This is a genomic window from Sphingobium fluviale (assembly GCF_004122115.1).
Classification (GTDB): domain Bacteria; phylum Pseudomonadota; class Alphaproteobacteria; order Sphingomonadales; family Sphingomonadaceae; genus Sphingobium; species Sphingobium fluviale.
This window is the reverse complement of record NZ_SBKP01000004.1, coordinates 1-57,671: the sequence shown is the minus strand read 5'-3', so window position 1 is coordinate 57,671 and position 57,671 is coordinate 1. Positions and strand designations below refer to the sequence as shown.

Sequence of the window (57,671 nt, the reverse complement as noted above, 5' to 3'; positions counted from 1 at the left end):
ATCATTCTCTTTCTCCGTTGCTCAGTTTGCTCAGTTTGCTCAGTTTGCTCAGTTTGCTCAGTTTGCTCAGTTTGCTCAGTTTGCTCAGTTTGCTCAGTTTGCGCTCTTTTCAAAGATTTTTGTATCTACAAAAACCTCAGATGTCAACAATTTTTGCAACTACAAAAATCACTCCGCCGCCAGCAGTTCCTCGGCCCCGCCAAGGTCGACCGACACCAGCCGCGACACGCCTTTTTCGATCATCGTCACGCCGAACAGGCGGTGCATGCGCGCCATCGTCACGGCGTTGTGGGTGACGATGAGGTAGCGGGTGCTGGTATCCCGCACCATCTGGTCCAGCAGATCGCAAAAGCGCTCTACATTGGCGTCATCCAGCGGCGCATCGACCTCGTCGAGTACGCAGATTGGTGCCGGATTGGTTAAAAACAGGCCGAATATAAGCGCCACAGCGGTTAGCGCTTGTTCCCCGCCCGAAAGGAGGGTGAGCGTGGAGAGCTTCTTTCCCGGCGGCTGGGCGAGTATCTCCAGCCCCGCCTCCAGCGGATCGTCGCTCTCGATCAGCTCTAGCCGCGCCTGCCCGCCGTTGAACAGAGCGGAGAACAGGCGGCGGAAATGGCCGTCCACCGCCTCGAACGCGGCCAGCAGGCGGGCGCGCCCCTCGCGATTGAGGCTGCCGATCGAGCCGCGCAGCTGGTGGATGGCCTGGGCGATCTCGGCGCTTTCCACGCGGCTGGTTTCCTGCGCCGCTTCCAGCTCCGCCAGCTCCTGCGCGGCGATGAGATTGACCGGGCCGATGCGCTCCCGCTCCTGCGTGAAACGCTCCAGCTCCGCCTGCTCGGCATGCGCGGTGCGGACATCGGCGCTGGCGAACCCGGCGCGTTCGGGCAGCACCGGGGGCGGACATTCGAACCGCTCTCCGCACAGCCGGTTGGCCTCGGTGCGCTGGGCAACCGCGGCCTCTGCACGGGCGAACGCGCCGGCACGCGCCTCGCGGGCGAGAGACAGCGCCTCGCCTGCCTGGCTCAGCGCAGTTTCGGCGGTTCGCAGGGCGGCTTCGGCGGCACTTTCCTCGGCCTGCGCCGCGCTCGCCCGCGCGCTCAGCCCAGCGCTTTCCTCCGCCAACGCCTCTGCCTCGTGCCCAAGCCGCTCCGGCGCGCCTGCCAGCACGGCCCGCTCCTGCGCCATGTCTTCCTCGCGCGTGGCCATATCCGCGAGGCGCTTGCCTGCCTCGCCAGAACGGCTTTTCCAGCGCCTGATCTCGCCCTCGGCATCGGCCAGCCGCGCGCGATCCGCACCGAGCGCGCGTTCGGCCAGCGCGCTGTCGGCGCGGAGCTGGCTCACCTGGCCATGCGCCGCCTCGCTGGCCTGAGACAGCGCGGAAACGAGCGCCCGCGTCTCGGCCCCATCCGGCATATCGGCGAGCGCAGCCTGCGCCGCTTCATGCTCGGCCAGAGCCTCGGCCCGTTGCGCTTGCGCCTCGTCCGCGCGGGCGGAAATATCCTCGCGCCGGGCGGCAAGGCGCTCAAGCTGTGCTGCAACGTCATCGCGCGTGCGGGCAGCGGCGGCGGCATCCCGCTCCGCCTGCGCCAATGTGGCGCGCACCGTGGCAATCTTCTGCTCGGCGGCGGCGGCGGCCTGCACCGCCTCAGCCAAGGCGGCGCCAGCCTGCTCCACAGCAATACGGGCTTCGGGCATCTGCGCCGCAATCGCCTCCAGCCGGTTGGCGCGGATCAGGCGCTGGGCAGTGGCGGCCCCGGCAGCATCCTCGCCCCCGCGCGCGGCAAAGCCATCCCAGCGGCGCAGCGCGCCATCCTTCGTCACCAGCCGCTGGCCGACGGCAAGCGCCTGCCCCGCGTCCGCCTCCGCCACCGCAATCTGCGCGAGGCGGCGGGCCAAGGCGGCAGGCGCGCTGACAAAGGCGGAGAGCGGCTGCGTCCCTTCGGGCAGCGCCGGGTCATCCGCGCGCGGCTCCGCCCCGCCCCAGCGGCGCGCGGCAGAGGCATCCAGCCCCACCTCCAGCTCATCACCCAGCGCGGCGGCGAGGGCATGTTCAAAGCCCGGCGTGGCCTTGATATGATCGAGCAGCCGGTCCTTGACCCCGCCGCCAGACCCCAAAGCGCGGGTGAGCGCCTGATGCTCCCCCTCCAGCGCGGCGAGCGCGGCCTTGGCGACAGACAGCGCCGACTCCCCCTCGGAGCGCGCCTGCGATGCCAATGTGCGCTCTGCCTCGGCGGTCGCGAGCCCGGCTTCCGCATCGGCCCGCCGCGCCTGCGCTTCGGTGTGAGCGCTGGCCGCTTCCTCGCGCCGCTCAGCCAGCGGCCCGGCATCGGCCAGCGCTGCCAGCTCCGCCGCCAGCCGTTGCGCATCGCGCTCGGCACGTTCCAGCCGCCCCTGCGCCGCGGCCAATGCCGCCTGTGCCACCTTGAGTTCCGCCTGTTCGCCCGCCTGAGCCGCCATCGCCTTGGCCAGATCCAGCTCGGCGTCGCGCGCCTGCTCCTGCGCGGCGGCGATGCGGGCGGCATAGCTGGGCATCGCTGCTTCTGCTGCGGCGATGCGCTCTTTCAGCGCTGCACTTTCTTCCGTCAGGCGGGCAATAGCCTCCGCCGCGTCGTGCGCCAGCGCATCCTCTCGCGCGCGGTCTTCGGCGAGCCTCCGCTCCTGCGCATCAAGGTCTGCAAGGCGGCGCACAGCCTCCTCCTGCCGCGCCTTGAGGGCAGAGAGGCGGTGGCCTGCGTCATTCGCGGCATCCCGCGCCGCCTGAGCGCTGCTGCGCGCTTTTGCCAGAGCCTCGGTCGCGGCAGTGGCATGGGCTGCGGCGGCGGCATGCGCCTCTTGGGCAGAGCGCACCGCCTCCTCCCGCGCCGTCGCCTCGGCCTGAGCGGCAGCAGCAGCGGCATCCGCCTCGCGCCAACGGGCATAGAGCGCGCGCGCCTCGGCCAGCTTGATCTGATCGGAGAGGCGGGTATAGCGCTCCGCCGCCTTCGCCTGCCGCCGCAGCGTCTGCGCCCGCAGTTCCATATCGGCGAGAATCTCATCGAGCCGGGCGAGATTGGCCTCGGCCGCGCGCAGTTTCTGCTCGGCATCCTTGCGGCGCACATGCAGGCCCGCAATGCCAGCCGCTTCCTCCAGCATCGCCCGCCGTTCCTGCGGGCGCGCGGCGATGACGGCGGCGATCTTGCCCTGGGAGACGAGCGCCGGGCTGTGTGCGCCTGTAGCCGCATCGGCGAACAGCAGGGCGACATCCTTGGCGCGCACATCCTTGCCGTTGGCGCGATAGGCGCTGCCCGCGCCGCGCTCGATCCGGCGCACGACCTCCAGCTCGCCGTCCGCGCCCACATCGATCGCGGGGATGCTCTCTCCCGGCGCGACGCCTGCCATCAACAGCACTTCGGCAAAATCGCGCTGCGGGCGGGTGGCGGTGCCCGCGAAGATCACGTCTTCCATGCCGCCGCCGCGCATCGAGCGGGCGGACGCCTCGCCCATCACCCAGCGGATTGCTTCCAAGAGGTTGGATTTGCCGCAGCCATTGGGGCCGACGATGCCGGTCAGCCCCTGCTCGATGCGCAGCTCGGTCGGTTCGACGAAACTCTTGAAGCCGGAGAGTTTGAGGCGGCGGATTTCCATCGGCGCGTCAGTCCCGCGCCGAAAAAGTCAGGAGAGAGTGGCCCCCCGCCCGGTTCAGAGGCCCGCCTCCGTCAGCTTGGCGCGCAGACCCTCCCAGCCCGCAACGCCCTCCACCACCTTGCCATTGAGCAGGAAGGTGGGTGTGCCGCTGATGTCATATTGCTTGGCGCCTTCCTGCGCCTTGTTGACGAGGCCATCGGCAGCCTTGGGATCGGCAAGGCACTGTTTCGCCTTGGCCTCCGGCACACCGCGCTGCTTGGCGAAGTCGACAAGGCCGGTCGTCGTCCCCAGCGTAACGAACCGCTGGTTTGGCGGCTGCTTCAGCGCCGCCTCGGCAGCCTTGGGATCGATCGCCTGCGCCTTGGCGAAAAAGTCCGGCTGGTTCGCCATCAGCTGCTCGGTCAGCGGAAAAAACGGCTCCGCCCCGCCGCAGCGGGCGAGCAGCGCCATCGCCAGATCATAAGGATCGCGCAGGAACGAGCGGAATTCATAGCTCAGCCGCCCGGTGCCCACCAACTTGCGCAGCGGCTCGGATGCCTGCGCGCTGAAATCGGCGCAGTGCGGGCAGGTGAACGACGCATATTCCACCAGCTTTACCGGCGCATCTGGGTTGCCCATCACCACGCCCATCTCCGGCGTCTCGGCGACAATGTCTGCCCATTGCTTGCCAGCAGGCGGGGGAATGTCCTTGCCCGCCGAGACCGTTTCGGTTTGGGCAGAGGCATCCTTTTTGTCACCGCATGCGGCAAGCCCAAAGGCCAGCGCGAGGACAGATAGCAGGGTGATGGATTTCTTCACAAGGATGGCTCCGGTCAGGCTTTGCTTGGGTCTAATTCACTTTGCAGGCGCGGGCAACAGGCCACGCAGGCGCCCCCAGTCATGCGCGTCGGTCAGTGTATCATTGAGGAGGAAGGAAGGGGTGCTGCGCACATCATCAGCAGATGCGCGGTTGGTCATTCCCAGCACGGCGTCCATTGCCTTCTGGTCAGCAAGGCAGGCTCGGCTCCGCGCCGGAGTCACGCCGCGTCCGGCTACAAGGGCAAGGAGGCCGATGCGGCTTGCGATGTCCGCCATGCGCGTGCTCTGGCCCATAGTGGCGGGATAATCTGGCGGGTCATTTTCCAGCGCAATCGCTTTGCCAAACCAGGTCTGCTGGGCGGCGAAGATCGCCTCATGATGGCCGGGGAAGGCCGCAGGCCCACCACAGCGGGCGAGCAGCGCGGCGATCAGATCATATTTATCCCGCACCAGATTGCGCACCTCGACCGCGACCAGCCCTTTCGCCACCCATCCGGCTTTCAGCGGCGCGGTGCTCTCCGCCACATAATGCGCGCAGTGCGGGCAGGTATAGCTCACATATTCCACCAGCTGGGTCTTCGCCGCCGGGTTGCCGATGACGTGCGCGCCTTCCCTGGTGAGCGTGACGGTGCGGGACCAGTCCTTCGCCGGAGCAGCCTGTGCGCCAACGGGGAAGAGCGAAAGGGCGAGAAGAAGGAGCAGCGCGCGAATCATGGGCGGGATGTGAACCTGAAAAGCTGAACGTCAGCTGATCTTGCCGATTGGCGGGCCGTTGCCAAGCCCCTGCGCCATCGCTTCCAGCACCGCGCGCAATTCCGGGTCGCCGATGTCGCGCAGCGAATCGCCGAGGTCGGCGGGAATCGGGCGCAGATTGGCGGGCGGCGGGCGGCGCTCCGGCTCACGGCTGGGCACCTCTCCGGGGCGTATCGCTACCCGTGCCACCGCTTCATAGCCGAAGAAGCGGTTCACCCGCTCGATGATTTCGGGGAGGATATGCTGAATGATCGGCTGGTGCCCGTTGGCGACGATAAGCGCCAGAGTGCCGCCCGATTTCTTGGCCGCAGGAAAGCGGATCGATTCGGGCGCGCTGATCCGCGCGGTGCGTTCCCCCACGATTTCGGCCCAGCGCGTGACGATGCTCGATTGCACAAAGCCGAACCGGCGAAAGGCCGCGCCGCCGATGCGCGGCATCAGGTCTGCAATGGCGCGCGGCGCACCGATTCGTTCCGGCGGCTCGGCTGAGGGCTTGCGCGGCTTTTTGGGCAGGGTCGGTTTGGCGGGTTCCGTCATCAAAGGCATCATGCCATAGCGGGCGCATGCCCGTCGAGCCGAACCTTCGCCAAAATGTCGCTGCGTTGCTGCTCGCGCATTATGACCGCCACGCGCGCAGCCTGCCGTGGCGCGCGCCGCCGGGGAGCCGCAATCTGCCCGATCCCTATCGCGTCTGGCTATCCGAGATCATGCTGCAACAAACGACGGTGGCGGCGGTGATCCCCTATTTCGACAAATTCACCACGCGATGGCCGACGGTGGCGGCACTGGCGGCGGCGGACGAGGCCGAGGTGATGGCCGCATGGGCGGGGCTGGGCTATTATGCGCGGGCGCGCAACCTCATCGCCTGCGCACGGGCGGTGACGCAGGATCATGAAGGCCGTTTCCCGGATACCGAGGAGGGTTTGCGCGCCCTGCCCGGCATCGGTGCCTATACGGCTGCGGCGATTGCGGCGATCGCATTTCAGAGGCGCGCGGTGGTGGTCGATGCCAATGTCGAGCGGGTCGTTTCCCGCCTGTTCGCACTCGAAACGCCGCTGCCTGCCTCCCGCCCTCTGATCCGCGAGGCGGCTGACGCCATCACGCCGCAAGCGCGCGCCGGTGATTTTGCGCAGGCAATGATGGATCTGGGATCGAGCCTGTGCGTGCCCCGCAATCCGCAATGCCTGCTCTGCCCCCTGCGCTCCTGCTGCGCCGCGCATCGTGAGGGGCGGGCAGAGGCCTATCCGGTCAAGGCGCCGAAGAAAGACAAACCCCACCGCCTTGGGCTGGTCTGGTGGCTGGAGCGGCTGGACGGCCATGTGTGGATAGAGCGGCGGGCGGACACCCGCATGCTCGGCGGCATGGCGGGCCTGCCCGATAGCGGCTGGGACAAGGGAATCGCGCGCGACGCCCCGCCGGTTGCGGGAGAGTGGGTGGTGCTGAATCGACCGGTTGAGCATGTGTTCACCCATTTCCGCCTGACGCTGACGGTGCAGCGCCTGCGCGTTCCCGCCGAAGCCGCGCCGGAATCGCCCGGCCAGTGGTGGCCGCTCGATCGGATCGGCGAGGCGGGCCTGCCCACCCTCTTTGCAAAGGTGGCGCGGGCTGTCATGAAGGCGGGCGATGACTGATCTTCCCGCTGACGCGCTCCCCGGCTTTTCCTCCTTCACACTCGACCGCTGCGACGATCTGCGCGCGGACGCAGCGGCGCTCAACGCGCTGATCGCCAGCCCGGAAGCGCGGCTGATCCTAATGCGCGGGCTGGACCCTGTGCTGGATGGCAGCGCACTGGCGCGCGCGGAGCTGCCGCATGACGCGCGGGCCGAGGACTATATCCTGCTGGGCAAGGATGCGTCCGGCGCGCCGCTGTTCGCCGCGCTGGCGCACGGCGCTTTGCCGCACGGAGGGCAATTCGCGCCGCACGTGCGGCAAATGGCGGCCAGCCTCTCGCCTGAAGAGCTGGGCCTTTATGGCGCGGCGCGGTCCCTTGTGGACTGGCACGCCCGCCACGGCTTTTGCGCGGTGTGCGGCGCGCCGACGCAGGCGCAGCGCGCTGGCTGGGGCAGGCGTTGCGGCGCTTGCGAGGCGGAGCATTTCCCGCGCGTCGACCCCGTCGTCATCATGCTGGCGGAGCATGAGGGCCGCGTGCTGCTGGGCCGCCAGCCGCGCTTTCCGCCACGGTTTTTCTCGGCACTCGCCGGGTTTGTCGAGCCGGGCGAGACGCTGGAAGGCGCGGTGGCGCGTGAGCTGTTTGAAGAGGCGGGCATTCGCGTGCGCACTATCCGCTATGTCATGAGCCAGCCCTGGCCGTTCCCCTCCTCGCTGATGATCGCCTGCACGGCGGAAGCGGAGGACGACGCGATCCGGCTTGACGAGAAGGAGTTGGAGCACGCCTTCTGGGCGAGCGCGGACGATGTGCGCGCCGCCTTCGCCGGAGACGAGGATGCCCCGTTCCTCGCCCCGCCGCCAATGGCCGTGGCGCATCATCTGCTGCGGCACTGGCTGGAATTGCAGGGATAGCGTTGCGCGCGGCCATGCCGCCCGTTATGGCCGGACCCCTCATTACACAGGATTTCCTCCGATATGCTTACCCTTGCCCAGGCCCAGGACCGCGCCCAGTCTCTTGTCGATGCCGCGCGCAAGGCGGGGGCGGATGCGGCGGACGCGCTCTATGTCTGCAATGCCTCGACCGGCGTTTCGGTGCGGCTTGGCGCGATGGAAGACGTCGAGCAGTCGGAGGGCGAAGAGATCGGCCTGCGCATTTTCGTGGGCCAGCGCTCCGCCACCGTTTCCGCCTCCGATCTGGAGCCACAGTCGCTTGTCGCCCTTGTGGACCGCTGCCTCGCCATGGCGCGCGAGGCGCCCGAAGACTCCTATGCCACGCTCGCGCCGCAAGAGCTGCTGATGCGCGCGCAGCCGCCTGCGCTCGACATAGTGGACGAGGCCCAGCCCGATCCCGCCGCGCTAAAAGAGCGCGCGCTGGCGGTGGAAGATGCCGCCCGGTCCATCCCCGGCATCACCAACAGCGAGGGCGGCGGCGCCAGCATGGGGTGCAGCCAGATCGCGCTCGCGACATCCCACGGCTTTGCGGGCAGCTATGCCGCATCCAGCCACGGCACATGGGCGAGCGTGCTGGCGGGCGAGGGCGCGGAGATGCAGCGCGATCATGCCAGCCACAGCGCGCGACACCTCGCCGATCTGGAAGCCGCCGCAGAGATCGGCCGCCGCGCAGGCGAACGGGCGGTGGCGCGCCTCGGCGCGGAAAAGATCAAGGGCGGGCCGATGCCGGTGATCTTCGATCCACGTGTATCGGGCAGCCTCATCGGCCATCTCATCGGCGCGATTGCCGGCTCGGCCATAACCCGCCGGTCGAGCTTCCTGCTCGATGATATGGGCAAGCGATTGTTCGACAGCGCCGTGTCGATCATCGACGATCCGCTGGTAAAGCGCGGTCTGCGCTCCCGCCCGTTTGATGGCGAGGGGCTGCCCACGCACAGGACGGCGCTGATCGACAACGGCGTGCTGACCGGCTGGCTGCTAGACAGCGCCTCGGCCAGGCAGCTTGGCTTGCAGCCCACCGGCCATGCCAGCCGGGGGACGAGCGGCGCGCCCGGCGTTTCCGCCACCAATGTGCATATGGCGGCGGGCGGCAGCAGCCCGGCGGAGCTGATGCAGGGCATCAAGCGCGGCATCTATGTCACGGAACTGATCGGCATGGGCGTGAACCCCGTGACCGGCGACTATAGCCGGGGCGCATCGGGCTTTTTGATAGAGGACGGTGCGGTGACGCGCGCCGTGACGGAAATCACGATTGCAGGCACGCTGAAAGAGATGTTCGCCGCGCTCGTCCCCGCCAACGATCTTGAGTTCCGCTATGCCATCAACGCGCCGACGCTGCGGATCGACGGGATGACGGTGGCGGGGGGATAGATTTTATCCGAAACCCGCAAAGCGGCCTGTTTCGGATCAAACTTACCTTCTCAACAAAAACACCGCATGTTCCGCGAACAGGTTGGCGTTCGCCGGGCGCGTGGGGCGTCCGCGATTCAAAAACCACTCCCCTTCGATGCTCCAGCCCTGTTCCTTCACCAGCGCGCGGAAATCGTCGATGGTGAGGTGGTGGATGTTGGGCGTATCATACCAGCGCTCAGGCAACAGCTTCGTCACCGGCATCCTCCCGCCGAACGCCAGAGAGGCGCGCACCCGCCAGTGCGCGAAGTTGGGGAAGCTGACGAATCCATGCGCCGCGATGCGCAACAGTTCGCCCAGCGCCAGGTCCGGCCTGCGCGTAGTCTGCAGCGTCTGGCTGAGGATCGCATAATCGAAGCTGTTGTCGGGGTAATAGCCGAGATCCGTGTCGGCATCGCCCTGAATGACGGACAAGCCCCGCGCCACGCAGTGCGCGACATTGGCGGGGTCGATCTCCAGCCCGCGCGCGTCGCAGCCGGGCTCCGCCTCCAGCGCGGCCAGCAGCGTGCCGTCGCCACAGCCGATGTCGAGCACACGCGCGCCGGGGCGCACATGCCCGGCGATCAGCGCGAGGTCTGGCCGCAGGGTGGAGAGCGTCGCGCCGTTCATCCGACAAACCCCGCGATCACGCGGTCCAGCTCCGGCACATCGAGCAGGAAGCTGTCATGGCCATAAGGGGCGGAAAGTTCGACAAAGCTCACCGGCGCACCGGCCGCGTTCAAAGCATGCGCGATCTTGCGCGATTCGCGCGTGGGATAGAGCCAGTCGCTGTCGAAACTGACCAGACAAAAGCGCGATTTCGTGCCCGCAAACACCTCCGCCAGCCTGCCGCCATGATCCTCGGCCAGATCGAAATAGCTCATCGCCTTGGTGATATAGAGATAGCTGTTGGCGTCGAACCGCCCGGTAAAGCTCGCCCCCTGATGCCGCAAATAGCTCTCCACCTGAAAATCGGCATCGAAGCCGAAGGTCTTGGAGGCCCGGTCCTGCAAGCGCCGCCCGAACTTCTCGTGCATGCTCTCTTCGGACAAATAAGTGATGTGCGCCGCCATGCGCGCCACCGCCAGCCCAGAGTCCGGCGCGGTGCCAGTGCCGTAATAATTGCCGCCCTGCCAGTTGGGATCGGCCATGATCGCCTGCCGCCCGACTTCCTGAAACGCGATGTTCTGCGCGGGCATGGCGGCGGTGGCGGCGATCACCATCACCCTGTCCACCCGCCCCGGCCAGTGCGCGGCGAGGCTCAATGCCTGCATCCCGCCCATGGACCCGCCAACCACCGCATGCAGCCGCTCTATCCCCAGCAGATCGAGCAGCGCAATCTGGGCGCGCACCATGTCGCGGATGGTGATGACCGGGAAACGCAGCGCATAGGGCTGGCCATCGCTGGCAAGGCTCGCCGGGCCGGTCGAGCCCATGCAACTGCCCAGCACATTGGCGCAGACGACGAAGTGCCTGTCGGTGTCGATCGGCTTGCCGGGGCCGACCGAGCGGCTCCACCAGCCGGGCTTGCCGGTGATCGGATGCTGGCTGGCGACGAACTGGTCGCCGCTGGTGGCGTGGCAGACCAGCACGGCGTTGCTGCGCTCCGCATTGAGCGTGCCATAGGTCTCGTAGGCGATCTCGACGTTATCCAGCGACGTGCCGCCATCCAGCATCAGCGGTTGCGGCAGGGTGATCCGCCGGTTGAGGCCGAAGCGGCTGTCATCTGGCTGTGCAGGGGCATCCATACAGGCAGGCGCTAGGCCGCTTAGGGCTTTGTTGTCAATCGGGATGCGCGGGCCGCGGTGCCCCTTTCATTCCCCGCGCGGGTGACGCTCCAGCCAGTGCGCCAGTTCGGAAAAGCCCATCGGCATATCGAAATGCAGGCCGATCATCCCATCATGCACCCAGCGTACCGTGGCGCTGCGCGGCGGCAGGCCTTCGATCCGGGCGACCACATGATCGTCCACCCGCGCCTCGTCGATCGTCTCGATACAGAGGCCATGCAGCGAGATGTTGACCAGCTCGCCGCTCAGGGTGTTGCCCTTGTCGTGCTGAAGATGCGCATGCGCCTGCACAAGAAAGCGGGGCGAACGCGGCAGCTTGCGCAATACGCTGCGTTGCGGGCGACCTTGCAGCAAGTCCGTCACGTCGACCGGATCATCAAACTCGATCCCGGCGGCATGATCCCCCACCCAGCGCACCGTGCCTGTCACAACCTTGTCAGACCGTAGCTCGATAGTGATCTTCTGACCCTGCTCGACCTCATGATAGATATCGAGCTTGGCGCCCTCGGCAGACATATTGCGCACGAGGCACAGCTGGTCATGCCCCTCCACCACAGCGCGCCCCACCTTGAGGACGGTCACGAAGCGTTGCGAGCCGTGGCGGCGATCTTCGACGGGCTGGCCATCGATAGCGACCGGAGCGGCATCCTCCTGGCTAATCTTTTTATGCAGCATACAAGTTCCTGAAAAACGGACAGAACGCACTGCCGGTTGATAGGCTGTATTATAGGGGGCAATCTTGATCCCGGCGTTGCCGGAGGTGCCTAACGCGCCATTAGGCACGATTGCCGCGCTCATCATCAACAAGGCTTGGCCCGGCGGCGCGATCTCGCTAAAGCCGCGCCATGACTGACAGCGCGCCTTTGCCATTTCCGCACCCCAAAGAGTGGATCGCGGCCATTGCCCCTTATGTGCCGGGCAAGGCGGCAGATGCGTCTGGCCGCCCGGTCATCAAGCTTTCCGCCAACGAGAACCCGCTCGGCACCGGGGCAGCCGCGCGCGCGGCCTTTGCGCAGGCAAGCGCGGACCTCGCCACCTATCCCGATCCCGGCGCGGCGCTGTTGCGGCAGGCTATTGCTGCGCAGCATGGCCTCGATCCCGCCCGCGTGATCTATGGCACTGGGTCTGACGAGCTGCTCCACATCGCAGCAAGCGCTTACGCAGGGCCGGGCGACGAGATCATCCATGTGCGCTATGGCTTTTCTGTCTATGAGATAGCGGCGCGGCGCGTGGGGGCCGTGCCGGTCGTCGCGCCGGACAAGGACTATGGCACCGATATCGACGCCATCCTTGCCTGCGTGACCGGCAAGACGCGCGTGGTATTCGTCGCCAACCCGAACAACCCGACCGGCACTTATTCTTCCCGCGCGGAGATAACGCGGCTCCATGCCGGGCTGCGGCCCGACATCCTGCTGGTGATCGATCAGGCTTACGCCGAATATCTGGAGCCGGAGGAGGAGGATGGCGCACTCGCGCTGGCGGAGAGTGCGCCGAATGTGCTCGTCACCCGCACCTTCTCCAAAATTCACGGGCTGGCGGCGGAGCGGATCGGCTGGGGCTATGGCAGCGCGCCGATCATCGATGCGCTGCACCGCATCCGGGCGCCATTCAATGTCACCACCGCCGGGCAGGCAGCGGCGGCGGCGGCGATTGCTGACACCGCATGGGTCCAGGCCAGCCGCGCGCATAACCGGGTGTGGCGGGGGTATCTCTGCAACGAGGTGGCGGCGCTGGGCAACTTCGGGCTGAGCTATGTTCCGAGCAGCGCCAATTTCGTGCTGGCGCGCTTTGCGGGGGCGCTCACCGGGCAAGCCGCGTTCGAGGGGCTGATGGCGGCGGGCTATGCCGCGCGCTGGCTGCCGGGGCAGGGCCTGCCCGATTGCCTGCGCATCACCATCGGCACCGAGGAGCAGATGCGCGCAGTCGCCCGGCTCTTGCGCGAGATGGCAACGCGCGCCTGAGGCCAACAAAATGGTGCGGCTAGAGGGACTCGAACCCCCACGGTTGCCCAATGGTACCTAAAACCATCGCGTCTACCAATTTCGCCATAGCCGCACGCCGCGCCCCCTGTATAACCGGGCCGATGCGCAGGCAAGGGCAGACTTGCAGCACAAATTTGCGGTCATAATCCTTCTGTTAACCTCGTCTCTTTACAACCGGGCCGTCACAAGGGAAAAGCCTGCGCACAAGGCAGGAGTGGGCGCGCGATGCAAAATCAGAATAATATCATAGTGATAAGCATGGCCTGCGCGGCAGCCGGCGCGGCATGTGATGCGCGCGCGGGCGGGTTTATGCTGCAAGAGCAATCCCAGCTTGAAATCGGCCGGGCCTTTTCCGGCGGCGCGGCGGCGGCGGACGATCCCTCTACCATATTCTACAACCCGGCGGGGATGACGGAGCTGCCCGGCATCCAGATTGCCACCGGCGCGACGGCGCTGTTCATCGATTCGCATCAGCGCGATCTGGGATCGACCATCACCAGAACGACCAGCGTTCCGCTGGGACCGTTCCCGACGTTCAGCAGCCCGATCCCGATCAGTGGTGGCAATGGCGGCAATCCGTTTGCGCCGGTCGTGCCGGTGCCGACCACCTATGCCTCCGCGCAGATTGGCCAGAGCCGCCTGTGGCTGGGCTTCGGCCTCAGCGCGCCGTTCGGCCTCAAGCTGCGCTATGCCCCGGATTTCGTCGGGCGCTATAACTCTACCTATTCCAACATGCTGACGCTGAACGCCCAGCCAAGCTTCGCGTGGCGCGTGAACAATAGCCTCTCCATCGGCGGAGGGCTGGACATCCAATATGCCGACGTGACGCTGGAGGGCGCAATGCCTTCTGCTGCGGCTGGTGGCTCGGACACCAAAGCCAAACTCTCTGGCGACGATATCGCGCTGGGATGGAATGCGGGCGTCTTGCTCAAGCTCGATGGCGGCCTGCGCATCGGCCTGCATTACCGCTCGCAGGTGAAGCATGACCTCAAGGGCAAGAGCGAGCTGAGCGGCTTTTCCGGCGCGCTCTCCGGCTTGAACGGCAGCACGCCGATCCGCTCTCCCCTCACGCTGCCGGGCAGCATCACCGCCAGCATCAGCTTCCCGCTGGACAGCAAGACCCGCTTCATGGCGACGGGCCGCCATTATAACTGGTCGGTATTTGACAAGCTGCGCGTGGTGTTCCCCGATGGCACTGTTTCCGCCAAGGATTATCAATATCGCGACAGCTGGAGCCTCTCGGCAGGCCTGGAGCATGTTCGCTCTGACCGACTGACGCTGCGCGCGGGCGCGATGTTTGATCGTACGCCCACCAACCCCGCGTTCCTCAGCACCCGTGTGCCCGATGGCGACCGGAGCTGGCTGAGCACGGGCCTCAGCTATCGCCTCAGCCCGCACCTGACATTGAACGCCTCTTACGCCCATGTGTTCATCGAAAAGCAGACTCTGGTGCGCACCGAATCGTTTTTCGGCCCGGTCGCCGTCGATTATCGCCTGCAATCCTCAGGCAATGTCGATATGCTGGCGACATCGGTGACGGCGCGCTTCTAACCTGCGCCGCAACCCGCTATAGAGTGGGCGATTCACATGGAGCGTCCCCCTGATGTCTGACCACAATCCCGGCCTGCGCCCCTGGCGCGACATCGCCCGGCGCACATGCCGCCAGATCATGGTGGGCAGCGTGCCGGTGGGTGGCGACGCGCCGATCACGGTGCAGACAATGACGAACACGCCCACGTCAGACCCGCGCGCGACGATCGACCAGATCCGCCGCTGCGAAGAGGCGGGGGCAGACCTGATCCGCGTCTCCTGCCCGGATGAAGAAAGCACGGCGGCGCTGAAACAGATCGTGCGCGCGGCGCGTGTGCCGATCATTGCGGACATTCATTTCCACTACAAGCGCGCGCTGGAGGCGGCAGACGCGGGCGCCGCCTGCCTGCGCATCAACCCCGGCAATATCGGCAGCGAAGCGCGCGTGAAGGAGGTTGTCGATGCCGCCAAGGCCAATGGTTGTGCCATTCGCATTGGCGTCAACGCAGGCAGCCTCGAAAAGGACCTGCTCGAAAAATATGGCGAGCCATGCCCGGATGCGCTGGTGGAAAGCGCGCTGGATCATATCAAGCTGCTGCAGGATCAGGATTTTCACGAGTATAAGGTCGCTGTGAAGGCGTCTGACGCGTTCCTTGCGGTGGCTGCCTACATGCAGCTTGCCGATGCAGTCGATTGCCCACTGCATCTCGGCATTACCGAGGCAGGCGGCCTGCGCTCTGGCACCGTCAAAAGCGCGATCGGCATCGGCAACCTGCTGTGGGCGGGGATCGGCGACACGATCCGCGTTTCTCTCTCCGCTGAGCCGGAGGAGGAAGTGCGCGTCGGTTATGAAATCCTGAAATCGCTCGGCCTGCGCACGCGCGGGGTGCGCGTTGTCTCTTGCCCCAGCTGCGCGCGGCAGGGCTTTGATGTGATCCGCACCGTGCAGGCGCTGGAGGAGCGGCTCCAGCATATCCGCACGCCGCTCTCGCTCTCGGTGCTGGGCTGCGTCGTCAACGGCCCCGGCGAGGCGCGCGAGACGGATATCGGCATCACCGGCGGCGGCAATGGCAAGCATATGGTCTATCTGTCCGGCGTGACCGATCATCATGTGCAAGATGAGGCGATGGTTGACCATATCGTCCGGCTGGTGGAGGCCAAGGCGGCGGAGATTGAGGCCGCGTCCAGCGAACAGGCCGCTTAAGACATCCCCGCCGCAAACGCGACCTTCAGCGTTTCAGACAGCGAATGTGTGCCCAGCTTGTCCATCAGGTGCGCACGATAGATTTCGACCGTGCGTGGGCTGATGCCGAGGTCGAGCGCGATCATCTTGTTCGATTTGCCGTGCAGCAGCCCGTTGAGAACATCGCGCTCCCGCGACGTCAGCCGCGCGATCTGGCTGCGGGCCTGCGCGGTAGCGGCGCTTTCCGCGCTTGCTTCACGCACCAGCGCCAGTGAATCCTCCACCACGCCGAGCAGATCGTCCGTCGCATAGGGGCTGAGCAGGCAATCGACCGCGCCCGCCTTCATCGCATCGATCGCAAGGCGCATATGCTGGGCGCTCGCCAATATTACGCAGGCAAAGCGCCTGCTTTCACGCGAGTGGCGAATGAAATCGAGCAGCGCGACAGAGTCCGTGCTTTCGCCTTCGCACCCATCGGCCGATACGATGACGCAGCCATCATCGAGCTGATCCACCGCCGCCAGAAAAGCTGCGCGAGAACGATAGGCACGCACCACCATGTTGGGCTTGCCGCTCAACAACTTGTGCAGAGCCGTGCGGCGCTCATCATCCGCGTCGATCAGATAGGCATGAACCAGCCCCGCGCCCGGCGGAGCCTCGACCGGCATGACCACGGCAAGCGCAGAGCGGCCAGTGCCGCGCGGGTCATATCCGCTTCGCGCAACGGCGGGCGCCATGTTCGCGCGGGCAAAGAGGCCGGAGCCATCCCGCTCGGCGGTAAGCAGTGCATCGGGCATGGCGAACAGGCCGCTGCTGCCGTTGGTGCGTATCGAACTGAAATGTGCCTTGACCGTCACGGTTAGCCCTCCCCCGCATCCGACTGGTCTGCGTTAAGGACATTATAGGATGACTACGGGCCGTGAATCCCCGATCTGGTCCATTTTGCGGGATTGTTTCGGCATTGCAGAGCCCCACAGGCCACGCGATACGTGTAAACAATCTCCGAAACGGATCAGACGATCAGATAACGGAAAGCTTGGCGGTCTGGTTGGTTAGCCCGGCGTCGCTGTAGAAGAAGTAATCGTTGCCGACCTGATTGTAGAAAGCCCCGCCGCTGATCGCCAGAGTGTCGTTGCCATCGATATCGACGGTGAGGACGGAGCTGTTGCCAGCACCGACCAGCGTCTGGATCACATTCGAGTCCATCGTCAGGTTCGCGATCACGTTGCTGGCGCTGAAGTCGATGGTTTCGACATGGCTCAATATGCCGGTGAGGCTCGCCTGATTGAGCGCGCCGCTGTTGGCCGCGATCGAGACGGTATCCGTGCCAGCGCCGCCATCGACACTCCAGCCGCTGGAAAGGCCCAGCGTGAAGCTGTCATTGCCGGAGCTGCCGGTAACGGCCTCGATCCCGGTCAGCGTATCGCCGTTGGCGTCGCCGCTGCTGCCGGTGCCGGTGGCGGTCGAGAGGTTGAGCGTCACCGCGCTCGCAGAGGCGCTGTAGTCCGCGGTGTCGGTTCCGCTGCCGCCGATGAGCGTATCCGCCCCGCCGCCGCCGACGAGCCTGTCATTGCCTGCGCCGCCGTCGATGCTGTTGGCGTTGCCATCGCCTGTCAGATTGTCGTTGAAGCCGCTTCCGGTCAGGTTCTCGATGCCGACATAGCTGTCTCCGCCCGCATCGCCCGTGTTGAGCGCGGCATTGCCGAGGTTTGCGGTGACGGCAGAGGTCGCGCTGGCATAGCTCGCGGTGTCGGTGCCCGATCCGCCATCCAGCACATCCGCGCCGCCGCCGCCGATCAGCGTATCGTTGCCGCCCTGGCCGTAAAGCGTTTCGGCGGAGGCCGAGCCGGTGATGCTGTCTGCCTGGCCGGATCCGTAGACTACCTCGAACCCGGTGACGATATCGCCCGCCGCGTCGCCGCCGCTGGAGCTGCCGCCGTTGAGATCCAGCGTGATGCCCGCTGAAGACGCGGAATAATCGAGCGTATCCGTGCCCGCGCCGCCGGTGAGGGTGTCAGCGCCCGTGCTGCCATAGAACAGGTCGTTGCCTGCGCCGCCGTCCATGCTCTCCGCGCCGCTGCCACCGGTGAAGGTATCGGCAAGGGTCGTACCGATCACACCCTCGATCGAGACGAACACGTCGCCGGTCGCGTCGCCGCCGCCACCGCTCACCACCAGCGATCCGCTGGCGAAGCTGGCGCTGATGGCGACCGTGGCAGTGATGTAGGAGACGCTGTCCGTGCCGGTGCCGCCGTCGAGCGTGTCCGCGCCCGCGCCGCCGATAAGAACGTCATTGCCCGCACCGCCAAAGATGCTCTCTGCGCCAGTGTGGCCATAGAGCGTGTCGTTGAGGCCGGAGCCGGTCAGCGTTTCGATGCCAGTGACGAAATCGCCCAGCGCATCGCCGCCGCTACCCATCGTCACACCGTCAAGATAGACGGTGACGCCTGCGGTGGAGGCCGCATAGCTCAGCGAGTCGGTTCCGGTGCCGCCGTCGATATTGTCCGCGCCGGTGCCGCCGGTGATCGTGTCGTTGCCCGCGCCGCCGGTGATGATGTCATCGCCGGAGTTGCCGTTGATTATATCATTGCCGTTGCCACCGGAGAGGGTCTCGCCGCCGGTTGAGCCGTTGATCGTGTCGTCATAATCGGAACCGATCACACCCTCGACCGCGAGGACGATGTCGCCCTGCGCATAGCCGCCCGCAGACGCGCTGCCATCGAGGTTGATGGTGACTGCGGCGGTCGAGTCGGAATAATCCACCGTGTCCGTGCCGGAGCCGCCGTTGATCGTGTCCGCGCCTGCGCCACCGCGAATATAATCGTTGCCCGCGTTGCCGTTGATGACGTTGGCATTGGCGTCGCCATAGATGAAGTCGTTGCCCGCGCTGCCGGTCACGTTCTCGATGCTGACATAGCTGTCGCCCGCCGCGTCCCCGCCGCTGCCTGCACCAGTCAGCAGGTTGACCGTCACCGCGCTGGCGGAGAGGCTGTAGTCGGCGGTGTCATTGCCAGTTCCGCCATCGAGCACGTCCGCGCCCGCGCCGCCGCGCAGCGTATCCGCTCCCTCCATGCCATAGAGCGTTTCCGCGCCGGTATGGCCCCAGAGGGTGTCATCATTGGCCGAGCCTTGCAGCACCTCGATATTGGTCAGCCGGTCGCCCGCCGCCTCGCCGCCGGTGCCTGCCGTGCCGTCAAGGCCGATGGAAACAGACGCGCTGCCATAATAGGATGCGGTGTCAGTGCCGCCGCCGCCGTTGATCGTATCCGCTCCGCCAAGCCCACGGAACCACTCGTTCGCGGCAGTGCCGGTGGCGGTGTCTGCAAGGTTGGTGAGGTAGACGTTCTGGAAATTGCTATAGCGGTCTCCCGCCGCATCCCAGCCTATGCCCAGCGTCACGCCATCAAGGTTGATGGTGACGCCCGCCGAGGCGGAAACGGAGGCGAGGTTGCCGAAGTTGGTGCCGAAGAACAAAGTGTTGGTGCCGGTGCCGCCGTCGAGGATATCCGCGCCCGCGCCGCCGGTAATCGTATCGTTGCCTGCGCCGCCTTGGATCGTGTCGTTGCCCCCAGCGCCGGAGATGTTGTCGTCGCCATTGCCGCCGTCGATCACGTTGGCGTTGCCGTCGCCGGTCAGCGAGTCGCCGTTGGCAGAGCCGGTGATATTCTCGATAGTGTTATAGGTGTCGCCCTGCGCGTCGCCGCCGCTGCCAGTGCCGCCGGAGAGGTTGACGGTCACGCCAGACGTGCTCAGCGAATAGTCGATCGTGTCGGTGCCCGCGTCGCCCCGGTTCACGTCGTTGCCCGCGCCGCCCATGATGATGTCGTTGCCGGTGCCGCCATAAAGCGTGTCGTTGCCCGCGCCGCCATCGAGAGTGTCGTTGCCCGCATTGCCCTGGATGAAGTTGCCGTTGGCATCGCCCGTCAGGCTGTCATTCTGGCCAGAGCCGGTGAGGCCGACGAAGTTCGAGAATATGTCGCCCGTCGCATCGCCGCCGCTGCCTGTGCTGGTGCCGAGGTTGACAGTGACGCCGCTGGTCGAATTGGCATAAGTGAGCGTGTTGCTGCCCAGGCCGCCGTCCATCGTGTCCGCGCCTGCGCCGCCCTCTACGGTGTCGTCGCCATCCTCGCCATAGAGGAAGTCGTCGCCCGCGCCGCCGCTGATGACGTCTGATCCGATGCCGCCCCAGATGGTGTTGATGCCGGTGCTACCGGTTAGCGTATCGGCATAGATGGAGCCGCGCAGATTCTCGAAGTTTGCGAGCGTGTCGCCGCTGGCATGGCCAACGGTGCCGGTGCCGCTCGTCAGGCTGACCGTGACGGAGCCTGTGGCATTGGCATAGCTGGCAGTATCGGTGCCCGCGCCGCCATCCATCACGTCCGCACCCGCGCCGCCCTCGATGCTGTCGTTGCCCGCGCCGCCCTGTAGAGTGTTGACGCCGGTGGACCCGATGATCGTATCGTCATTGGCGGAACCGATGGCGTTCTCGATCGTACCGCCGACGAAGATGTCGCCTTCCGCATCGCCGCCGGTGTTGCCTGTGCCGGTGCCGAGATTGATGCTGATCGCGGCGGACGAAGCGCTGTAATCCACGACATCGGTGCCCGCGCCGCCGTCTATGCTGTCCGCGCCCGCGCCGCCGATCAGCGTATCGTTACCCGCGCCGCCCTGAAGATTGTCGTCGCCGTCGCCCGCATTGATTGTGTCGTTGCCCGCACCTGCCTGAATGGTCTGCGCATTGGCATCGCCGGTGAAGCTGTCGTTGAGGCCGGAGAGGATGAACGTCTCGATCGAGGTATAGGTGTCGCCCTGCGCAAGGCCGGTGGAGAGCGCCGCGTTGGTGAGGTTGACGGTGAGCGCGCTGCCGGAGGAAGAATAGTCGACCGTGTCGTTGCCATTGCCGCCGTCGAGCGTATCCGCGCCCAGATCCGGCCGGAAGATGTCGTCGCCGTCGCCGCCGACGATCGTATCTGCACCAGTCGAACCGATGATGATATCCGCCAGCGAGGAACCGATCACCTGCTCGATGCTGATCAGCACATCGCCATTCGCCTCGCCCGCAGTTCCGGCCAGCCCGTCCATGCGCACGACGATGCCGCCAGCAGAGCTGTAGTCCGCCGTGTCGAAGCCTGCGCCGCCATCCAATACATCCGCCCCAGCACCGCCGACCAGCGTGTCGTTGCCCGCCATGCCTTCCAGCGTCTCGTTGACGCCGGTGCCATAGATGGTGTCGCCCTGGCCGGAACCGATGACATGCTCGACATTGAGGATCGTGTCGCCCGCAGCATCGCCGCCGGACGACGCCGTGCCATCCAGCCGCACCGTCACGCCCGAAAGCGAGCCGGAATAGTCGATCGTGTCGGTGCCGGTGCCGCCGTCGATGCTGTCCGCCTGGGCGAAGCTCACGAAGCTGTCATTGCCGCCCCAGCCCCACAGCACGGTAGAGCCAGACACGCCGCCGCGCAGCACGTCGTCATAATTTTGAGAGCCTTCGATGCGCTCTATGCCGGAAAGCACGTCGCCCTGCGCCCAGCCGCCGACGCCCGCCGTGCCATCGTTGGCGATGGTGACGCCAGCGGTGGAGAGCTTGTAGTCCGCCGTATCGGTGCCGCTGCCGCCGATGATAGTATCCGCACCGAGGCCGGAGGAGATGGTGTCGTCATTCGCGCCGCCATCCAATGTGTCCGCGCCGTCGCCGCCGTGGAGGATGTCGTTGCCCGCGCCCGCCTGAATGGTCGATCCGGTCGCGCCAGCGGTGATCTCGTCGCCCTGCGCGGAGCCGATGACAATCTCGACATTGAACAGCCGGTCGCCCGCGGCATCGCCGCCGGTGCCGAAGCTGCCATCCATATAGATCTTCATGCCGTTGGAGGCGGAGGTGGAATAGTCGACCGTGTCGGTGCCCGCGTCGCCGCGATAAATGTCTGCCCCGCCGCTGACGATGAAGCTGTCGTTGCCCGCGCCGCCTGTGAAGTCTTCGTCTGCGGCAGAACCCTCGAACTGGTCATTATAGGCAGAGCCGATCACCGCCTCGATGCCCGAAAGCACGTCGCCCGCCGCGTCGCCGCCGCTCGATGTGCCTGCGGTGCGGATCGTCACCGCGCTCGCCGAGGCGCTATAGTCTGCGGTGTCGGTGCCCGCGCCGCCGCTTATGCTGTCCGCGCCCGCGCCGCCCTCGATGAAGTCATTGCCGATCCCGCCAGCCAGCGTGTCGTCGCCCGCGCCGCCGCGCAACGTGTCGTCGCCGTCGAAGCCGTCGAAATTATCCGCGCCGGTGCCGCCGATCATCGTATCGCCGAGGCGCGAGCCGACGAACTGCTCGACATTGGTGAAGGTGTCGCCGGTCGCGTCGCCGCCGGTCGCGGTGCCTGCCGAAAGGTCGATCGTCACCGCCGCGCTGGATGCGGAATAGCTCACGGTATCTGTGCCCGCGCCGCCATCCATCACGTCAGCGCCGCCGCCGCCCTGCAGCGTGTCGTTGCCCGCCTCGCCATAGAGCGTGTCGCTGCCGGTGCCGCCGAGCAGCGTGTCGTCGCCGCCGCGCCCATAAAGCGTGTCGTTGGAGAAGGTGCCGGTGATCGTGTCCGCAAAGCCTGAGCCGATGACCGATTCGATGCCGGTCAGCGTATCGCCCGCCGCAATGTCGCCGCTGCCTGCAGAGCCATCGAGGTTGACGGTAACGCCCGCCGCAGCGCCGCTATAATCCGCCGTATCGAAACCAGCGCCGCCGATGAGCACATCTGCGCCCGCGCTCGCCACCAGCGTATCGTTGCCCGCGCCGCCATCCAGCGTCTCCGCGCCCGATCCGCCGGAGAGCGTGTCGTCAAAGGCCGAGCCGGTCAGCCCTTCGATGCCCGTGAACGTATCGCCATTGGCGTCTCCGCCGGTGCCGCTGTTGGTGGCGAGGCTTGCCGTTACCCCTGCCGTGGCGTTGGCATAAGATGCGGTGTCGGTGCCCGCGCCGCCGTCGATCACGTCGGCCCCGGCACCGCCCTCGATCACGTCATTGCCCGCGCCTGCCTGCAAGGTTTCGTTGCCGGTGGTGCCATAAAGCACGTCGCCAAAGGCCGAGCCGATCACGCGCTCGATATTGCTCAGCACGTCGCCGGTGGCGGTGCCGCCCTGGCCCTGGTTGACGCCGTCGATATAGACGGTGACGCCGGTGGTGGAGGCGGAATAGTCCGCCGTGTCGGTGCCCGCGCCGCCGTCGATGATGTCGCTGCCCGAACCGCCAATGAGCGTATCGTTGCCCGCGCCGCCCAGCAATGTGTCCGCGCCCGCGCCGCCGTCAATCGTGTCATCGCCTGCGCCGCCTTCGAGGGTATCGGCGTTGGCGCTGCCGGTGATGGCGTCAGCCAACCCAGAGCCTACGATCCGCTCTATGCTGGAATATGTGTCGCCCGCCGCGTCGCCCGCAGAACCGGTGCCGGCATTGAGGTCTACCGCGATGGCGGAGGCGGACGCGCTATAGTCAACCGTGTCCACACCCGTGCCGCCGATGAGAGCATCGGCCCCGGCGCTGCCCATCAGCGTATCGTCGCCGCCCTGGCCGTCCTGCGTGTCCGCCCCGGTGGAGCCATAGAGCGTGTCGGCATAGGCCGAACCCTTGACGCTCTCGATATTGGCGAGAGTGTCGCCCGCGGCATCGCCGCCACTGCCCGCCGTGCCGTCGAGATAGACGGTGACTGCGCTGGTGGAGGCGGAATAGTCCGCAATATCGGTGCCGGTTCCGCCATCGAGCGCATCCGCGCCCGCGCCGCCGGTCAGCGTGTCGTTGCCCGCGCCGCCCTGGAGGGTGTCGTCGCCCGCCTTGCCGTCGATGCTGTCATCGCCCGCGCCGCCCTGCACGGTGTCCGCGCCAAAGCTGCCCTCAATCGTGTCGGCAAAGCCGGAGCCGATCACCGTCTCAATGCTGGTCAGCACATCGCCCAACGCCTCGCCGCCCGAACCGCCGACGCCATCCATGCGCACAGCGATGCCGGTGGCCGCGCCAGAATAATCGGCGGTATCGGTTCCCGCGCCGCCATCGAGCGCGTCAGAACCAGTCCCGCCGATCAGCGTATCATTGCCGTTCCCGCCCAGCAGCGTGTCGTTGCCTGCCCCACCGGAGAGCGTGTCGTTGCCGTCGTTGCCGAGGATCGTATCGGCATTGGCGGAGCCGGCGATGCTATCGTCTAGCGTGGTGCCGATCACCTGCTCGATCTCGGTCAGCACATCGCCCTGCGCAAAGCCGCCGGACGACGCAACGCCATCCATGCGCACCGTGACGGCGGCGGCATTGTTGGAATAATCCACAATATCGAAGCCGGTGCCACCGGTCAGCACGTCCGCGCCATTGCTGGAGTAGAGAATGTCGTCGCCCGCGCCCGCGCTGATTGTGTCCGCCCCAGTGGAGCCATAGAGCGTGTCCGCGAAGGAGGAACCGATCAGTGTTTCGATGCTGGTGAGGATGTCGCCGTCTGCGTCACCGCCGACAGAGACGGTGCCATCAAGATAGACCGTCACGCCCGCGAGCGAGCTGGAATAGCTGGCGGTATCGGTGCCCGCGCCACCGTCGATCAGGTCCGCACCCAGCCCGCCGGTCAGCGTGTCGTTGCCCGCCTCGCCATAGAGCGAATCATCGCCGTTCGCGCCGAAGATAATGTCGTTGCCCGCGCCGCCCCGGATCGTCTCGGTCGCGTTGCCGCCAGTCAGCCGGTCGTCAAAGCCGGAGCCGAGCAGTTGCTCGATGCTGGTCAGCACATCGCCCGCCGCATCGCTGCCCGAACCCGTCGTGCCATCAAGATAGACGGTGACGGCAGCCAGCGCGCCGGAATAGTCCGCCGTGTCAAAGCCCGATCCGCCGTCGAATATATCTGCGCCCGCGCCGCCTACCAGCGTATCGTCGCCCGCTTCGCCAGAGAGGGCATCATTGCCCGCGCCGCCGGAGATAGCGTCATTGCCCGCGCCGCCGAGGATGGTGTCATCCCCAGCCGATCCGCCTAGCGTGTCGTTGAAGCCGGAGCCAATGAGCCGTTCGACATTGGCGATAGTGTCGCCCGCCGCCTCCGCGCCGCTGCCTGCCGAGCCATCGAGCGCGATCGTGACAGCGGCAGTGGCGGAAGAATAATCCGCCGTATCGGTGCCGGTGCCGCCATCGAGCAGGTCCACGCCCGCGCCGCCGATCAGGGTATCCGCGCCGCCATTGCCATAGAGCTGCTCGTCCGCCGCGCCGCCGGTGATGATGTCGCCCTGCGCCGAGCCGCGCACGATCTCGATGTTCGAGAGCATGTCGCCCGCCGCATCGCCGCCGGAAGAGGCAAGGCCGTTCAAGTTCACCACTACGGAAGCGACCGAGCCGGTATAATCGGCGGTATCGGTGCCCGCGCCGCCATCCATCACATCCGCGCCCGCGCCGCCGGTCAGGCTGTCATTGCCGGTGCCGCCAGACAGCGTGTCATCCCCATTGCCGCCGGAGAGCGTGTCGTCGCCCGCGCCGCCGGAGAGCGTATCATTGCCACCCGCACCGGAAAGCGTATCGGCAAAGGCCGAACCGATGATGGCTTCGATGTTCGAGAGCGTATCGCCTGCCGCATAGCCACCGGTGCCTGCCGAGCCATTGAGCCCGATGCTGACCGCCGAGGTGGAGGAGGAATAATCCGCCGTATCGGTGCCCGCGCCGCCATCCAGCGCATCTGCGCCGAGGCTGCCCATCAGGCTGTCGTTGCCCAGCCCGCCGATCAGGCTTTCCGCACCGGTGCCGCCACGTAGCGTGTCGTCATGGTCAGAGCCTTCCAGTGTCTCGACGTTGGTTATGGTGTCGCCCGCCGCATCGCCGCCGGTCTGCGCCGCGCCATCGAGGCCCGCATTCACCGCGCTGGCGGACGAGGCATAGCTCACCTTGTCCGTGCCTGCGCCGCCGTCTAACGTATCCGCACCCGCGCCACCGATCAGCAGGTCGTTCCCCGCGCCGCCGAGCAACGTATCGTTGCCCAGATCACCCGTCAGCGTATCGTTGCCGCCATTGCCCTCCAGCGTATCGGCATTGCCGGTGCCATAGAGCGCGTCGTTGCCCGCCGAGCCGAGCACCCGCTCGATGCTGGTGAGCGTGTCGCCTGCCGCATCGCCGCCGACCGAGACCGAGCCATCGAGATAGACCGTAACGGCGCTGGCCGAGGCGGAATAATCGGCGGTGTCGGTGCCCGCGCCGCCATCCAGAACGTCCGCGCCGGTGCTGCCCAGCAGAGTGTCGTTGCCACCGCCTCCGAGCAGCGTATCCGCGCTCGCGCGCCCGCCCAGCGTATCGGCAAAGGCAGAGCCTTCGAGAGTTTCGGCGTTGCTGATCGTGTCACCCGCCGCATCGCCGCCAGTCCCTGCGCCGCCGGAGAGCGATATAGTGACGCCGGCTGAAGAGGTGGCGTAGGTCACGGTGTCGATGCCGGTGCCGCCGTCGATGGCGTCCGCGCCTGCGCCGCCCGAAAGCGTATCGTCGCCCGATCCGCCGTCGATCGTGTCGTTGCCCGCGCCGCCGTCGATCACGTCGTCATTGCCCTGGCCGAGCAATATGTCGGCATTGGCGCTGCCGGTGAGCGTATCGTTGTTGCCCGAACCCAGCACGCGTTCGATGTTGGCGAGCGTATCGCCCGCCGCATCGCCGCCGGAGCCGGTGCCAGCGGCAAGGTTGATGGTTACGCCGAGGACCGATGCGCTGTAATCCGCCGTATCGGTGCCCGCGCCGCCATCAAGCGCATCCGCGCCCGCACCGCCCGCCAGCGTATCATTGCCCGCGCCGCCAAGCAGCGTATCGCCGCCGCCATTGCCGGTTAGAATATCGTTGCCCGCGCCGCCTTCCAGCGTTTCACCCGCAGAGCCGCCCGCGATGTCGTCGTTGAAGGCAGAGCCGATTACCCGCTCGATGCCGCTCAGAGTATCGCCCGCGGCATCGCCGCCCGATGCGCTCGATCCATCGAGGACGAGCTGGACGGCAGCGGCAGAGGCGGAATAATCCGCCGTGTCAAAGCCCGCGCCGCCGGTGAGAGTATCGGCACCCGCGCCGCCCGTCAGCAGGTCATCCCCTGCGCCACCGTCGAGTGTGTCTGCCCCGGCACCGCCCGACAGCGTATCGTCGCCCAGCCCGCCTTCGAGGATTTCGTCCGCATTGCCGCCGGTGAGGCTATCCGCATAATCGGAGCCAATGATGCGCTCGATATTGGTGAATGTGTCGCCAGCCGCCTCGCCGCCCGCGCCGGTGCCGGTCACGAGATTGACCGTAACGCCAGCCGTGGCGGCGGCGAAGCTCACCGTATCGATGCCTGCGCCGCCGTCATAAGCATCCGCGCCCGCGCTGCTGGTCAGCATGTCATCGCCTGCGCCGCCATTCAGGGCGTCATTGCCCGCAGATCCGCCGAGCGTATCGGCAAAGGCCGAGCCGGTGATCTGCTCGATGCCGCTGAGCGTGTCGCCCGCCGCATCGCCGCTGGAGCCGAATGTGCCGTCCAGCGCCACCGTCACGCCAGCCGAGGACGCGCTGTAATCCGCCGTATCCGTCCCCGCGCCGCCGATCAGCGTATCCGCGCCGAGGCTGCCCTTCAGCGTATCGTTGCCCGCGCCGCCATCGAGAGTTTCGATTCCGATACCGCCAGACAAAGTGTCGGCCAGCGCCGAGCCGATGATCCGCTCGATGCCGGAGAGCGTATCGCCCGTCGCGTCTCCGCCGCTGCCGACGGAGCCGTCCACGCCCACGGTGACGCCCGCAGCAGAGGTCGAATAATCCGCCGTATCGAAATCATTGCCGCCGACAAGGGCATCCGCGCCCGCGCCGCCGATGAGGGTATCGTCGCCATCGCCGCCATGCAGCGTGTTGGCACTCGCATCGCCGATCAGCGTGTCGGCATAGATCGAGCCTTGCAGCGTCTCGACATTGCTCAGCACATCGCCCAGCGCGGTGCCGCCGCTACCCGCAATCCCGTCCAGCCGCGCGGTGACGCCGCTGGTCGAGTCGTCATAGCTGACGGTATCGATGCCCGCGCCGCCGTCGATGCTGTCCGCGCCGTCGCCGCCGTGGATCAGGTCATTGCCAGCGCCGCCGAGCAGCGTGTCGTCGCCCCCCGCGCCATCGATCTGGTCGTCGCCCGCGCCGCCGTCGATCCTGTCATCGGTGAAGTTGCCGATCAGGGTGTCGTTGAAGCCGGAGCCGGTTAGCTGCTCGATGTTGGCGTAAGTGTCGCCAGAGGCATCGCCGCCAGAGCCTGCGCGCCCATCGAGATAGGCGGTGACGCCTGCGCCGGAGACGGCGTAGCTCACGGTGTCGATGCCAGCGCCGCCGTCAAGCACGTCTGCGCCCGCGCTGCCCAGCAATGTGTCGTCGCCCGCGCCAGCAGAGATCGTCTCGCCGCCCGCGCCGCCGCCGAGCGTATCGGCATAGTCGGAACCGATCAGGTTCTCGATGTTGATCAGCGTATCGCCCAGCGCCTCGCCGCCGGTGCCCGCTGCGCCGCCAAGCGATACGGCGACGCCCGCCGTCGCATTGGCATAGCTTGCGGTGTCATTGCCCGCACCACCATCGAGCGCATCCGCGCCCGCGCCTCCTTCCAATATGTCGTCGCCCGATCCGCCGATCAGGCTGTCGTCTCCCGCGCCGCCGGAGATCTGGTCATTGCCGCTCGCGCCATCGAGCATATCGTTGGCGGTGCCGCCAAACAGCAGGTCGTCATTGGCCGAGCCTATCACGCCCTCGATGCCGGACAGGCTGTCGCCCGCCGCATCGCCGCCCGACGATGGGGTGCCATCCAGGCGCACCGTCACTGCGCTGGCTGAGCCGGAATAATCCACGGTGTCGAAGCCCGCACCACCGATCAGCACATCCGCGCCCGCGCCGCCATTGAGCAGATCGTTGCCCGCGCCGCCATCGAGCATGTCTGACCCGCCACCGCCATAGAGCGCGTCATTGCCGCCCGCGCCTTCCAGCACCTCGTTGGCCGCCGTGCCGGTGAGGGTGTCGTCAAAGCCGGAGCCGATCACCCGCTCAATGCTGGAGAGCGTGTCTCCCGCCGCATCGCCGCCTGCGGAGAGCGAGCCATCTAGGTTGATCGCCACTGCCGAGGCTGACGAGGTGTAATCCGCTGCGTCCAGCCCTGCGCCGCCGATCAGCTGGTCCGCGCCTGCGCCGCCGCGCAGCACATCGTCGCCGATGCCGCCGGTGAGGATATCCGCACCCGCGCCGCCGTCGATAAAGTCGTCACCCGCATTGCCGCGCAGATCGTCCGCGCTCGCGCCGCCGGTGATCGAGTCGGCAAAGCCGGAGCCTTCGACAATCTCGATGTTGGTGAAGCTGTCGCCCGCCGCCTCGCCGCCGGTGCCACCCGTGGTCAGGTTGAGCGTCACGCCCGCCGTGGCGAGGCGATAGTCCGCCGTATCCACACCCGCGCCGCCGTCAAACAAGTCCGCGCCCGAGCCGCCGATCAAGCTGTCGTCGCCCGCGCCGCCGCGCAACTGGTCATCGCCCGCGCCGCCTGTCAATGTATCGTCATAGGCAGAGCCGAGCACCGCCTCGACGTTGGTGAGGATATCGCCCTGCGCGTCGCCGCCCGAACTTGCTACGCCATCGAGGCGCACCTGCACCGCAACGCCGGATGCCGAATAGTCGGCAGTGTCGGTCCCCGCGCCACCGTCGATCTGGTCCGCGCCGGAGCCGCCAACGAGGCTGTCGTTGCCCGCCCCGCCGAGCAGGATATCGTCGCCCGATCCCGCGTCGATCGTGTCATTGCCCGCGCCGCCTTCCAGCGTATCGACGGCGGTAGAGCCGGTGATGCTGTCGTCAAAGGCAGAGCCGACGATGCGCTCTATGCTGGAAAGCGTGTCGCCCGCCGCATCGCCTAGACTGCCGCTATTGGTGGCAAGGCTGACGGCGATGGCCGAGGTGGCATCGGAATAGTCCGCAGTGTCAAATCCCGATCCGCCGAGCAATACGTCCGCGCCGCCGCGCCCGCCGAGCACATCATTGCCCGCGCCGCCGGTGATGGTATCCGCCGCCGCCGTGCCGAGCAGCACGTCGTCATAGGCCGAACCGATCAGGTTTTCGATGTTGAGGAGCTGGTCGCCCTGCGCCGCGCCGCCGGTGGAGGCCGATCCATCGACCGAGACGTTGACGCCGGAAGTGGAGGACGAATAATCGACCGTATCTATCCCTGCGCCACCGTCGATCAGGTCCGCGCCCGCGCCGCCATCGATCTGGTCATTGCCCGCATTGCCGAGCAGCGTGTCGTCTCCGCCGCCGCCGGTGATCACGTCATTGCCCGCACCGCCGTCGATCACGTCCGCCGCCGCGCCGCCGTTCAGCTGGTCGTCCAGGCTCGATCCAGTCACGCCCTCGATACTGGTATATTGGTCGCCCGCCGCGTCGCCGCCGATGCCGGTCGAGCCATCGAGCGTCACCGTCACGGCGCTGGCGGAGGCGGAGTAATCCACAATGTCCTGCCCCGCGCCGCCATCGAGCACGTCCGCGCCCTGGCTGCCCAGCAGGCGGTCGTTGCCCGCGCCACCATGGATCGTCTCGGTGCCGGTGCCGCCGCCCAGCGTATCGGCAAAGGCGGAACCTTCGAGATTTTCGATGCCGGAAAGTGTGTCGCCCAGCGCTTCTCCGCCGGTGCCCGCCGTGCCATCGAGCGAGACTGCGACGCCTGCAGATGCATTGGCATAGCTGGCGGTGTCGTTGCCGTTGCCGCCGATCAGCGCATCCGCGCCGAGGCCGCCCTCTAAGATATCGTCGCCGCCCTCGCCATACAGCGTGTCGTCGCCCGCGCCGCCCGCCACCACGTCGTCGCCCGCGCCCGCGCGGATCACTTCATTGCCCGCCGCGCCGGTGATCGTGTCGTCAAAGCTGGTGGCGGTGAGGTTTTCGATGTTGGTGAGCTGGTCGCCGGTGGCGTCTCCGCCAGAGCTGACCGTGCCATCGAGGTGGATCGTCACCGCGACGGTGGAGCTGGAATAGTCGACCGTATCGACGCCTGCGCCGCCGTCGATCACATCCGCGCCCGCTCCGCCCGCGAGCGTATCGTCGCCCGCGCCGCCGAGCAGCGTATCGTTGCCGAGGCCACCCGCAATGCTATCGTCGCCCGCGCCGCCTTCAAGCTGATCGTTCAAAACGCCGCCGGTCAGCGTGTCGTTGAAGACGGAGCCGACGAGCCGCTCAATGCTCGTCATCACATCGCCCTGCGCGTCGCCGCCGATGCCGACCGAGCCATCGAGGCCCACGGCCACCGCCACGCTGGAGCTGGAATAATCGACCGTGTCGAAGCCCGCGCCGCCATCGAGGCTGTCCGCACCCGCGCCGCCATCCAAGGTATCGTTGCCCGCGCCGCCGATCAGCGTGTCCGCGCCCGCCCGGCCAACCAGCGTATCGTCGCCCGCGCCGCCGTCGATCACATCGTCGGTCGCCGCGCCGAGCAAAGTATCCGCGCCGGACGAACCCAGCAGATTCTCGATGCCGACCAGCGTATCGCCCTGCGCATCGCCGCCGGTGCCGGTGCCGCTGGCGAGATCGACCGTGACCGCCAGCGCCGAGCTGGAATAATCGGCGGTGTCGATGCCCGCGCCGCCGTCGAGCAGGTCCGCGCCCGCCCGCCCTTCGAGCACGTCGTCGCCGCCCGCGCCGTAAAGCTCCTCGTCGGCCGCCGCGCCTATGATATGGTCCGCCGCGCCGGTGCCGATCACGCGCTCGATATTGAGCAGCGTATCGCCGGTCGCATGGCCGCCAAGGCCCGCCGAGCCATCCAGCGATACGGTCACGCCGCTTGCCGAAGCGCTATAGTCCGCCGTGTCGATGCCGGTGCCGCCGTCTATCAGGTCGCCGCCTGCGCCGCCCTCGATGCTGTCATTGCCCGATCCGCCGAGCAGCGTATCCGCGCCCGCGCCGCCGATGATCACGTCATCGCCCGCGCCACCCTCGATCTGGTCGGCAAGGTTGCCGCCGGTGAGCGTATCGGCAAAGCCGGAGCCGCGCAGCGCCTCGATATTGGTGAGCTGGTCGCCCTGCGCATCGCCGCCGATGCCTGCCGAGCCATCCAGCCCGATCGTCACGCCCGCAGCGGAGCCGGTATAATCCGCGATATCGACGCCCGATCCGCCGTCGATGATGTCTGCGCCCGCGCCGCCTTCCAATATGTCGTCGCCGCTGCCGCCCTGAAGCGTGTCGACGCCCGCGCCGCCCGAAAGCCGGTCATTGCCCGCGCCGCCGGTGAGGATGTCGTCGCCGCCATTGCCGGAGATCGTGTCGTCCCCGCCGCCGCCCTCGATAAATTCGTTAGCGCCGACGCCGGTGATGCTGTCGTCATAGGTCGAGCCGATGATATGCTCAACATTCAGCACCTGGTCGCCCGCCGCATCGCCACCGATGCCCAGCGAGCCATCGAGCGTCAGAGATATGCCGGTGGCGGACGCAGTATAGTCCGCCGTGTCGAAGCCCGCGCCGCCGTCAAGCACATCCGCGCCCAGCCGCCCGGCAAGCACATCATCGCCCGCGCCGCCTTCCAGCACGTCGTCGGTCGCGCCGCCGGTCAGGCTGTCGTCAAAGGCCGAGCCGATGACGCGCTCCACGCCGGAGAGTATGTCTCCTGCCGCATCGCCGCCCGCCGCGCTGCCCGTCGAAAGATCGACGGTGACGGCGCTGGCCGAAGCGGAATAATCGGCGGTGTCGAAGCCGGTGCCGCCCTCCATCGCGTCCGCGCCCGCAGAGCCGACCAACGTGTCGTTGCCGCCCTGACCGCGCAAGATGTCGTCGGCTGCGGAGCCGTAGAGCGTATCGGCAAAGGCAGAGCCGGACAGCCCCTCGATATTGGCATAAGTGTCGCCCGCCGCGTCTCCACCGGTATTGGCGCGGCCATCCAGCCCCGCGACAATGCCGCTGGCGGAGTTGCTGTAATCCGCGATGTCGGTGCCCGCGCCGCCATCGAGCGTGTCGGCGCCCGCGCCGCCGCTGATCCGGTCATCGAAACCCGAACCGATGATTCGCTCTATGCCCGACAATGTGTCGCCCTGCGCGTCTCCGCCCAGCCCGACGCTGCCGTCATTCGCGATGATGACGGCGGTGGCGGATTGCGAATAGTCCGCCGTGTCGAAACCCGCGCCGCCGCTAAGCTGGTCCGAACCCAGTCCGCCGCGCAGCACATCGTCGCCCGTGCCGCCATCCAGACGGTTGGCAAGATCATTGCCGGTCAGCGTATCGTCGAACGCCGAGCCGGTCAGCCCCTCGATGTTGACGAGCACATCGCCCTGCGCATCGCCGCCCTGGCCCGCCGATCCATCGAGCGCGACCTGCACGGCGCTGGCCGAGCTGGAATAATCCGCCACATCCGCGCCGACGCCGCCATCGAGCAAGTCCGCGCCCGCGCCACCCGCCAGCGTATCGTCGCCCGCGCCGCCCGACAGCGTGTTGACGCCCGCATCGCCGGTCAGCATGTCGCCATAGTTGGAGCCGGAGAGGTTTTCGATGCCGGAGAGCGTATCGCCCTGCGCGCTGCCGCCGGTGCCCGTGCCGCTGGCGAGGCTGACGGTGACGCCCTGCACCGCGTCGGAATAGTCCGCCGTGTCCGCGCCCGCGCCGCCGATGAGGCTGTCCGCGCCCAGCCCGCCGCGCAACGTGTCGTCACCCGCGCCGCCATCCAGCACATTATCCGCAGAATCGCCCAGCAGCGTATCGGCATAAGCGCCGCCGATGACCCGCTCGATGCCCGAAAGGCGGTCGCCCTCGGCCACATCGCCGGTCGAGGCATTGCCGTTAAGCCGCACGGTGATGGCACCTTGCGCCGCCGAATAATCGGCGGTGTCGAAGCCCGCTTCGCCCATCAGCGTGTCCGCGCCCAGCGCGCCGACGAGCGTGTCGTCGCCATCGCCGCCGCGCAGGATATTGTCCTGATCATCGCCCGTCAGGCTATCGTTGAAGGCCGATCCGACCAGCCGCTCGATGCCGGAAAGCTGATCGCCTGCGGCATCGCCGCCGATGCCCAGCGAGCCATCGAGCGCGACCGTGACGGCAGAGAGCGAGCCGCTATAGTCCGCCGTGTCGAGGCCGGTGCCACCGTGGAGGATATCCGCGCCCGCGCCACCGATCAGCGTATCGTCGCCCGCGCGGCCTTCCAGCCATTCGTCGCCCGCGCCGCCGACGAGCACGTCGTCCTGCGCCGAGGCGATCACATGCTCGATGCTGACCAGCGTGTCACCCTGCGCATCGCCGCCGATGCCGGTGCGCCCGTCAAGATAGACCGTAACGCCGAACAGCGATGCGGAGAGGTCAACCGTGTCGAAACCCGCGCCGCCGTCCAGATAATCGCCGCCGCCTAGGAAGCTGTTGCCGCCAAGGCCGACAAGGGTATCGTCGCCGTCATTGCCGAGCAGCGTGTCGTTGCCCGCCGTGCCGATCAGCACGTCGTCGAACAGCGAGCCTTCCAGCCCCTCGATATTGATGAAGACGTCGCCAACAGGGTCGCCGCCGCCCAGTTGCGAGCCATCCAGCGCCACGATCACGCCGTTCGCCGCGCCCGCATAGCTCGCGATGTCGAACCCGTCGCCGCCGTCGAGCGTGTCCGCGCCCGCGCCGCCCTCAAGCACATCGTTGCCGAGGCCGCCGTTCAGCGTCTGCGATCCAACAGCTCCAACAAGCCGGTCGGCAAAGGCCGACCCGATCAACGTTTCCACGTTGAAATAGGTGTCTCCAAGCGCATCCCCGCCAATGCCTGCGCGCCCATCGAGATAGACGGTAACGCCCACGCCGGAGCTGGTGAAATCGACCGTATCGGTCCCCGCGCCACCATCCACCCGGTCCGCGCCCGCGCCGCCGACGATGAGGTTGTCCTGAGCATTGCCGGTCAGCGTGTCGTCATGCGCGGAACCGACCAGATCCTCGATATTGCTGAGCACGTCGCCCTGCGCATCGCCGCCGCTGCCCGCCGTGCCATCGAGCGACACGGTAACGCCGCTTGCCGAGCCGGAGTAATCCGCGACATCGCGCCCCGCACCGCCATCGAGCGTGTCCGCTCCCGCGCTACCGAACAGCTGGTCGTTGCCTGCGCCTGCGTTCAGCGTTTCGTTGCCCGCGCCGCCATGCAGCCTGTCGTCGCGGCTCGTGCCGATCACGATCTCGATGTTGCTGAGGATATCGCCCTCGGCCTGCCCGCCATGGGAGGCGGTGCCGTCGAGGAATATCTCCACGCCCTGCGTACCCTGAGTGGCTGGGTCGATAGCGTTGCTATAGTCAACGCTGTCCTGTCCTGCGCCGCCGTCGATACGGTCTGCGCCCGCGCCACCATCAAAGCTGTTGTCGTTGGCGTCACCGGTCAGCCTGTCGTCATGGGCAGAGCCTTTCAACCCCTCGACATTTGTATAGCGATCTCCCTCCGCCGTGCCGCCCAGACCCACGCCAGTGCCAAGGTTCGCGTCCACGCCGCGCACCGATGTCTGATAGCTGACGACATCATGGCCGTTGCCGCCGTCAATATCGTCTGCGCCGATGCCCGCAATGATGGTGTCATCGCCATCGCCTGCATTGATGATGTTGCCGGGCGGGTTGGAAAAAAGCACATAGACCGGCTCCCCCGTCACCGGGTTGATGACGGTCATGTCCGCGTCTGATGTGACGATCTTGATGCCGAACGCGGTCGAGACCTCCACCGCGTTGACGGTGGGGCCGCCATTGGAGGAGAGACCCAGCTGCGCGGGCAGGAAGAACTGGTCCTGAAAACCACCCGCTGTCGGCGTTGAAGGGTCTGGCACAGTGTAGATCAGTTGCAGGTCAAAGGTGAAGTGCGACTGGTTGGCAGGGTAGTTTACCGTCTGGCCGGTATTGGGGTCGATATGGGTCGTGACCTTCTGAATATCTCCCGCCGCGACATCGACCACCCAGCCCTTGGGCGTGAGCACCGCATTGGCGATCGAATAGCCCGCGGGCAGCGACGGGATCGTGATCTCGTTGAGCTGCAGGTTCTTGGCAGGCACCATCGCCTCGACATGCAGCGTGCGCAGAGTCGCGCCGCCTGGCGCCTGAGCGGGATTATCGGCATAGATCACATCGCGCGCGGCGGTGCCGGTGATCGTTTCCTTGGCGGACTGCGCGGCAAAGCGGGCGTTGGTAGAGCTGGATGGGCCGCCGGTCGATCCCTTGAGCGTCGTGACGCCATTCTCGGTGCCGGTGCTCACGCCCTCCTTGTTGTAGAGTGTGAAGGTGAGCTTGGGCACCAGCTTGCCGATGCCTGCCGGGCCGATGGCGTCGTCAGCATTGGGCTCCACCGCTTTCGCCGAAGGCACGCCCGGAGGCGCACTTGCAGAGGCAAGGGTATTACTGATCTTTTCATTGAGGCGCGCACTCTGTTCGTCATTTTTGCGCTGCTGCTCAGCCTCGGAAGCCTGCGCGGCCTGCGTGGCAGAGGAATCGGCAGGCTGGATGCCGCCAGCATCCTCCGGCTTGTCACCATCCTTTTTTGCGTCGGTTTCCTCCTCAGCATTGGCAGAGGAAAGAGCGAGCTTGATCGGGGCGACCTGCTCCTTGATCTCACCCACTGTCGAAACGGCCTGATCCGCGCTGATTTCCTTGTCGGTGAACAGCAGTATCGGCTTGCGGCCTGAAAAGGCGGCGAGCGCCATGCCGGGAATGATGATCTTGCTGCCGTCCGCGAAGATCAAAACTACGTCAATATCGACGATTTCGGTCTTGAAGGGTGCGAAGGGAATACCCAGCTCGGCCTTGTCATCCGCCGAGAGGTTAACGACCTTGGCCGCCCCATAATTGGCGGTTCCCACGGAAATGACAGCCGCGCCGCCGGGCGCATCGACCACGCCATCGGGCGCGGCGGGAGCTGCCGCCTGAGCCTTCTGCTCCGCGCCTGCCGCCGCTTTCGCCTTCCCTGATCCGCTGGTACCTTTGATTTTGGCCATTTAGGGTTCCCACTGTCGACGCGGGCCAGTATCGCGAACTTGTCTTACCTTATGGTAAACGCGCCCTTTACCATGTGAGGAAAGGACGCGTTTATGAGGCCGGGCCACAGCGTGAGCAGGGCCGCATTATTTGCTGCCTGGCGCGGGCATCACAATCTTCGGCAGGGGCTGACCGTCGCTCACCAGATCAAACAGGCCGCCGAGTTGCTGAAGCACGCGGAACTCGGCCAGCATCTTGTCGGTATTGTTGGTGAGGCGGCGCGCCTTGGCATCAAACAGGATCTGCTGGCTGTCTAGCAGATCGAAAACAGAGCGACGGCCCTCGCGGAACTGTTGTTTATAGAGGTCGGCCACTTTCTCCGTGGCGGTGATTTCGTTTTCAATCGTGCTGATCTTTTGGCGCGCGGCCTCCAGCGCGTTGAAATCTATGCGAATATCCTGCTCTACCTCGCGGCGGCGGCGATCCAGCTCATAATCTGCCTCGCGCAGCCGCGCCGAGAGGCGATTGCGGGTGGCGATGTCACGCCCCCCATTGAAAAAGCTGTAGCTCACCGTCACCATCGCACGGGCATCGCGGTTGGTGCCGGTTGGCCCCTGCACATCGTCCTTCCAGTTGCCTTGCGCGACGAGGCCCACACGCGGAAAAAAGGTGCCGGTCTGGCTTGCCCGCTGCTTTTCGAGCGAGCGCCGATCCTGCACCGCCTGCGCCATGCGCGGGTTGTGATCGTCGATCATCGCCACCGCAGCCGGTGCCGAGGCGGGCAGTGCCTTGTCCGCAGGCGGCAGATCCACCGTCATGCCGGGAAGCCGGCGGGTCAAACGGCGATAGGCCTCGCGCGCCTGTTGCAACGCACTCTTGCGATCAAGCAGCTTGGCCTTCACATTATCGAGCCGCGCCTTGGCACGGCTGACATCGGCAGGCGTTGTGAGGCCGAGATCGGACTGGATCGAGACCATGCTCAGGATTTTTTCGGTCGCAGCGATTTCCTGATCGGACAGATCGACCAGCTTTTGCCGTTCGAGCACATTGAGATAGGCCTGGGAAATATCATAGGCGATCGCCTCGATCCGCTCGCGCGTACTCCACTGCGCGCTACGATAGCTGGCGCGAGCACGGGCGATGTCGTTCGCTGTGGTGCCGAAATCCCAGATATTCTGGTTCACAGTCACCACGCCTTCGGTACGGCGCAAGGTGGTGGTTCTGCCAAAATCGGGCTGATTATATTCCTTGCCGATAGCGACGGTCATGTCGACATGTGGCAAATAGCCAGACCATGCCTCATGAACCCCATAGCGGGCATCGTCCTGCCGCGCGAGGGCGATCTGGATTTCCGGGTTTTCCCGCAAGGCCTGCACGATGGAGGCGCGGAGCGATTCGACTGTACCTGCGGGTGGCTCCTCGTTGGCAGGGGTTTCTTGCAACTGGGCAGAGCCTCCCTGCTCTGATGACCGGGCCTGATCCGGCTGCGCGATCACGGCGGCGATCATCACCGCACCTTCCTTCGTGCTCTGCGGATCGGCATAGGGATCGTGCAAACGAGCCGAATAGGCGCCCCAACCGCCGGGCGCACTGCCATCCTCAGCATGAACAGAAATAGCAGGGAGCGCCGTCAGCGCGATCGTCATGGCAGAAGCGCCATACCGCAGCCCCCCGGCCATCGCGCGCGTTATACTCTGCTTTGCCACTTAAGGTCTCCTTGCCAATCCCCATTGGTATGGGTGCAGTGATGACCGGTTATGGTTAAAATCCTGTAAATAGCTGTCCCATTATGAGACAGGCGGCGATGCTGTCCCAAAGAAGCATCAGTCCACGAAAAACTCTATGTCATCGCTTTCCTTGCGGGTACGATCGTTGGAGAGCATGGCCAGCAATTGCTCCTCTTCCAGCGGCTCATCGAATCTGATGCCGAAGCCGTCCGGGGTGGTGCGCATGATGCGGCCAAACATTTCCTCGCCACCCACCGTGAGCGCCACGGGAATATCGCGCCGATCCATCAGGTAGACCAGCTTGGGGCGGAACATGGCGCCGCCAGCCGAGAAATTGATGACGCGCCCTTCGTAACCCATCATGCGGTCGATCATCATCAGTGATCCATCGATCTGACAGCCAAAGCGCTGGGCAACGCGGGTAAAATCGCGTTTTTCCTTGCGGAAGTAAGAGAGCGGGTTGAGTTTCATATCTGCGTTCCGTTCCGTATCAGCCCACAGGATTTCCGTCCGTGCCGGTGGCACGCGGGGCATCCTGCTGCTGAGTGCCAGCGCGCGCGGCATCGTCACTTTCCTGGAGCGCATCGAGGCGGCGCTTTAGCACTTCCATCTCCAGCCGGGCGCCATGCATGCCAGCCGCCAGTGCGGGAGCCGCGCCGTCACCGGCCTCGTCTGCCAGCTGGAGCCGCTCCATCAACACAGCAAGACGTGCGTTGTTCGCTTCGGCCTGCATCGCCAGCCGGGCGATCAGCTCCGCATCTTTTTCCCGCGCCTGCTCAATCCGGCCCAGCGAGCCCCCGAACGTGCGCTCGACCTTGCGTACCAGCCGCCGCTGGCCCGCCAGCATCCGCCGCACCTCTGCACGCAGCCTGCGGCGCTCGCGCGCGGCCTCCACGACCGCCTCGCCTTTTACCAGCAATCCGGCCATGCGCGACAATATGCCGCCGCCTTCCCCCTCGCGCCGATAATGCGACACGCTGAGCGAGGAGCCATCTTTCGCCAGAAGCTCGGCCTGAAGAGTGGTCATCCGATCCATCTGCGCATGGAGGCGCGCGCCGGAAAGCGCATTGTTGCGCTCGATCATATCGCGCATTTCCGCCAGCGCATGAGAGATGGTGTCGCGGTCGCGCTGCGCTTCGCTGATGAGGCCGTTGAATTGCGCCACCATCATCGTCTGGTTCTTCGCCAGCTCTGCCACGCAGTCCGATATCGGCTGGAGCAAAGGGGTGGGGTCAGAGAGCTTCTCGGTCGAACGGCCGAGGCTGGCGACAGCGCCGGTCATCTCTGCCACCGCGCTTTGGGTCTGCTGCTGCGTCAGGGCGCTGTCCAGCACCGTCTCGCGCAGATCGCGCAGATGCTTGCCGCCCAGCTCCAGCGCACGGATGACGTTGCCCAGCTCCACCGTCTCGCGCTGTGCGCTGTCGCTCTGTGGTGCTTCGAGCGCAGAGACATTGGCCAACCAGTGTTCGAACTCGTTGCGCAACGTCTTCATAGCGCTGGTCATGAAGCGTTCGAGCGCGCCCAGCACCATCGATGTCATCAAGCCAAACAGCGATGACGAGAAGCCGACCGACATGCCGTTCAAGGGCGCTTTCATGCCCTCGATCATCTTGCCGAAGGCGTCCGTGCCGCCCTTGCCGCTCATGTCCATGCTGCCGATGAGGTCACTCACCGAATGCACGGTCTTCATCAGGCCCATAAACGCGCCGAGCAGGCCGAGGAACACCATCAGGCCAGAGAAATACATCAGTGTCGATTTGCGGTCGTTGATGCGCATGTCGACATCGTGCAGGATCATCTGCACGGTCGCGTTGGAAATCTGGAAATTTTCCTTCTTGCTCATTTCCTCGGCGATGAGGTTATAGCCATGGCCGAGCAACTCCGGCTCCTCAAAGAGGATTGCAGGATGCTTGTAGGGGTCGAGCGGGCGACGCGCACGCTCGCCGTAATCGACCTGCAGCGCCTTCAGGGCCACCACCTCGTTCTTCAGCGCGATCACATGGCGAAACGCGATGGACGCCGCCAGTCCGAACAGCGCAAAAATGCTGAGGTTCAGCGCGGCCTTCGCCATGATGCCGTCTATGACGAACTCATGCGCATAAATGCCCAAGCCCGCCAGGATCACCATGATCCCGGTCATCTTCATCAGCTCTGAGCGGATTTTCTGTTCCATAAGCCTTGTCTGCTGAACCTAGGGTTTCAGGACCACGCGCACATTGTGCCCGTCCTTCGATCCGGGGTCTGTCACACGGATCTGGGTTGTGATGTTCGCCGGGCTGATCCCTGCGCGGATGAGGATGTTGCGGGTCATCGCCGCGCGATAGAAGCCGAGGCGCTGCGCTTCAGAAATGGAATTATCTTGCGAGGCCAGTGACCAGATTTCATATTTCATGCCCGGCTTTACGCGCGGCTTGAGGAAGGCGAGCACCGCCTTCTCGTTCTCGTCTGAATAGCGCACCGCCAGCGGCTCGAAATCGACGCGCAGCAGCATCTCTGCTGTCTGAACCTCTACGCCTTTGGTATCGTCGGCATTTTCCAGCGCCTTGACCTTCAGCTTCATCGTATCCGGTGTGGCGCGTGTGCGGACCGACAGCTTGTCGGTGCTGTTGACGATCATCTCGGATTTCAGGATGGACCCCAGCTCGGCAATGGACGTGCCGGTCTCTGCATCGCGCGGGGAGCGGATGGGGTTCACTTGCTGCCCGGCTGCTCCGCCGACCTTCTGTGACTTTGCCTGATCGTCCGTCGTCGCATCCTGCTGCTGTTGCGCGGCATAGGCCTTTTTGAACTGCTCCATCGCGCGTTGCGAGAGCACCATCACGGCGGAACTCATGATAACAAGCAGGAAGGTCACGACCATGATGACGGTCGTGAGAACATCCACGAACGCCGGCCAATGGTTGACTTCGCCGTCGGATGATGCGCCGGCCACCTGCTTTGCCTCCTTGTTTCATGACCGTAAAAAACGGCCATCTGCCCACTTTGGTGAATCCGGCTTAAACCAATTCCCCTAAGCAAGTCCTAACGGGACGGGCGCCAGGCCGGATTCAGGCGGCTTTTTGCTGCTGCTGCCCGCGCAGCAGGGCGAGCACTTCCTGCTTGGGTTTGTCGGCAAACACGCGGCCTTCCTCCAGCCAGATGACCCGGTCCACCAGATCGAGCAGGGCCATGCGGTGCGTGGCGACGATCACGGTCGTGTCCGCCGCAGCTTGCCGAAGGCCATTAATCACCGCCTGCTCGGAGTCTATGTCCATATTGGCCGTCGGCTCATCAAGCAGCAGGATGGCAGGATTACGCACCATCGCACGGGCGATCAGCACCGACTGGCGCTGCCCGCCCGATAAATGCGCGCCGCGTGGGCCTACCTTGCGGGTATAGCCCTCAACGCTGCGGTCGATGAAGCGATCCAGCCCCGCGGCGCGGATCGCGCGCTCCACAACCGCCGGATCAGGTTCTTCCATACCGAGAAGGATATTGTCCCAGATGGAGGTATTGAACAGCACTGCGTCCTGCCCGGAATAGACGATGCTCTGACGCAAATGGGAGGAGGCGAACTGGTCCATCGCATGCCCATCGACCGTGATCGCCCCTTCGCCGGGGCTGAGCATGCCGGAGAGGAGCTGAAGCAGGGTCGATTTGCCGGAGCCGGAGCGGCCGATCAGCGCGATCTTCTCTCCCGGCTCGACAGCGAGCGAGATGCCGCGCAGGCTTTGCTCCGCCGCGCCTTCATAAGTGAACGAGAGACCACGCAGGCGGATATCTCCGGTGATTTCGGTGCGGCGGATAGAGGGGTCGGACACATCGCGCTCCGGCTCCATCGCCAGCAGATCGGCCAGGCCAGCAAACTGCGAGAGGCTCTGATAGCCCTTCGATATCATTGCGATCGCGCCAGAAACCGGCACCATTGCCCGCCCGGCGAGCATCGTAGCCGCCACCAGCGCGCCAGTCGTCATCACCCCGGCCTTGATCTGGAACACGCCGATGATGATCACCATCACGGTGACGAGCTGGACAAGCAAGGTGGATACCGAGCCGGGCATATCGTTCCACTTGCGCGCGGCGCGGCCCGCCATGCCGATATGGTCTGAGACGATATCCCACTGGCGCAAAAAGCGTCCCTCGGCCTGATTGGCCTTGATCGTGGTCAGCCCTTCGGCAACATCGACGACGAGGTTGTTGCGCGCCTGCATCAGCTTGGTCGCCCGCTTCGCCGACAGCTTGCTGGCATAGGCGGCCACCGCACCGATAAACACCATCGCCGCCGCGCCGATCAGCGGCCCGGTAGCGGTCAGCCCAGCGATCATGCCGATCAGCACGACAAACGCGAAGAAGAATGGCACATCGACAAGGAATGTCACCAGCATCTGAGGCACCAGCATCGCCAGTCCCTCCACATCGCGCAGCGCTGTCATCAGGCTGCCGACATTATTGTCGCGCCTGCCCAAGCGACCGTTGAGAAAGCTCGTCATGGCCCGGTGCTGCACCGCTTGACCCACGCGCACGGCGACCGCATCGACAAAGGTCATGCGCGCGTGGCGAAACAGAAACTCGAACACCAGCACCATGATTATGCCCGCTGAGAGCGCCCAGAGCGACTCAATCGCGAGATTGGGCACCACGCGGTCATAAATCGCGCGCATATAGAGCGGGATCGCCAAAGCAGTGAGGTTCATGAAGGCGGCGGCGGCGAGCATCTGCACCAGCCGCTTGCGCTCGGAAAGGAATACGCCCAGCGCCCAGAGGCGCGGGTTGCGGCGCACGAAATCGCGTTCCTCGTCAAAGCCCAGCCCGTTTTCCGGGTCAACATGACCGCATATAAGGATGTCGCCAAAGGCAAGGCTGTCCAGAGCCTCGCGCGGAACCTGTTTCTCTCCGTCTGAATCGAGCACCAGCGCCGTCTTGCGATCCGGCAGCGCGAGCAGGATCACCGCGCCGCCATCCATCAAGGGCATCAGGCAGGGCATGTCTGTCGCGGCCAGGCGGCCCAGCGGCACGCGCTCCCAGCGCGCTTCGAGCCCGGCGCGGGCGAGCGCAACCTGCGCGAATCGGGGGTCCATGTCGCCATCGCCCACCGGCAGGGCGGCGGTCAGCACCTCTCTGGCCGTGGGCTTGCCGCACTGCTTGCTCAGGGCTTCAATAGCACCGACCGTCGAGAGCGGAGCGACCAACCCCGCCCACACGGAATGGGTTTTAGCGTCATTTTTCCGCGCCTTGCGCGCGAGCATGCCGAACAGCCGCTGCGTCAGGCTGGGCCGATCGATGATGTATAACTGCTCGATGTCCATGCGGACTCCCGTGGAATTTGGTAAACGGATTAAACATTTTTAAGGATAATGATTGGTAAACGCGGATCAGATTTCTTTGAGGGACTGACCAAAGATGCGCTTTGCCACCATGAGAGACCGCCTGATCCGCAAGCTGGGCGGCGGCAGCCTGTTCGAAGGCGTGTCGAGCCAGGAAATGGCCGCCGCATTTGCCGGCAAGGTGAAGCTGGAGAGCACATCAATAGCGGGTATCACACCCTGGAGCGCCCGGATGCGCACTGAGGGTCAGGCCAGCATCCTCAAATTGTTCGGCGGTGTGCTGATCCTGTTTTTGCTCTGGGCCAGCGTTTTCCACATCGACAAGGTAACGCGGGGCATGGGCCGCGTACTGCCCTCGGTGCAAAATCAGGTGGTGCAGCATCTTGAAGGCGGCATCGTCTCGCGCCTGATGGTTCAGGAGGGCGAGCGTGTGCGCAAAGGGCAGGTGCTGATGCAGATCAGCAATCAGTTCACCTCCGCTGAGTTTGAGAACGCCCGCACCGACGTGGTTGCGAAGCGCATTGCGCTCGCCCGCATGGATGCGGAAGTGGCGGGAGCGCGCACTTTCACTACGCCAGCGAATCTCGCAAAAATTGCGCCGGATATTGCCGCCTCCGAGGAGGCATTGTTCTACTCGCGCATCGCTCAGCGCGGCTCGGAATCGGGCATCACCAGCGAGCAGGCCAGCGCCCGGCGCGCCGAACTGGCATCGCTCAACGCCCGGCTTGCCAATCTGCGCAACGAGGAATCATTGATGATGGTCCAGCTCGGCAAGCTGGAGCGCGCCTATGAGGCTGAGGCGATTTCCGAGCGTGAAGTGCTGGACAAGCGGTCGTCACTGCTGTCGCTGCGTACCCGCATCGCCGATGTGCAAAACCAGATCCCAGCCACCCGCGCGCAATTGGGCGAGGCCACCGCCCGCCATGGCGAGGTGTGGACCAAGACGGTGCAGGAGACGAAAGAGCGCGCCGCGCAGCTCCGGCTCGAACTCTCCAAGGCGGGCGAGGCGCTGGGCGCCTATCGCGACAAGGCCAGCCGCGAGGAAATCCGCGCGCCGATGGATGGCGTAGTGAACAAGCTCTATATCCAGACCGTCGGCGGCGTCATCAAGGGCGGCGATCCGCTGGTCGAGATCGTGCCGGTCGACAAGGTGGTGATGGTCGAGGCGCGCGTTGCGCCCAAGGACCGCGGCAACATCCACCCCGGCCTGCCCGCGCGCATCAAGATTTCGGCCTATGATTCAGCTATCTATGGCGGGCTGGATGGCGTTGTTGTCGATGTCTCGCCAGACGTGATCCAAGACCAGAAAGGCGAGGTCTATTACCGGGTGCGCCTGCGCGCGGACACCGCCAACTTTGGCAAAGGCAAACCGGTGATGCCCGGCATGACGGCGGAGGCGGATATCAAGTCCGGTAGCCAGACGATCCTCGACTATATCCTGGGCCCGTTCATCCGCATCCGGGACAGCGCCCTGCGCGAATGATCTTGCACTCAGGCAGGAAAGGCCGGCAGGGGTGGCGGGGCCGCATCGATGCTCACCACTGCAACGATATCAGTTGAAAATCTGTCTGCACGACCTGAACACAGCCCTTTTGCCCCGATTGGCAGCATCAGATACGACGCCATCACCATGCCGTCGCATCTGATCTTACCCCTTATGGGCGCTCTGGCGCGTTGCGGGTTTTCCAGAGCGACCAGCCTATCCCGGCTCCGATAAGGCCGAAGGTAACGGCGAGGCTGGCGACCGGGGGAAACTTCGCACCGTCCAACAGGAAGTCGGAGACGAAGATCTTGGAGCCGATGAACACCAGTACGGCGGCAAGCGCATATTTGAGGTAGTGGAAGCGGTCGATCATCGCCGACAGCGCGAAATAGAGGGCGCGCAGACCGAGGATCGCCATAATGTTTGATGTGTAGACAATGAAAGTATCTGTGGTGATGGCAAAGATCGCCGGCACCGAATCAACAGCGAACACCAGATCGGCGAGGTTGATCACCACGAGCGCAAGGAACAGCGGTGTTGCCGCGCGCACCATTTTACCTGTGCGTTCGTCTGGCACGGAGACAAAGAAGCGCTCGGCATGCAGCTCCTTCGTTACCCGCATATGGCTGGAAATCCAGCGGATGGCGAAGTTGTTGCTGAGGTCCGGCTGGGAATCGCCTGCAAAGACCATCTTGATGCCAGTCGCGATCAGGAAGGCGGCAAAGATGTACAATACCCAATAGGCTTCGCTAACGAGCGCTGCTCCAGCAGCGATCATGGCGCCGCGCAGTACGATCACGCCAATGATGCCCCACAGCAGTGCGCGATACTGATATTTTGCAGGGATGGCGAAGAAGGTGAAGATCAGGCTGATCACGAAGATATTGTCTATCGACAGCGCCTTTTCGATGAAAAAGCCCGTAAAATACTTCATGCCAAGGTCCGCGCCTTTTTCGGCCCAGACCCATACACCAAAGACCAACGCAATAGAGATATAGAAGGCAGAGAGTTTCAGTGATTCTGCAATGCCCATTACTCGGTCTTCCTTGTGAAGAAGGCCGAGGTCGAATGCGGTTAGCGCCGCCACGATCAGAATGAAGGCCAGCCAGAACCAGACTGGCGTGCCTAGAAAGGAAGAGACCAGTAGTTCGGTCATGCGGGAGTCCGATCAGCAAATGTAAGCATAATATTATGTGTCGAATGGAAACTCCTCAATCGAACAGCTCCTCCAGGAAGGATTTGCGCCGCTTGCCGTAATAGGGCTGCGCATGCCCAAAGGGGGCGGGATGCGCGGCCACTGGCGGGGGCGGCGGGGGCGGGGGCGGGACGGCAGCGGTTGATCGCTCGATGATCTTGTCCAACTCCCCACGATCCAGCCATACACCCCTACATTTCGGGCAATAGTCTATCTCGATACCCTGACGATCGCTCATCACGAGCGCTACGCCGCAAGTAGGGCAGTCCATTTCACCATGATGTGTCATTGATTAATCCTGTTGAACCCCGTCTGGGGCAAATAAAAAAGTGGGCGACGCGCAAAATGGGGGGTGCGCGCCGCCCTTGAGCGCCATACGGTCAGGGGGTTGCTGGACCGACCTGGCGCTGCAATTGTGCGATCCTGTCCTTGAGTTTCAGGCGCAGGCGTTTGAGGGTTTTCATCTCGTTCTGCCGCGCGGTGTTGCGGCAACTGTCAATAAGCCGGTTCAGGCGGCGATGTTCCCGTTGCAAACGTGCAAGATAGCGATTCATGGTCGTCCTCCGTGTAGAGACCAAAATCGGCCAAAACATGTGATTGCTCAAATTGAAATTATAGGCCAACATTGATAGTCTGTAGCTATCAGGAGGGCGCATGAGCACGCTGCGGCAATTCACCTATCTTGTGGCCCTCGCCGATTGCCGGAATTTTCGGCGCGCAGCCGATGCCGCGCATATCTCGCAGCCGACGCTCAGCCAGCAGTTGCGGGCGCTGGAAGCCCATCTGGGCGTGACGCTGGTTGAGCGCAACGTGAACCCGGTGCAGCTCACCCCGATTGGACGGGACGTGGTGGCGCGGGCGCGCAAGATTCTGATGGAGGTAAAGGATGTCGAAGATATCGCCCGCCGTGCGAAGGCGGGAATGGCCGGCACCATCCGTTTTGGCGTCACACCAACGCTAGGACCTTATCTAATGCCCGGAATCGTGGCTTCGCTACACCGGCGCTTCCCCGACATGCGGCTCTATATTCGTGAAGGCATCCCCGACGAGCAGGCACGAGAGCTGGGGCGCGGCGAGTTGGACATGCTGCTCTCGCCTCTGCCGGTTTTAGGAAGTGATCTGCATATTGAACCGCTCTTTCGCGAGCCGCTGCATATCGTCTCTCCGCCGGAGCACCCTGTCGCGCAGGCCACGCTCATCCGCAGGCAAGATCTTGCCGGTATCAGCTTCCTGAGCATGGACAAGCGCCACCATGCCCACCGTCAGGCACGTGAAATCTGTGAAGATCTGGGCGCCGATTTGCTGGAGGATTATGAGGGAACCAGCCTGGACAGCCTGCGCCAGATGTGCGGTTCGGGCCTCGGCTTTGCTATCCTGCCGGAACTGTATTTGCGATCGGAAGTCGGCGGTGAGGATATGGTTACGCGTCTTGCTCTGGCGGACTGGAGCGCTTCCCGCTCCTTCGCGGCAGTGTGGCGGCAGGGCGCCGCATATGCGGATAGCTATCAGACCATCGCCGAGACGATCGCGACGGAGGCGAGAAAAATTCTTCTCGATAGGCCTGCAGGGCCATAGCTCAGGACAAACCTGTCGTGCGGCACCAGCTTCCTGTCCACTGGCGAGAGCGAGAATTGCTAAACCATTAACACACGAATAGCCTTGTAGATTGTGGCCGCGGCACCCAGAATGAAGTGGTACAAAGCTCGGTCGGAAACACTATGAAGCTTGAGTACGCGAGAGAGGTTAGCCGTGGAACTTAGCCATTTCGATCTCAATCTTTTGCGTGCGCTGGATATCCTGCTGGCAGAACGTAATGTGACACATGCTGCAGAGCGTTTGTGCGTTACTCAACAAGCTGCGAGCAGCACGTTGCAGCGGCTGCGCCGACATTTCGATGATGAGTTGTTGATCCGTGTCGGTCGCAATCTGGAGCTGACACCGCTCGCACAATCATTGATAGTTCCTGTTCGTGAGGCGCTTCTTGCCGTTCAGTCCGCTCTCGATTCCCGTCCGCGATTTGATCCCAATACCGCTAAGTATCTTTGCCGGATCGCCATGAGCGATTATTGCCTGCATGTCATATTGCCGCATCTTTTGCGCTCGCTGAGCATCGCCGCGCCACATATTCAATTTCAGGTCGAAGCTTTGTCTCCTGCCAGTTTTGCCAGGCTGGAAATGGGTGAGTTAGATTTCTGCCTGACGGCGCACGACTTGAGGCTTTACGGAACGCATTTGCCGAGCGTGCATATCCGCTCAATGCCTTTGTTTCACGATGACTTCGTCTGTGTAGCCGATCCACAACATGTCGATATTTCAAACGGTATAACCTTGCAAACCTATCGCAAGGCGCGGCACAACACAGTCAATTTTGGAGAGGGCCTTCGAACAATTGTCGAAAACGCGTGGGCCGCCACCAAGACGCATTTCGATATTGCCGTGATGGTACCCAATTTCGCTGCGCAGATTTTCATGCTTCCCGGCACCCCGCTTATTGCCACTTCCCAGCGCCGGTTGGCCCGCACGCTGGCTCCTCGCCTTGGGCTGGCGGTAGCAGAATGTCCGCTGAAACTGCCTCATCTCCAGGAAATTTTGTTTTGGCATGAGCGCAGCGAACAATATCCCGCACGCATTTTTCTGCGTGAAGCCCTAGGTAAGGTTGCATCTGACCTGGAGAACAATCGGCTCTCCAACTACAAATAGAGTTTGTAGTAGGCATCTATCGATAGTGTTTTTCGACTAGCACGAGGCATGTCACCTTCCACGACAGAACACGAGAATGTGTCGGAGGGGAACATGAATTCATTATTTCACAAATTGTTGTTGGCCAGTGCGCTTGGCACGAGCGTAGGTATCGCGCATGCGCAGTCAGAAAACCAATCTCCAGCCGCTGAGAGCGGAGGAATCGTAGAAATCATCGTAACAGCGCAAAGGCGCGAAGAGAGTTTGCAACGGACAGCACTGGCGGTTGCCGCTGTGAGTGCAGAAGATCTGAGCAAGGCAGGTGTCGCCGATGTCACCGGTCTCACGAAACTCGTGCCGTCGCTGATTGTGCAACCGGCAACGGGCGCATCTGTGGGCTTCTATCTGCGCGGCGTTGGCAGCCTTGTCGGCAACGCGTTCACGGAAAACCCGGTCGCCTTCAACTTCAACCAGGTCTATATCGCGCGCCCGGCCGCATTGCTGGGCTCCTTCTATGATCTGGAGCGTGTCGAGGTGCTGAAGGGGCCTCAGGGCACCTTATATGGGCGCAACGCGACCGGCGGCGCTATCAACGTCATTCCCACCAAGCCAAAGCTTGGTCATTTCGGCGGGTCCATCAATCTCGAATATGGCAATTATAACGCGATCCGCGCCCAGGCAGCAGTCAATCTTCCTGTGGGAGAAAATGCGGCCTTTCGTCTTGCGGGCCAAGTTGCAAACCGGGATGGTTATCTCTCCGATGGCTATGACGATGAGAATGGTCAAGCGCTGCGCGGGTCGTTCCGGCTAGAGCAGGGCGCGGTCAGCGCAACACTGGTGGCAGACTATTTTCATCAGGGCGGCAAAGGCACCGGTGGCGTTCTCGTGCCTTCGCAGTTTGCGCCTTCCGCGCCTCCCGTTGACGACCGCATCGGCAATTCCGATCCGCGCAGCACATCCGCGCTGTTGGGCGCCATTTTGGCGAACCCGTTTCTGCCGCCGCCCGTCAAAATCGTCAGCCCCACGCTCAACGGTATTCTGCTGGCAAGGAACGATGGTTTCAACGACAACGACGTCTGGGGCATTTCAGCCAATATTGATGTCGACCTTGACTTCGCCACGCTCACGGTCGTGCCCGCCTATCGCGACAGCCGCCCTGATTATCTGACCTATAATGGCGGATATTATGGCCGTGTCACCGAAACGGCTAAACAGAAGAGTCTTGAGGTTCGGCTATCTTCAAATGGAGACGGCCCGCTCAAATATGTGGTGGGCGGGTATTATTTCGATGAAGACCAGAGCAGCTTCAATCACTTCGTCCAGGGGCAGGTGCTGAGCACCAAGTTCGCGGTAGACCTTGATAACAGGAGCGCGGCGCTTTTCGGTCAGGCGACCTATGAGGTGATCCCCGATTTCCGCCTGCTCGCTGGCGTCCGCTACAGCCACGAACGCAAAAAGACCGCCATTGCCCTAACCCAGACCGGCATTTTTGCGGGAGTACCCGTCGATCCGTTCAACAACGCGGTAGCGCCCGTTCGTGTGTCCCCCGCAGCCAAGACCTTTGAGAAGGTTACCTGGAAGGGCGGTATCGAATGGGATGTCACCCCGCGGAACCTGCTTTATGCCAATGTCGCGACTGGTTTCAAATCGGGCGGTTTCTATATCGCGGCGCTGGACAACACATTCTCGCCGGAAAAGATCACTGCCTATACACTCGGCAGCAAGAACAGCTTTTTCGGCAATCGGATGAAGCTCAATTTCGAGGGCTTCTACTGGGATTACAACGACCAGCAGATCAACTTCATCGGCTCGACGCGTAATCTCAATGCGCAGGGCAACCCTGTGACAGGCTCCGGCCTGAAAACGACTAATGCTGGTAAATCGCGCATCTATGGGGCGGAAGTCGAGCTCAGCGTTCAGCTCAGCCGCCAAGGCACTTTCATGGCGAATGTGCAGTATCTCAACGCAAAGTACACGAATTTCAGCTTCACCGCGATCGGCGCCACCGCTCCTCGCACCACCTGCGCTACGTCGGTCAACCCGGCGGTTCCGGCCCCACCAGGGCAGTCGGCGTTCCTCGTCAACTGCTCCGGAAAGTCGCAGATCAACACGCCGAAATGGAGCGCCACTTTGGGGTATGAGCATGTCGTGCCGGTTGGCGAGATGGATCTTGTGCTGGGTGCGCGCACCAAGATCGAATCCAGCCGTTTCCTCGCGATCGACTATCTGCCGGAGGAGCGGCAGGGCAGCTACATGACTTCGGACCTCTACCTCACTTTGAAGGGCAAGGAGGGCAAATGGTCTGTCACCGGCTTCGTCAACAATATCGAGGATGAGACGATCTATGCTGGCACAAGCCTACGCCCGGTCTATCCGGCCGTCTTCAATATCCTGCGGCCGCCGCGCACCTATGGCGTGCGTGCCGGCTTTGAATTCTGAAGTTGGGGCGCCGGTTTAGCTGGCGCCCCAAGACTAAGAAAATAACGGAGACTGAAAATGCCGATAACAGGCATAGAATCGCTGCTCTATCGCGTAGGAGATATTGATCTCTGTACGCGCTATTTTTCCGATTTCGGCCTGCCCCTAAAGGAAGAGACGGGAACGTTGAGCCTGTTCGAGCTCGCCGGGGGATCAAGGCTTATGATCCGTCACAGGGACGATCCTTTGCTGCCGGAAAGCGATATGTCTGGCGATGGCGTTTGTCAGGTCACCTGGGGCGTGGATAGCGAGCGGTCACTTGATGCCATGGCGAAGGCACTGAAAAATGTCGTCGATGTCACACGTGGCGGAGATGGCACCGTCTCCTTTCTGACCCCCTTCGGCGTCCCGATGGCCCTACGGGTCTTCCAGGGGCATCCGGTGGTTTACGCTCCCGATCCTGTCAACGCGCCGGGCCTGGTCAACCGACTGAACCAGCACCGCAAATGGCGCGAGCGCGCACGCCCCAAGGTCATCAATCATGTCGTCTGGGCGATCCCGGACTATGAAGCGGGCTACAAGTTCATGCGGGATACCCTGAACTTCCGGCTCTCCGATCATCAGCGCGGTTTCGGCATGTATCTGAGGGCGGATGGCTCCTGCAATCACCACAATCTTTTCCTGATCAACGCCAACGCTCCCTTTCCCGGCTTGGATGGGACGCTCCGCTTTCATCACACCAATTTCGGCGTTGAGGATATCGACGAGATGATGACGGGCGCAAATTATATGACCCGCAAGGGGTGGGATCCTTCCCATCTTGGTCTGGGGCGGCACAGGATCGATTCCGCCCTGTTCTATTACCTGCCCTGCCCCGCCGGGGGAGAGGCGGAGTATGGCACGGATTCCGATTATCTCGATGATAACTGGGTTCCGCGCGACTGGATCAATCCGCTCTTCGGGTTCGCAACCTTTACACATAATCTGCCGCCGTTTCTGGCGCAGGAGCCGGATTGGAACTTCCGCTACATCACCCAAACCGCTGGCAACAGCACGACGGGAGATCATTGATGGCTGCGGTTTCGAAGGTCCTGATCGTTGGTGGAGGGATCGGCGGACTGGTCGCGGCGCGGGCGCTCCGGCTGCAGGGGATTGAGGCCGACCTGATAGAAAAAGAGCCGAGATGGACGGTCTATGGCGTCGGCATCATCCAGCCCAATAATTTCCTACGCGCAATGGACAGGATCGGCCTGGCCCAGCCATGCCTGGATCTGGGCGGAGCATTTGAGAGCTGGCGCATCCACGATGCGCAGGGACATGTGCTGGCCGACCCACCCGGAACGCGGGCAGCGGCGCCGCATCTCCCCCCGAATAACGGAATCACCCGGCCCAAGCTGCATGACGTACTCGTCAAGGGCGCGCAGGACGTTGGCGTCGCCATCCGCCTCGGCACGACCGTGGCGGATATGCATGACGACGGGGCGGGCGTAAATGTCAGCTTCAGCGATGCCACAACGGGTCGCTATGATCTGGTTGTCGGCTATGAGGGCGTGTTTTCGCCCACGCGCCATCGGCTGTTCGGTGACGCCTATGTGCCCAAGTTCACCGGGCAGGGCGTCTGGCGCTATAATTTCGCGCGACCGGCGGAAATGGACAATGGTATGGTCTTTTTCGGGCCTGACACCAAAGTGGGACTTGTGCCGCTCTCGCCCACGCTGATGTACATGTTCATCGTCACCGCTGAAAAGGACGGCACATGGTATGAAGGCCCGGATATCGCCATGGAAATGCAGGCCCGCCTCAAGGGCTATGGTGGGCTGGTAGAGCGGCTGAAGCAGGACATCGTCGATCCGGCAGGCGTTGTGTACCGGCCGATGATGAACATGCTGGTCAGTGAGCCATGGTACAAGGGAAGGATCATGCTGGCGGGTGACGCCGCGCATACAACCACGCCCCACCTCGCTCAGGGCGCAGCGATGGCGGTGGAAGATGCGGTGCTGCTCGCGGAACTGCTGGGTGCGCATGGCACGCTGGAAAGCGCCCAGCAGGAGTTCATGCAGCGGCGTTTCGACCGCGTGAAGTATGTGGTCGATTGCTCGACCCAGCTTGCCACCTGGGAAATGGAAGAGTGGCGCGGCATCCACAATCCCGATGCCGATCAAGGCGGGCTGCTGCACCGCGCGACCACCGCCCTGATGGCAGGCTATTAAGAGGAACACGCCGATGGCCAAGATCATTATATCGTGCGCGATTACGGGCAGCGCGCATGTTCCTAGCATGTCGGATGCGTTGCCGGTAACGCCAGAGGAGATAGCGTCACAGGCGATCGATGCGGCGGCCGCGGGGGCTGCGATATTGCACCTGCATGCGCGGATGCCGGAGGATGGACGGCCGACCGGCGACCCGGATGTTTACGCGCGTTTCCTGCCCGTCATCAAGCAGGCGACAGACGCTGTGGTCAACATCACCACGGGCGGCGCGGTGACGATGAGCGTGCAGGAGCGGCTGGCAGCCGCAGTGCGTTTCAAGCCGGAGCTGTGCTCGCTCAACATGGGATCGATCAATTTCGCCTTCTTCCCTGCGGCTGCGCGCATCAAGAGCTGGAAGCACGCGTGGGAGAAGGATTATGTCGAAGGGTCGGACGAGTTCATCTTCAAGAATACCTTTCGCGACATCGCCACTATCCTCGAAACACTTTCGGAGGCGGGCACGCGCTTCGAGCATGAATGCTATGATGTCGGCCATCTCTACAACCTCGCCCACTTCCTCGACCGTGGCCTCATCAAGCCCGGCTTCTTCGTGCAGATGGTGTTCGGTATATTGGGCGGCATCGGCGCCGATCTCGACAATCTGATGTTCATGAAGCAGACCTGCGACCGCCTGTTCGGGAAGGACAGCTATCAATGGTCTGTGCTCGCCGCCGGGCGTCACCAGATGCCGTTTCTCAACCAGGCGGCACTATTGGGCGGGCATGTGCGGGTGGGGCTGGAAGACAGCCTGTTCATCGAGCGGGGCGTACTCGCCGCATCGAACGCGCAACAGGTCGAGAAAATCAAGCGCATCCTCGCCGAAATGGGCCACGAACCCGCCACACCAGAGGAAGCCCGCGCCATCCTCGGCCTTAAAGGCGGCGACAGGGTCGAGTTCTGAATCATGGCACGGCAGATTATCGATCTCTCCATCTATCTGGAAAACGACGTGATCTCCGATCCGCCGCCGTTCCGGCCTAGAATCGACTATATCGACCACAAGATGTCCGTCCCCGAACTGGCAGGCTTCTTTCCAGGTCTGAAGCCGGAAGATCTGCCCGATGAAGAGGCCTGGGCGATCGAGCGGATCGAGCTCATCACGCACAACGGGACTCATCTCGACGCGCCCTATCATTTCGCCTCGACGATGAACGCCACTATGAAAGAGGGGGGCGAGCGCGCAATCACCATCGACGAAGTGCCGCTCGACTGGTGCTTCCAGCCCGGCGTCAAGCTCGATTTCCGGCATTTCGACGATGGCTATGTCGTCACTGCGAAGGATGTCGAGGCGGAACTTTCTCGCATCGGCCATGCCCTCTCGCCGCTCGAAATTGTCATCGTCAACACGGCGGCGGGCCAGCGCTATGGGCAGGACGATTATGTCACCGCCGGCTGCGGCATGGGCTATGAGGCGACGATGTATCTGCTGGAGCGCGGCGTGCGCCTCACCGGCACCGACGGCTGGAGCTGGGACGCGCCGTTCGTCTACACCAAGGAGAAATATCTTGAGACAGGCAACGCCGGGCTGATCTGGGAAGGCCACAAGGCCGGCCGCGATATCGGCTATTGCCACCTCGAAAAGCTGCATAATCTGGAAGTACTACCCGCCACCGGCTTTACCATCGCCTGCTTCCCCATGAAAATCCGCGCTGCCTCCGCCGGATGGACGCGGGCCGTCGCTATCATCGAGGAGCCGGATGGCGCGGCCATATAATCCGCTGCGCGACTGGCGCGTTGATCCGCTGGCTATCCGCACGGTTGGCAGGGATCTGCAACGCCCAGAGTGTATCCTCGCGGAGCGCGATGGCACGCTCTGGAGCGCCGATGCGCGCGGCGGGGTAATGCGCATAGCGGCGGACGGCAAGCAGCAGCTAGTCGTACAGCAGGCCGACCCGCATTTCGACGTCAAGACGGATGCTGCGGGGAGCCTGCTCTCCGGCACTCTGCCCAACGGCCTGGCGTTTGCCCGCAATGGCGACATCCTGATCGCCAACTTTGGAACCGACCGACTGGAAATTATGACGCGCGAGGGACAGACCCGCGTGATCGCGGACAGCATCGACGGCAAGCCGATGGGTAAGGTCAATTTCGTGCTGCGTGACAGCAAGGACCGCCTGTGGGTGACGATCTCGACGCAGATCAATCCGTGGAGCGATGCCATTACACCGTCACTGGCAGACGGATATATCTGTCTGATCGACGAGCGCGGTGCCCGCATCGTTGCGGACGGCTTTCATTTCACCAACGAAATCCGGCTCGATGCGAAGGAAGAGTGGCTTTATGTCGCGGAAACCTCCGGCAAACGAGTCTCGCGCCTGCGGGTCCAGCCGGACGGGTCATTGACCGACCGGGAAGTCTATGGCCCGTCCAGCCTTGGTGACGGCGTGATCGACGGCATCGCTTTCGATGCATTCGGCAATCTCTGGGCAACCATGATCTTCGCCGACCGGCTGGTGGCGATTGCTCCAGAGGGTGACCTGATCGAATTGCTAAATGACGGCGATCCTGCCGCCACCGCCCGTTTCGAGGCGGAGTTCGTCTCGGGCAAGCCGGTCAGCTTCGATACGCTGATGGCGTGCGGCGGCACCATCTGCCCCTGGCTGGCGAGCATCACCTTTGGCGGGCCGGACCTTTCCACCGTGTATCTCGGCGGCCTGCGGTCTTCCAATATCCCATCCTTCGCAAGCCCCGTGGCCGGTCTGCCGATGGTCCACTGGAAGGAATCCGTGTCCGCAGATTAACCTCCCTCCGCAAGAGAGTATATATGTACGAACCTTTCCCTGGAAATTATGTCTGGAACCTCGGCGTCAACATCTGCCTGTGCATGGGCGCGTCGATGGGTGAGATCGACAAGGCGAATGACGAAGTGCGCGAGATCGCGCGTGAGGGCGCGGACAAGGGCACAGCAGCCTTCTTCGACAGCTGGGGCCGCATGGCGGACGATCTCGTTGTGCTGGGCGAGGAGTGCGAAGCTGAGGGGCACGCCTTGAGTGCGGCAGAGAAATATCTGAGAGCAACGGCTTATTATATCACCGCCGAGCGCATGCAGGCGCGCGACTATGCCCCGCGCCAGCAGATGTATCGCACGATGCTCGATACGATGATGCGCGGCATTGAGGCAGGCGAACTTGGTTGGGAGCGGGTCGAGATTCCCTATGAGGGTTCGAGCTTTCCCGGCCTCTTTATCCCCGGCGATGGCGAGGGGCCGCTGCCGACCATGGTGTTCTGCAATGGGCTAGACAGCGTGAAGGAGATGATCGCACTCTCCATCCGCGACACCTTTGCGAAGCGTGGCATCAATGTGCTGGCCATCGATCAGCCGGGCGTGGGCGAGGCGCTGCGCCTCAACGGCCTGCCCGCGCGATACGATACCGAGGCTTGGGCCGGGGCCGCCGTCGATGTGCTGGAAAAGCGCGCCGATGTAGACAAGGGCCGTATCGGCATGATGGGCTGGTCGTTGGGCGGATATTTTGCGCCACGCGCCGCAATCTATGACAAGCGCTTCAAGCTCTGCGTATCATGGGGTGCCAACCACAATTGGGGCGAGCTTCAGTCCCGCCGCCTGCAAAACGAGGGCGAAAACCCGGTGCCGCATTACTGGGAGCATGTGATGTGGGTGTGGGGCCAGAGAGATATGGACGCTTTCATGGCGCTGATGCCCAAGGTGACGCTGAACGGGCATATGGACAAGATGACCGTGCCCTACCTCATCACCCACGGCGCGAACGACCGGCAGATTCCGCGCGAATATGCGTATCAAAGCCGAGATCAGGCGGTGAACAGCCCGCGCCTTGACTTCAAGCTGTTCACCGAACGCGAGGGCGGCGTGGAACACTGCTCAGCGGACAATATGGAGCCGGTGAAAAGCTATATCGCGGACTGGGTCAGCGACCGCTTCGCTGAGGTTTAAAGCTGGAAGCCCAAGCTCATACTGGTTCCATTCTTCCCAAAATACTTGATGCACTCCCCGATATGTACCAATCAGAGATAGAGTGCTGCTCCCGTTAGAGTATCCGTGATGGTCAAGCGCATGCTGTGGTCCAGAGACGATCTGCCCTGAGTAGCGCATTTGCGGTGACGATGAGCTTTCGCATGATGGCTGTGATGGCGATTTTGGCGGGTTTTCCGGCA

At 64.2% G+C, this 57,671-nt stretch carries 33 protein-coding genes and 1 tRNA gene; 16 read left to right on the top strand and 18 right to left on the bottom strand.

The window, feature by feature from the left end; all coding sequences use genetic code 11:
• Positions 1 to 168 precede the first annotated feature (168 nt).
• Genes smc through EQG66_RS05835 form a run of 4 tightly spaced genes read right to left on the bottom strand, consistent with a single transcriptional unit; the run spans position 169 to position 5,712 of the window.
• Positions 169 to 3,624, bottom strand: a complete 3,456-nt coding sequence (smc, locus tag EQG66_RS05850) for a chromosome segregation protein SMC (protein WP_129403664.1) — start codon at positions 3,622 to 3,624, stop codon at positions 169 to 171.
• Positions 3,625 to 3,678: 54 nt separating this feature from the next.
• A complete protein-coding gene (locus tag EQG66_RS05845) occupies positions 3,679 to 4,422 on the bottom strand; it encodes a thioredoxin domain-containing protein (protein ID WP_245987897.1) in 744 nt (247 codons plus the stop codon).
• A 36-nt stretch (positions 4,423 to 4,458) separates the two neighbouring features.
• Entirely contained in the window at positions 4,459 to 5,136 is a 678-nt protein-coding gene (locus EQG66_RS05840; RefSeq protein WP_129403662.1) for a thioredoxin domain-containing protein, read from the bottom strand.
• 30 nt (positions 5,137 to 5,166) lie between these two features.
• Positions 5,167 to 5,712: a DUF721 domain-containing protein gene (locus EQG66_RS05835; RefSeq protein ID WP_129403661.1), complete on the bottom strand. Its 546-nt coding sequence runs from the start codon at positions 5,710 to 5,712 to the stop codon at positions 5,167 to 5,169.
• A gap of 26 nt (positions 5,713 to 5,738) precedes the next feature.
• Between EQG66_RS05835 and mutY the strand changes: the two genes are divergently transcribed.
• From mutY to EQG66_RS05820, 3 genes are all read left to right on the top strand, one after another.
• Positions 5,739 to 6,806 carry an A/G-specific adenine glycosylase gene (mutY, locus tag EQG66_RS05830; RefSeq protein WP_129403660.1) on the top strand — a complete coding sequence of 356 codons (1,068 nt, stop codon included), beginning with the start codon at positions 5,739 to 5,741 and terminating at the stop codon, positions 6,804 to 6,806.
• Entirely contained in the window at positions 6,799 to 7,695 is an 897-nt protein-coding gene (gene nudC / locus EQG66_RS05825; protein ID WP_129403659.1) for an NAD(+) diphosphatase, read from the top strand. The genes mutY and nudC overlap by 8 nt, the downstream gene beginning before the upstream one ends.
• A gap of 63 nt (positions 7,696 to 7,758) precedes the next feature.
• Positions 7,759 to 9,105, top strand: coding sequence for a TldD/PmbA family protein (locus EQG66_RS05820; RefSeq protein WP_129403658.1), 1,347 nt, complete (start codon positions 7,759 to 7,761; stop codon positions 9,103 to 9,105).
• 42 nt (positions 9,106 to 9,147) lie between these two features.
• Here EQG66_RS05820 and metW read toward each other — a convergent pair whose 3' ends face one another.
• From metW to EQG66_RS05805, 3 genes are all read right to left on the bottom strand, one after another.
• The gene (metW, locus tag EQG66_RS05815) at positions 9,148 to 9,753 is read right to left on the bottom strand and encodes a methionine biosynthesis protein MetW (RefSeq protein ID WP_129403657.1); all 606 of its coding nucleotides are present in this window, start codon (positions 9,751 to 9,753) and stop codon (positions 9,148 to 9,150) included.
• Positions 9,750 to 10,871 (bottom strand): homoserine O-acetyltransferase MetX, encoded by a 1,122-nt coding sequence (metX, locus tag EQG66_RS05810; protein WP_129403656.1) that lies wholly within the window; start codon positions 10,869 to 10,871, stop codon positions 9,750 to 9,752. Before metX ends, metW begins: the two co-directional genes overlap by 4 nt.
• 66 nt (positions 10,872 to 10,937) lie before the next feature.
• Positions 10,938 to 11,780 (bottom strand): PilZ domain-containing protein, encoded by an 843-nt coding sequence (locus EQG66_RS05805; protein WP_129403655.1) that lies wholly within the window; start codon positions 11,778 to 11,780, stop codon positions 10,938 to 10,940.
• On the opposite strand from EQG66_RS05805, the gene EQG66_RS05800 reads away from it, so the two are divergent.
• On the top strand, positions 11,756 to 12,871 hold the full coding sequence (locus tag EQG66_RS05800) for a pyridoxal phosphate-dependent aminotransferase (protein ID WP_129403654.1): 1,116 nt from the start codon (positions 11,756 to 11,758) through the stop codon (positions 12,869 to 12,871). The genes EQG66_RS05805 and EQG66_RS05800 overlap by 25 nt on opposite strands.
• An 11-nt stretch (positions 12,872 to 12,882) precedes the next feature.
• On the opposite strand, the gene EQG66_RS05795 is transcribed toward EQG66_RS05800, so the two are convergent.
• Positions 12,883 to 12,965, bottom strand: a tRNA-Leu gene (locus EQG66_RS05795).
• Between the two features lie 152 nt (positions 12,966 to 13,117).
• On the opposite strand from EQG66_RS05795, the gene EQG66_RS05790 reads away from it, so the two are divergent.
• Positions 13,118 to 14,443 carry an OmpP1/FadL family transporter gene (locus EQG66_RS05790; protein ID WP_245987896.1) on the top strand — a complete coding sequence of 442 codons (1,326 nt, stop codon included), beginning with the start codon at positions 13,118 to 13,120 and terminating at the stop codon, positions 14,441 to 14,443.
• 52 nt (positions 14,444 to 14,495) lie between these two features.
• On the top strand, positions 14,496 to 15,626 hold the full coding sequence (ispG, locus tag EQG66_RS05785) for a flavodoxin-dependent (E)-4-hydroxy-3-methylbut-2-enyl-diphosphate synthase (protein ID WP_129403652.1): 1,131 nt from the start codon (positions 14,496 to 14,498) through the stop codon (positions 15,624 to 15,626).
• Here ispG and EQG66_RS05780 read toward each other — a convergent pair.
• The 7 genes from EQG66_RS05780 to EQG66_RS05750 form a co-directional block, all read right to left on the bottom strand.
• Entirely contained in the window at positions 15,623 to 16,462 is an 840-nt protein-coding gene (locus EQG66_RS05780) for a response regulator transcription factor (RefSeq protein WP_129403651.1), read from the bottom strand. The two genes, ispG and EQG66_RS05780, sit on opposite strands and share 4 nt — an antisense overlap.
• Before the next feature lie 163 nt (positions 16,463 to 16,625).
• Positions 16,626 to 36,506, bottom strand: coding sequence for a calcium-binding protein (locus tag EQG66_RS05775; protein WP_129403650.1), 19,881 nt, complete (start codon positions 36,504 to 36,506; stop codon positions 16,626 to 16,628).
• A 126-nt stretch (positions 36,507 to 36,632) separates the two neighbouring features.
• Positions 36,633 to 38,192, bottom strand: coding sequence for a TolC family protein (locus tag EQG66_RS05770; RefSeq protein WP_129403649.1), 1,560 nt, complete (start codon positions 38,190 to 38,192; stop codon positions 36,633 to 36,635).
• 117 nt (positions 38,193 to 38,309) lie between these two features.
• Positions 38,310 to 38,684, bottom strand: a complete 375-nt coding sequence (locus EQG66_RS05765) for a PilZ domain-containing protein (protein WP_164975602.1) — start codon at positions 38,682 to 38,684, stop codon at positions 38,310 to 38,312.
• Positions 38,685 to 38,703: 19 nt separating this feature from the next.
• The gene (locus EQG66_RS05760) at positions 38,704 to 40,386 is read right to left on the bottom strand and encodes a hypothetical protein (protein WP_129403647.1); all 1,683 of its coding nucleotides are present in this window, start codon (positions 40,384 to 40,386) and stop codon (positions 38,704 to 38,706) included.
• Positions 40,387 to 40,404: 18 nt separating this feature from the next.
• Positions 40,405 to 41,145: a hypothetical protein gene (locus EQG66_RS05755; RefSeq protein ID WP_129403646.1), complete on the bottom strand. Its 741-nt coding sequence runs from the start codon at positions 41,143 to 41,145 to the stop codon at positions 40,405 to 40,407.
• A gap of 115 nt (positions 41,146 to 41,260) precedes the next feature.
• Positions 41,261 to 43,498, bottom strand: a complete 2,238-nt coding sequence (locus tag EQG66_RS05750; protein WP_129403645.1) for an ATP-binding cassette domain-containing protein — start codon at positions 43,496 to 43,498, stop codon at positions 41,261 to 41,263.
• A gap of 109 nt (positions 43,499 to 43,607) precedes the next feature.
• Here EQG66_RS05750 and EQG66_RS05745 point away from each other — a divergent pair, with 109 nt between their 5' ends.
• Complete coding sequence (locus EQG66_RS05745; RefSeq protein ID WP_164975601.1) at positions 43,608 to 44,999, top strand: HlyD family type I secretion periplasmic adaptor subunit; 1,392 nt, start codon at positions 43,608 to 43,610, stop codon at positions 44,997 to 44,999.
• Between the two features lie 172 nt (positions 45,000 to 45,171).
• On the opposite strand, the gene EQG66_RS05740 is transcribed toward EQG66_RS05745, so the two are convergent.
• The 3 genes from EQG66_RS05740 to EQG66_RS15285 all read right to left on the bottom strand — a co-directional run bounded on the left by EQG66_RS05740 (position 45,172) and on the right by EQG66_RS15285 (position 46,748).
• Complete coding sequence (locus EQG66_RS05740; RefSeq protein WP_129403643.1) at positions 45,172 to 46,155, bottom strand: TerC family protein; 984 nt, start codon at positions 46,153 to 46,155, stop codon at positions 45,172 to 45,174.
• Positions 46,156 to 46,210: 55 nt separating this feature from the next.
• The gene (locus EQG66_RS05735; RefSeq protein ID WP_129403642.1) at positions 46,211 to 46,483 is read right to left on the bottom strand and encodes a TFIIB-type zinc ribbon-containing protein; all 273 of its coding nucleotides are present in this window, start codon (positions 46,481 to 46,483) and stop codon (positions 46,211 to 46,213) included.
• A gap of 91 nt (positions 46,484 to 46,574) precedes the next feature.
• A complete protein-coding gene (locus EQG66_RS15285; RefSeq protein WP_164975600.1) occupies positions 46,575 to 46,748 on the bottom strand; it encodes an HP1242/YdcH family protein in 174 nt (57 codons plus the stop codon).
• Between the two features lie 100 nt (positions 46,749 to 46,848).
• Between EQG66_RS15285 and EQG66_RS05725 the strand changes: the two genes are divergently transcribed.
• From EQG66_RS05725 to EQG66_RS05685, 9 genes are all read left to right on the top strand, one after another.
• Positions 46,849 to 47,769, top strand: coding sequence for a hydrogen peroxide-inducible genes activator (locus EQG66_RS05725; RefSeq protein ID WP_129403640.1), 921 nt, complete (start codon positions 46,849 to 46,851; stop codon positions 47,767 to 47,769).
• 174 nt (positions 47,770 to 47,943) lie between these two features.
• Entirely contained in the window at positions 47,944 to 48,894 is a 951-nt protein-coding gene (locus EQG66_RS05720) for a LysR family transcriptional regulator (protein WP_164975599.1), read from the top strand.
• Between the two features lie 243 nt (positions 48,895 to 49,137).
• The gene (locus EQG66_RS05715) at positions 49,138 to 51,312 is read left to right on the top strand and encodes a TonB-dependent receptor (RefSeq protein WP_245987895.1); all 2,175 of its coding nucleotides are present in this window, start codon (positions 49,138 to 49,140) and stop codon (positions 51,310 to 51,312) included.
• Between the two features lie 57 nt (positions 51,313 to 51,369).
• Positions 51,370 to 52,362: a VOC family protein gene (locus EQG66_RS05710; protein ID WP_129403637.1), complete on the top strand. Its 993-nt coding sequence runs from the start codon at positions 51,370 to 51,372 to the stop codon at positions 52,360 to 52,362.
• Positions 52,362 to 53,501, top strand: coding sequence for an FAD-dependent oxidoreductase (locus EQG66_RS05705; protein WP_129403636.1), 1,140 nt, complete (start codon positions 52,362 to 52,364; stop codon positions 53,499 to 53,501). The genes EQG66_RS05710 and EQG66_RS05705 overlap by 1 nt, the downstream gene beginning before the upstream one ends.
• Before the next feature lie 13 nt (positions 53,502 to 53,514).
• On the top strand, positions 53,515 to 54,441 hold the full coding sequence (gene kce, locus EQG66_RS05700; protein WP_129403635.1) for a 3,5-dioxohexanoate:acetyl-CoA acetone transferase: 927 nt from the start codon (positions 53,515 to 53,517) through the stop codon (positions 54,439 to 54,441).
• A 3-nt stretch (positions 54,442 to 54,444) separates the two neighbouring features.
• Complete coding sequence (locus tag EQG66_RS05695; protein WP_129403634.1) at positions 54,445 to 55,254, top strand: cyclase family protein; 810 nt, start codon at positions 54,445 to 54,447, stop codon at positions 55,252 to 55,254.
• Complete coding sequence (locus EQG66_RS05690; RefSeq protein ID WP_129403633.1) at positions 55,238 to 56,281, top strand: SMP-30/gluconolactonase/LRE family protein; 1,044 nt, start codon at positions 55,238 to 55,240, stop codon at positions 56,279 to 56,281. The genes EQG66_RS05695 and EQG66_RS05690 overlap by 17 nt, the downstream gene beginning before the upstream one ends.
• Positions 56,282 to 56,304: 23 nt before the next feature.
• Positions 56,305 to 57,450 (top strand): alpha/beta hydrolase family protein, encoded by a 1,146-nt coding sequence (locus EQG66_RS05685; protein ID WP_129403632.1) that lies wholly within the window; start codon positions 56,305 to 56,307, stop codon positions 57,448 to 57,450.
• Positions 57,451 to 57,671 lie beyond the last annotated feature (221 nt).

What these genes read in the sequence shown, in the direction of transcription:
- EQG66_RS05705 (WP_129403636.1), top strand. Translation starts at nt 52,362, where the DNA reads ATGGCTGCGGTTTCGAAGGTCCTGATCGTTGGTGGAGGGATCGGCGGA.
- EQG66_RS05745 (WP_164975601.1), top strand. Translation starts at nt 43,608, where the DNA reads ATGAGAGACCGCCTGATCCGCAAGCTGGGCGGCGGCAGCCTGTTCGAA.
- metX (WP_129403656.1), bottom strand. Translation starts at nt 10,871, where the DNA reads ATGGATGCCCCTGCACAGCCAGATGACAGCCGCTTCGGCCTCAACCGG.
- mutY (WP_129403660.1), top strand. Translation starts at nt 5,739, where the DNA reads ATGCCCGTCGAGCCGAACCTTCGCCAAAATGTCGCTGCGTTGCTGCTC.
- nudC (WP_129403659.1), top strand. Translation starts at nt 6,799, where the DNA reads ATGACTGATCTTCCCGCTGACGCGCTCCCCGGCTTTTCCTCCTTCACA.
- metW (WP_129403657.1), bottom strand. Translation starts at nt 9,753, where the DNA reads ATGAACGGCGCGACGCTCTCCACCCTGCGGCCAGACCTCGCGCTGATC.
- kce (WP_129403635.1), top strand. Translation starts at nt 53,515, where the DNA reads ATGGCCAAGATCATTATATCGTGCGCGATTACGGGCAGCGCGCATGTT.
- EQG66_RS05760 (WP_129403647.1), bottom strand. Translation starts at nt 40,386, where the DNA reads ATGGAACAGAAAATCCGCTCAGAGCTGATGAAGATGACCGGGATCATG.
- EQG66_RS05800 (WP_129403654.1), top strand. Translation starts at nt 11,756, where the DNA reads ATGACTGACAGCGCGCCTTTGCCATTTCCGCACCCCAAAGAGTGGATC.
- EQG66_RS05835 (WP_129403661.1), bottom strand. Translation starts at nt 5,712, where the DNA reads ATGACGGAACCCGCCAAACCGACCCTGCCCAAAAAGCCGCGCAAGCCC.
- EQG66_RS05725 (WP_129403640.1), top strand. Translation starts at nt 46,849, where the DNA reads ATGAGCACGCTGCGGCAATTCACCTATCTTGTGGCCCTCGCCGATTGC.
- EQG66_RS05685 (WP_129403632.1), top strand. Translation starts at nt 56,305, where the DNA reads ATGTACGAACCTTTCCCTGGAAATTATGTCTGGAACCTCGGCGTCAAC.
- ispG (WP_129403652.1), top strand. Translation starts at nt 14,496, where the DNA reads ATGTCTGACCACAATCCCGGCCTGCGCCCCTGGCGCGACATCGCCCGG.
- EQG66_RS05840 (WP_129403662.1), bottom strand. Translation starts at nt 5,136, where the DNA reads ATGATTCGCGCGCTGCTCCTTCTTCTCGCCCTTTCGCTCTTCCCCGTT.
- EQG66_RS05695 (WP_129403634.1), top strand. Translation starts at nt 54,445, where the DNA reads ATGGCACGGCAGATTATCGATCTCTCCATCTATCTGGAAAACGACGTG.
- EQG66_RS05765 (WP_164975602.1), bottom strand. Translation starts at nt 38,684, where the DNA reads ATGAAACTCAACCCGCTCTCTTACTTCCGCAAGGAAAAACGCGATTTT.
- EQG66_RS05750 (WP_129403645.1), bottom strand. Translation starts at nt 43,498, where the DNA reads ATGGACATCGAGCAGTTATACATCATCGATCGGCCCAGCCTGACGCAG.
- EQG66_RS05710 (WP_129403637.1), top strand. Translation starts at nt 51,370, where the DNA reads ATGCCGATAACAGGCATAGAATCGCTGCTCTATCGCGTAGGAGATATT.
- EQG66_RS05740 (WP_129403643.1), bottom strand. Translation starts at nt 46,155, where the DNA reads ATGACCGAACTACTGGTCTCTTCCTTTCTAGGCACGCCAGTCTGGTTC.
- EQG66_RS05735 (WP_129403642.1), bottom strand. Translation starts at nt 46,483, where the DNA reads ATGACACATCATGGTGAAATGGACTGCCCTACTTGCGGCGTAGCGCTC.
- EQG66_RS05775 (WP_129403650.1), bottom strand. Translation starts at nt 36,506, where the DNA reads ATGGCCAAAATCAAAGGTACCAGCGGATCAGGGAAGGCGAAAGCGGCG.
- EQG66_RS15285 (WP_164975600.1), bottom strand. Translation starts at nt 46,748, where the DNA reads ATGAATCGCTATCTTGCACGTTTGCAACGGGAACATCGCCGCCTGAAC.
- smc (WP_129403664.1), bottom strand. Translation starts at nt 3,624, where the DNA reads ATGGAAATCCGCCGCCTCAAACTCTCCGGCTTCAAGAGTTTCGTCGAA.
- EQG66_RS05690 (WP_129403633.1), top strand. Translation starts at nt 55,238, where the DNA reads ATGGCGCGGCCATATAATCCGCTGCGCGACTGGCGCGTTGATCCGCTG.
- EQG66_RS05805 (WP_129403655.1), bottom strand. Translation starts at nt 11,780, where the DNA reads ATGGCAAAGGCGCGCTGTCAGTCATGGCGCGGCTTTAGCGAGATCGCG.
- EQG66_RS05790 (WP_245987896.1), top strand. Translation starts at nt 13,118, where the DNA reads ATGCAAAATCAGAATAATATCATAGTGATAAGCATGGCCTGCGCGGCA.
- EQG66_RS05820 (WP_129403658.1), top strand. Translation starts at nt 7,759, where the DNA reads ATGCTTACCCTTGCCCAGGCCCAGGACCGCGCCCAGTCTCTTGTCGAT.